Annotated in this window: 51 protein-coding genes, 2 tRNA genes and 1 CRISPR repeat array (2 of these 54 running past the window's edge); of the genes, 32 read left to right on the top strand and 21 right to left on the bottom strand. The window is 64.0% G+C overall.

Going from position 1 to position 55,359, the window contains the following annotated elements; all coding sequences use genetic code 11:
* From ACT6Q8_RS02155 to ACT6Q8_RS02140, 4 genes are all read left to right on the top strand, one after another.
* Nucleotides 1-2,678, top strand: the 3' portion of a protein-coding gene (locus tag ACT6Q8_RS02155) for a tetratricopeptide repeat protein (RefSeq protein ID WP_444732487.1). The gene continues 418 nt to the left of window position 1, outside the view; 2,678 of the gene's 3,096 nt are visible here — the last part of the coding sequence; its start codon lies beyond the left edge, outside the window; the stop codon is at nucleotides 2,676-2,678.
* Nucleotides 2,679-3,217: 539 nt separating this feature from the next.
* On the top strand, nucleotides 3,218-5,059 hold the full coding sequence (locus ACT6Q8_RS02150) for an ABC transporter ATP-binding protein (protein ID WP_444739333.1): 1,842 nt from the start codon (nucleotides 3,218-3,220) through the stop codon (nucleotides 5,057-5,059).
* 121 nt (nucleotides 5,060-5,180) lie between these two features.
* Complete coding sequence (locus ACT6Q8_RS02145; RefSeq protein WP_444732485.1) at nucleotides 5,181-5,696, top strand: MarR family winged helix-turn-helix transcriptional regulator; 516 nt, start codon at nucleotides 5,181-5,183, stop codon at nucleotides 5,694-5,696.
* A 12-nt stretch (nucleotides 5,697-5,708) separates the two neighbouring features.
* Nucleotides 5,709-7,049, top strand: coding sequence for a S41 family peptidase (locus ACT6Q8_RS02140; RefSeq protein ID WP_444732484.1), 1,341 nt, complete (start codon nucleotides 5,709-5,711; stop codon nucleotides 7,047-7,049).
* 59 nt (nucleotides 7,050-7,108) lie between these two features.
* Here ACT6Q8_RS02140 and ACT6Q8_RS02135 read toward each other — a convergent pair.
* A tRNA-Gln gene (locus ACT6Q8_RS02135) sits at nucleotides 7,109-7,182 on the bottom strand.
* 306 nt (nucleotides 7,183-7,488) lie between these two features.
* On the opposite strand from ACT6Q8_RS02135, the gene ACT6Q8_RS02130 reads away from it, so the two are divergent.
* Nucleotides 7,489-8,517: a Ppx/GppA phosphatase family protein gene (locus ACT6Q8_RS02130; protein WP_444732483.1), complete on the top strand. Its 1,029-nt coding sequence runs from the start codon at nucleotides 7,489-7,491 to the stop codon at nucleotides 8,515-8,517.
* 90 nt (nucleotides 8,518-8,607) lie between these two features.
* Nucleotides 8,608-9,330, top strand: coding sequence for an RlmE family RNA methyltransferase (locus tag ACT6Q8_RS02125; protein ID WP_444732482.1), 723 nt, complete (start codon nucleotides 8,608-8,610; stop codon nucleotides 9,328-9,330).
* 3 nt (nucleotides 9,331-9,333) lie between these two features.
* Here ACT6Q8_RS02125 and ACT6Q8_RS02120 read toward each other — a convergent pair whose 3' ends face one another.
* Nucleotides 9,334-10,104, bottom strand: a complete 771-nt coding sequence (locus tag ACT6Q8_RS02120; protein WP_444739332.1) for a DeoR/GlpR family DNA-binding transcription regulator — start codon at nucleotides 10,102-10,104, stop codon at nucleotides 9,334-9,336.
* A 65-nt stretch (nucleotides 10,105-10,169) separates the two neighbouring features.
* Here ACT6Q8_RS02120 and ACT6Q8_RS02115 point away from each other — a divergent pair, with 65 nt between their 5' ends.
* Both ACT6Q8_RS02115 and ACT6Q8_RS02110 read left to right on the top strand, forming a co-directional pair.
* Nucleotides 10,170-10,766, top strand: a complete 597-nt coding sequence (locus ACT6Q8_RS02115) for an NUDIX domain-containing protein (protein ID WP_054166997.1) — start codon at nucleotides 10,170-10,172, stop codon at nucleotides 10,764-10,766.
* Nucleotides 10,767-10,925: 159 nt separating this feature from the next.
* Nucleotides 10,926-12,032 carry an HD domain-containing phosphohydrolase gene (locus ACT6Q8_RS02110; protein WP_082372116.1) on the top strand — a complete coding sequence of 369 codons (1,107 nt, stop codon included), beginning with the start codon at nucleotides 10,926-10,928 and terminating at the stop codon, nucleotides 12,030-12,032.
* A gap of 13 nt (nucleotides 12,033-12,045) precedes the next feature.
* On the opposite strand, the gene ACT6Q8_RS02105 is transcribed toward ACT6Q8_RS02110, so the two are convergent.
* A complete protein-coding gene (locus ACT6Q8_RS02105) occupies nucleotides 12,046-13,557 on the bottom strand; it encodes a UbiD family decarboxylase (RefSeq protein ID WP_054166995.1) in 1,512 nt (503 codons plus the stop codon).
* Nucleotides 13,558-13,737: 180 nt separating this feature from the next.
* On the opposite strand from ACT6Q8_RS02105, the gene ACT6Q8_RS02100 reads away from it, so the two are divergent.
* Nucleotides 13,738-14,607 carry a LysR substrate-binding domain-containing protein gene (locus ACT6Q8_RS02100; protein ID WP_444732480.1) on the top strand — a complete coding sequence of 290 codons (870 nt, stop codon included), beginning with the start codon at nucleotides 13,738-13,740 and terminating at the stop codon, nucleotides 14,605-14,607.
* A gap of 55 nt (nucleotides 14,608-14,662) precedes the next feature.
* On the opposite strand, the gene ACT6Q8_RS02095 is transcribed toward ACT6Q8_RS02100, so the two are convergent.
* The 6 genes from ACT6Q8_RS02095 to ACT6Q8_RS02070 all read right to left on the bottom strand — a co-directional run bounded on the left by ACT6Q8_RS02095 (nucleotide 14,663) and on the right by ACT6Q8_RS02070 (nucleotide 21,046).
* Nucleotides 14,663-15,331, bottom strand: coding sequence for a class I SAM-dependent methyltransferase (locus ACT6Q8_RS02095; protein WP_082372115.1), 669 nt, complete (start codon nucleotides 15,329-15,331; stop codon nucleotides 14,663-14,665).
* Complete coding sequence (gene ubiA, locus ACT6Q8_RS02090; RefSeq protein ID WP_054166993.1) at nucleotides 15,306-16,358, bottom strand: 4-hydroxybenzoate octaprenyltransferase; 1,053 nt, start codon at nucleotides 16,356-16,358, stop codon at nucleotides 15,306-15,308. Before ubiA ends, ACT6Q8_RS02095 begins: the two co-directional genes overlap by 26 nt.
* 240 nt (nucleotides 16,359-16,598) lie before the next feature.
* Nucleotides 16,599-17,636 (bottom strand): hypothetical protein, encoded by a 1,038-nt coding sequence (locus tag ACT6Q8_RS02085; protein ID WP_444732479.1) that lies wholly within the window; start codon nucleotides 17,634-17,636, stop codon nucleotides 16,599-16,601.
* A 303-nt stretch (nucleotides 17,637-17,939) separates the two neighbouring features.
* Nucleotides 17,940-18,947: a TIGR00266 family protein gene (locus ACT6Q8_RS02080; protein ID WP_054165987.1), complete on the bottom strand. Its 1,008-nt coding sequence runs from the start codon at nucleotides 18,945-18,947 to the stop codon at nucleotides 17,940-17,942.
* Between the two features lie 324 nt (nucleotides 18,948-19,271).
* A complete protein-coding gene (locus ACT6Q8_RS02075; RefSeq protein WP_054165986.1) occupies nucleotides 19,272-19,862 on the bottom strand; it encodes a DUF1013 domain-containing protein in 591 nt (196 codons plus the stop codon).
* 188 nt (nucleotides 19,863-20,050) lie between these two features.
* The gene (locus ACT6Q8_RS02070; RefSeq protein ID WP_444732478.1) at nucleotides 20,051-21,046 is read right to left on the bottom strand and encodes an NAD(P)H-quinone oxidoreductase; all 996 of its coding nucleotides are present in this window, start codon (nucleotides 21,044-21,046) and stop codon (nucleotides 20,051-20,053) included.
* A gap of 233 nt (nucleotides 21,047-21,279) precedes the next feature.
* Here ACT6Q8_RS02070 and ACT6Q8_RS02065 point away from each other — a divergent pair, with 233 nt between their 5' ends.
* Entirely contained in the window at nucleotides 21,280-21,468 is a 189-nt protein-coding gene (locus tag ACT6Q8_RS02065; protein ID WP_156344390.1) for a DUF1192 domain-containing protein, read from the top strand.
* Here the strand turns inward: ACT6Q8_RS02065 and ACT6Q8_RS02060 are convergent.
* A complete protein-coding gene (locus ACT6Q8_RS02060; protein ID WP_054165983.1) occupies nucleotides 21,458-21,676 on the bottom strand; it encodes a ribbon-helix-helix domain-containing protein in 219 nt (72 codons plus the stop codon). The two genes, ACT6Q8_RS02065 and ACT6Q8_RS02060, sit on opposite strands and share 11 nt — an antisense overlap.
* A gap of 98 nt (nucleotides 21,677-21,774) precedes the next feature.
* Entirely contained in the window at nucleotides 21,775-22,890 is a 1,116-nt protein-coding gene (gene zapE / locus ACT6Q8_RS02055; protein ID WP_444732477.1) for a cell division protein ZapE, read from the bottom strand.
* 160 nt (nucleotides 22,891-23,050) lie between these two features.
* Between zapE and ACT6Q8_RS02050 the strand changes: the two genes are divergently transcribed.
* The gene (locus ACT6Q8_RS02050) at nucleotides 23,051-23,839 is read left to right on the top strand and encodes a transporter substrate-binding domain-containing protein (RefSeq protein WP_054165981.1); all 789 of its coding nucleotides are present in this window, start codon (nucleotides 23,051-23,053) and stop codon (nucleotides 23,837-23,839) included.
* A 66-nt stretch (nucleotides 23,840-23,905) separates the two neighbouring features.
* A complete protein-coding gene (locus ACT6Q8_RS02045; protein ID WP_054165980.1) occupies nucleotides 23,906-25,135 on the top strand; it encodes a DUF2336 domain-containing protein in 1,230 nt (409 codons plus the stop codon).
* A gap of 36 nt (nucleotides 25,136-25,171) precedes the next feature.
* Here ACT6Q8_RS02045 and ACT6Q8_RS02040 read toward each other — a convergent pair whose 3' ends face one another.
* A complete protein-coding gene (locus tag ACT6Q8_RS02040) occupies nucleotides 25,172-25,699 on the bottom strand; it encodes a hypothetical protein (protein ID WP_054165979.1) in 528 nt (175 codons plus the stop codon).
* A 176-nt stretch (nucleotides 25,700-25,875) separates the two neighbouring features.
* Here ACT6Q8_RS02040 and ACT6Q8_RS02035 point away from each other — a divergent pair, with 176 nt between their 5' ends.
* The 3 genes from ACT6Q8_RS02035 to ACT6Q8_RS02025 all read left to right on the top strand — a co-directional run bounded on the left by ACT6Q8_RS02035 (nucleotide 25,876) and on the right by ACT6Q8_RS02025 (nucleotide 27,564).
* Nucleotides 25,876-26,271, top strand: a complete 396-nt coding sequence (locus ACT6Q8_RS02035; RefSeq protein WP_054165978.1) for a dihydroneopterin aldolase — start codon at nucleotides 25,876-25,878, stop codon at nucleotides 26,269-26,271.
* A 270-nt stretch (nucleotides 26,272-26,541) separates the two neighbouring features.
* On the top strand, nucleotides 26,542-26,997 hold the full coding sequence (locus ACT6Q8_RS02030; protein ID WP_054165977.1) for a hypothetical protein: 456 nt from the start codon (nucleotides 26,542-26,544) through the stop codon (nucleotides 26,995-26,997).
* A gap of 9 nt (nucleotides 26,998-27,006) precedes the next feature.
* The gene (locus tag ACT6Q8_RS02025) at nucleotides 27,007-27,564 is read left to right on the top strand and encodes a hypothetical protein (RefSeq protein WP_444732476.1); all 558 of its coding nucleotides are present in this window, start codon (nucleotides 27,007-27,009) and stop codon (nucleotides 27,562-27,564) included.
* A gap of 84 nt (nucleotides 27,565-27,648) precedes the next feature.
* On the opposite strand, the gene ACT6Q8_RS02020 is transcribed toward ACT6Q8_RS02025, so the two are convergent.
* The 3 genes from ACT6Q8_RS02020 to ACT6Q8_RS02010 form a co-directional block, all read right to left on the bottom strand.
* Complete coding sequence (locus ACT6Q8_RS02020) at nucleotides 27,649-28,893, bottom strand: threonine ammonia-lyase (protein WP_444732475.1); 1,245 nt, start codon at nucleotides 28,891-28,893, stop codon at nucleotides 27,649-27,651.
* A 279-nt stretch (nucleotides 28,894-29,172) separates the two neighbouring features.
* The gene (locus ACT6Q8_RS02015) at nucleotides 29,173-29,421 is read right to left on the bottom strand and encodes a hypothetical protein (protein ID WP_444739331.1); all 249 of its coding nucleotides are present in this window, start codon (nucleotides 29,419-29,421) and stop codon (nucleotides 29,173-29,175) included.
* Nucleotides 29,422-29,471: 50 nt separating this feature from the next.
* Nucleotides 29,472-30,293 carry a S49 family peptidase gene (locus ACT6Q8_RS02010; RefSeq protein WP_444732474.1) on the bottom strand — a complete coding sequence of 274 codons (822 nt, stop codon included), beginning with the start codon at nucleotides 30,291-30,293 and terminating at the stop codon, nucleotides 29,472-29,474.
* A gap of 253 nt (nucleotides 30,294-30,546) precedes the next feature.
* Here ACT6Q8_RS02010 and ACT6Q8_RS02005 point away from each other — a divergent pair, with 253 nt between their 5' ends.
* Nucleotides 30,547-31,197 (top strand): substrate-binding periplasmic protein, encoded by a 651-nt coding sequence (locus tag ACT6Q8_RS02005; protein ID WP_444732473.1) that lies wholly within the window; start codon nucleotides 30,547-30,549, stop codon nucleotides 31,195-31,197.
* Here ACT6Q8_RS02005 and ACT6Q8_RS02000 read toward each other — a convergent pair.
* Together ACT6Q8_RS02000 and ACT6Q8_RS01995 are read right to left on the bottom strand one after the other, a co-directional pair.
* A complete protein-coding gene (locus ACT6Q8_RS02000) occupies nucleotides 31,191-31,940 on the bottom strand; it encodes a tRNA1(Val) (adenine(37)-N6)-methyltransferase (RefSeq protein ID WP_444732472.1) in 750 nt (249 codons plus the stop codon). The two genes, ACT6Q8_RS02005 and ACT6Q8_RS02000, sit on opposite strands and share 7 nt — an antisense overlap.
* Complete coding sequence (locus ACT6Q8_RS01995) at nucleotides 31,937-32,164, bottom strand: putative signal transducing protein (RefSeq protein WP_444732471.1); 228 nt, start codon at nucleotides 32,162-32,164, stop codon at nucleotides 31,937-31,939. The genes ACT6Q8_RS02000 and ACT6Q8_RS01995 overlap by 4 nt, the downstream gene beginning before the upstream one ends.
* A 157-nt stretch (nucleotides 32,165-32,321) precedes the next feature.
* Between ACT6Q8_RS01995 and ACT6Q8_RS01990 the strand changes: the two genes are divergently transcribed.
* Nucleotides 32,322-33,344, top strand: a complete 1,023-nt coding sequence (locus ACT6Q8_RS01990) for a polyprenyl synthetase family protein (protein WP_054165969.1) — start codon at nucleotides 32,322-32,324, stop codon at nucleotides 33,342-33,344.
* A 208-nt stretch (nucleotides 33,345-33,552) separates the two neighbouring features.
* Nucleotides 33,553-33,629 (top strand) — tRNA-Pro (locus ACT6Q8_RS01985).
* Between the two features lie 509 nt (nucleotides 33,630-34,138).
* On the opposite strand, the gene ACT6Q8_RS01980 is transcribed toward ACT6Q8_RS01985, so the two are convergent.
* Nucleotides 34,139-34,558, bottom strand: a complete 420-nt coding sequence (locus tag ACT6Q8_RS01980; protein WP_054165968.1) for a hypothetical protein — start codon at nucleotides 34,556-34,558, stop codon at nucleotides 34,139-34,141.
* A 78-nt stretch (nucleotides 34,559-34,636) separates the two neighbouring features.
* Nucleotides 34,637-35,845, bottom strand: a complete 1,209-nt coding sequence (locus ACT6Q8_RS01975; protein WP_444732470.1) for a hypothetical protein — start codon at nucleotides 35,843-35,845, stop codon at nucleotides 34,637-34,639.
* Between the two features lie 993 nt (nucleotides 35,846-36,838).
* On the opposite strand from ACT6Q8_RS01975, the gene cas9 reads away from it, so the two are divergent.
* The 8 genes from cas9 (at nucleotide 36,839) to ACT6Q8_RS01935 (ending at nucleotide 46,204) form a co-directional block, all read left to right on the top strand.
* Complete coding sequence (gene cas9 / locus ACT6Q8_RS01970; RefSeq protein WP_444732469.1) at nucleotides 36,839-40,117, top strand: type II CRISPR RNA-guided endonuclease Cas9; 3,279 nt, start codon at nucleotides 36,839-36,841, stop codon at nucleotides 40,115-40,117.
* 15 nt (nucleotides 40,118-40,132) lie between these two features.
* Nucleotides 40,133-40,552 carry a CRISPR-associated endonuclease Cas1 gene (locus ACT6Q8_RS01965; RefSeq protein WP_444732468.1) on the top strand — a complete coding sequence of 140 codons (420 nt, stop codon included), beginning with the start codon at nucleotides 40,133-40,135 and terminating at the stop codon, nucleotides 40,550-40,552.
* A complete protein-coding gene (cas1, locus tag ACT6Q8_RS01960; protein ID WP_444732467.1) occupies nucleotides 40,465-41,061 on the top strand; it encodes a type II CRISPR-associated endonuclease Cas1 in 597 nt (198 codons plus the stop codon). Before ACT6Q8_RS01965 ends, cas1 begins: the two co-directional genes overlap by 88 nt.
* Entirely contained in the window at nucleotides 41,058-41,396 is a 339-nt protein-coding gene (gene cas2 / locus ACT6Q8_RS01955; protein WP_054165965.1) for a CRISPR-associated endonuclease Cas2, read from the top strand. Before cas1 ends, cas2 begins: the two co-directional genes overlap by 4 nt.
* Nucleotides 41,397-41,468: 72 nt before the next feature.
* A CRISPR array of direct repeats spans nucleotides 41,469-42,494; the repeat unit is 36 nt; unit sequence ATAATAGCCGCTCAGAGATCGCGGTCCAGCGGCAAC.
* A 120-nt stretch (nucleotides 42,495-42,614) separates the two neighbouring features.
* Nucleotides 42,615-43,070, top strand: coding sequence for a DUF3429 domain-containing protein (locus tag ACT6Q8_RS01950; RefSeq protein WP_444732466.1), 456 nt, complete (start codon nucleotides 42,615-42,617; stop codon nucleotides 43,068-43,070).
* Nucleotides 43,071-43,078: 8 nt separating this feature from the next.
* Entirely contained in the window at nucleotides 43,079-43,435 is a 357-nt protein-coding gene (locus ACT6Q8_RS01945; protein WP_444732465.1) for a DCC1-like thiol-disulfide oxidoreductase family protein, read from the top strand.
* Nucleotides 43,432-44,748, top strand: coding sequence for an ABC1 kinase family protein (locus tag ACT6Q8_RS01940; RefSeq protein WP_444732464.1), 1,317 nt, complete (start codon nucleotides 43,432-43,434; stop codon nucleotides 44,746-44,748). The genes ACT6Q8_RS01945 and ACT6Q8_RS01940 overlap by 4 nt, the downstream gene beginning before the upstream one ends.
* Nucleotides 44,749-44,854: 106 nt before the next feature.
* Nucleotides 44,855-46,204, top strand: a complete 1,350-nt coding sequence (locus ACT6Q8_RS01935) for an APC family permease (protein ID WP_444732463.1) — start codon at nucleotides 44,855-44,857, stop codon at nucleotides 46,202-46,204.
* Here ACT6Q8_RS01935 and ACT6Q8_RS01930 read toward each other — a convergent pair.
* A complete protein-coding gene (locus ACT6Q8_RS01930; protein ID WP_444732462.1) occupies nucleotides 46,201-47,271 on the bottom strand; it encodes a LacI family DNA-binding transcriptional regulator in 1,071 nt (356 codons plus the stop codon). The two genes, ACT6Q8_RS01935 and ACT6Q8_RS01930, sit on opposite strands and share 4 nt — an antisense overlap.
* Before the next feature lie 42 nt (nucleotides 47,272-47,313).
* Complete coding sequence (locus tag ACT6Q8_RS01925) at nucleotides 47,314-48,651, bottom strand: GH1 family beta-glucosidase (RefSeq protein WP_444732461.1); 1,338 nt, start codon at nucleotides 48,649-48,651, stop codon at nucleotides 47,314-47,316.
* Nucleotides 48,652-48,918: 267 nt separating this feature from the next.
* On the opposite strand from ACT6Q8_RS01925, the gene ACT6Q8_RS01920 reads away from it, so the two are divergent.
* The 6 genes from ACT6Q8_RS01920 to ACT6Q8_RS01895 form a co-directional block, all read left to right on the top strand.
* Nucleotides 48,919-50,064 (top strand): ABC transporter substrate-binding protein, encoded by a 1,146-nt coding sequence (locus ACT6Q8_RS01920; protein WP_444732460.1) that lies wholly within the window; start codon nucleotides 48,919-48,921, stop codon nucleotides 50,062-50,064.
* Nucleotides 50,065-50,104: 40 nt separating this feature from the next.
* Nucleotides 50,105-50,974, top strand: a complete 870-nt coding sequence (locus ACT6Q8_RS01915; protein WP_444732459.1) for a carbohydrate ABC transporter permease — start codon at nucleotides 50,105-50,107, stop codon at nucleotides 50,972-50,974.
* 3 nt (nucleotides 50,975-50,977) lie between these two features.
* Nucleotides 50,978-51,817: a carbohydrate ABC transporter permease gene (locus tag ACT6Q8_RS01910; RefSeq protein ID WP_444732458.1), complete on the top strand. Its 840-nt coding sequence runs from the start codon at nucleotides 50,978-50,980 to the stop codon at nucleotides 51,815-51,817.
* 4 nt (nucleotides 51,818-51,821) lie between these two features.
* A complete protein-coding gene (locus tag ACT6Q8_RS01905; RefSeq protein ID WP_444732457.1) occupies nucleotides 51,822-52,907 on the top strand; it encodes an ABC transporter ATP-binding protein in 1,086 nt (361 codons plus the stop codon).
* Between the two features lie 160 nt (nucleotides 52,908-53,067).
* The gene (locus ACT6Q8_RS01900; RefSeq protein ID WP_444732456.1) at nucleotides 53,068-53,724 is read left to right on the top strand and encodes a hypothetical protein; all 657 of its coding nucleotides are present in this window, start codon (nucleotides 53,068-53,070) and stop codon (nucleotides 53,722-53,724) included.
* A 73-nt stretch (nucleotides 53,725-53,797) separates the two neighbouring features.
* Nucleotides 53,798-55,359 carry the 5' portion of a T3SS effector HopA1 family protein gene (locus ACT6Q8_RS01895; RefSeq protein WP_444732455.1) on the top strand. The gene runs 589 nt beyond the window's last position, so the window shows 1,562 of its 2,151 coding nt (coding positions 1-1,562); the start codon lies at nucleotides 53,798-53,800; its stop codon lies beyond the right edge, outside the window.

The following is a 55,359-nucleotide window of genomic DNA, read 5'->3' as shown; positions in this document are numbered from 1 at the left end:
TGCTGCGCCACGTCCTGTCCCAGACCGATAACCTGAAAGCCACCGAAGCGCTGTGGCGCGAACTGATCCAGAAGCGTCAGGAAGACATCCTGGCCGCCCTGCGCAGCCTGCCTGACGACCTGTTCCTGCGCTCCCTCGCCGGCCTCACCCTGTTGCGCCGCAACGCCCCCGTCCCCTTCCGCAAGGACATACTGTCGGCCAGCGAGCTGCTGACCGCCCGCCACACCAACCTGTCGCTGCGGGGCCGCGACGGAGAAATGGAAACCCTGCTCTCTTGGGCGACAGCGCCGACGCCCGTCCGCGTGCGGCTGCTGACCGGCCCCGGCGGCCACGGCAAGACCCGCCTTGCGCTGGAACTCTGCCGCCGGTTGGAACAGCAGGGCTGGCGTACCGGTTTTCTTGTGGACCGGTTGCCGGACCTGTCCAACATCCGGCTGGCCGACCTGTTCGACGAAACCGTCCCGACCCTGATCACCATTGATTATGCCGCCGGGCGCATGGGCGACTTACAACGCTTCGCCGATCTGGCGGCTGACTGGGCCGCATCCGGTCGCTTCCGCCTGTTGCTGGTGGAGCGGGAGGCGGGCGATTGGTGGACCAACCGCAAGAGCCTGCCTGACCCCGCCGGTACCCTGCTGCGCGGCCCCTCCTGCCTCGCAGAACCGTTGGAGGTGCCGGCCCTGCCCACCGGCATCCCGGTGGACGTATTTACCGAGGCGGCAAGCCACTTCGCCCCCCTGCTGGGGGTGCCCGTGGATCAGGTACAGACCCCCGGCATCTGGCCCGACGATCTGGGCCTGCCCCTGTTCGCCCGCGCCCGCGCCCTGCTGGCGGTGGAGGCCGCACGCGACGGCACCGCGCTGCTGACGACCACACAGAACGGTATCCTTGATCATCTGCTATCCCGCGAACGGCGGGTGTGGCGCGCTGCTGCCCGCCTGACCGCTGATGATAACGCCAAGCTGGACGACATCTGCACCATCGTCACCCTGCTGACCCTGTCCGACCCCACCCACCGCAACGATGCCCCCGCCCTGGTCCGCCGCCTGCCTGCCTTGGCGAACCATAGCGGCGAAACCCTGAAACAGTGGCTCACCGCCCTGCACCCGCTTTACGGCGATGGCGACCTGTTGCGTGGGTTGGAACCGGACCTGCTGGGCGAACATCTGGTCTGGCGCACCATCACATCCGCCGCCGATCCCCTGCTGACCACCGCCACAGGACATGAGGCCAGCGAGGCGCAGGCCCAAACCGCCCTGACCATCCTGAGCCGCCTCGCCGCGCGCAAGCCGGAAGTGGTCGAATGGCTGCGCGCCATCCTGGACCGAACCTTCGACCGTCTGGCCGTCCCGGCCTTCCGCGTGGCACTGGAACAGCCCCTGCCGATGGCGGCTTTGTTCAGGGAGGTGATGGGCCGGCTGAGTGCTGAACACGCCCTGAAACTAGCACGCCTGTTGCCTGAGTACACGACCGAGCTTCGCGAAATCGCGGCACTGGTGGAACAACGATTGGTCGAAGTGCCCCTGCCGGCAGATGCCCCACTGGAAGCACTGCTGTTCAAGGCAGGACATCTGAACAACCTGTCGATCCGCTTGTCCAACCTGGGACAACTGGAGCTAGCTCTGGCGGCGGTCGAGGAGGCGGTCGCCATTCAACGCGCCATTGCCCAAAAACAGCCTGATAGCTTCATGCCTGATTTAGCGATGGGCTTGAACACCCTTTCAAACTGCTTGTCCGAGTTGGGACAACGAGAGCGGGCTTTGGCAGCAGTGGAGGAGGCAGTCGTTATTCGCCGTGCACTCGTCAAAAAAAGGCCGGACGCTGTCATGCACGATCTGGCAACGTCCCTGAACAGCCTATCAAACCGACTGTTTGACCTGGGTGAAACCGGCCAGGCTTCGGCTGCGGTTACGGAGGCAGTTACGATCCGCCGCGTTCTCGCTAAAAGGCAGCCCGACACCTTTATGCCGTTGCTAGCTTCGGCTCTGAATAACATGGCCATCCATCTCACAAGCCTTCGACAACCGGAGGAAGCTTTGGCAGCGTCAGAGGAGGCTGTTACCATTTACCGCCCACTCGCAGATAAACAGCCTGATGCCTTCTTGCCCAGTCTCGCCACCAGCCTGAATACACTAGCAATCCGCTTGGCCGAACTGGGACAATTCGATAAGGCCTTGGCGAAAGCTGAGGAAGCAGTCGTCATTTATCGTGCCCTCGCCGAAGAACGCCCCAGCGCATTCATGCACGAACTGGCGATGTCCCTGAGCAACTTGTCAATCCATCGGTCCAACCTGGGGCAAGGAAGGCAGGCTTTGACAGCGATTGAGGAGGCCGTTGCCATCTACCGCGCGCTTTTTAAAATGCGACCCGACGCCTTCGCCCATAATTTGGCAGCTTCAATTGCTGTTCGGCGGAATAGCCTTCACAAGTCAGAACGATACGACGATGCACTCGCCGCTGCACGAGAGGCCTTGGCCTTGCAGTTCCCTATGTTTGTTCGCCTACCCGCTCCCTTCGGCCAATATACGGCTCTGTTCTATCGGGACTACATTGACAGTGCCCAAAGTGCCGGGCAGGAACCCGATCCCGCGTTGGTGGACCCCATCGTCGCCGCCCTCATCGAACACGGCTTTCTTCCGCCCCCCGAAGCCGAACCCGACGCCCACTCCCCCACCTGACGCGCCAACCGTTCCCAGCACGCACCCTCTCCCAACTGCTGACTTCTCACCCCCATCCCTGCTATCCTCTCCCCGTCAACGCCACCCCTGCGTCTACCCCGATCCGGCCTCCCCAAAAGGCCGGAAACGCCCGCTTTCTGCCGCCTTTGTTGGAGCCGTCCCGAATGAAACACGCACCCTTTCCATGTTCCACAGGGTTGCACAGACGCCGCCGCTACCCCCCACCACCGCCTCTGAAACCAACCCGCAAACCATGTTTCACAAGGGTGCACATCCCCCCATCGCACCGTCGCCCCCATCGCCCCACGGCAAGCGAAACATCACCGCTCCCCGTGTCTCATAATGTTTCACATCGCCCGCAACCGTCGCCGACGCCCAAGCCCATTTGATGCGTCGGGAAAGTTTTTTCCCCGTTGACAGAATCCTAACCATACCGCATCACTTCCGATATCGGATGTATTGTGCGGTGCGGGGATGGCCCTGGGCCGGAGATGGGGTGGAAGATGTTTGCCGGCATGTTGCGCGCTGGGATGCGCGCGGTGCGTATTGATAGTCTGGAGCGTCAGGACCAGGATTTCGCCTGGGAGGATCAGGAGCAGCCAAAGCCCCTGTCGCCGAAGCCGTTCGCCTTCATGTGGGGCCTGATCCGGGAGAAATTCGCGGGCCGGCTGACCCTGATGGTGCTGGCCGTCTCCATCGGTCAGGGGATTGAGGCGTTTGAGCCCTATGCCCTGAAGGCCGTGGTCGATGCCCTGACGCAGGCCACGGGCGGCGCGCCCGCCAATGATGTGCTGGGTCTGGGTGTGATGGGCTGGTTTATCATGCTGCTGGCCATCTGGCTGGGCAGCATGGGCATGTACCGCGTCTATCAGATCGTGGATATCTATACCTCGCCCTCCATCCGGGCGCTGGCGCAGAAGCGGATGTTCGCCTGGCTGCTGGGGCACAGCCCCCGCTATTTCCAGGACAATTTCGCCGGAAAGCTGGGGCAGAAGATCAAGCAGGGGGCCAATGCCGTCCTGGGCGTGATCGAAATCCTGATGTGGGATGTGATCCGGGTCGTGGTGCTGCTGGCGGTGGCCCTGGCCCTGCTCTGGACGGCGTCGCCGGTCTTCTCCGCCGTGCTAGCGGTCTGGATGGTGGTCTATGTGGCCGTGTCCGGCTGGCTGGCCCGCCATTGCTTCTCGCTATCGGAGAAGATGAGCGAGGCTGTGTCCAACTCGTCCGGCCGGATCATCGACGCCATCACCAATGCGGACCTGATCCGCGGTTTTGCCCGCACCTTCTTCGAACGGTCCTTCCTGGGCCATTACGTGAATGAGGAGCGGTTCCGGTCGCGCCGGCTGCGCTGGTTCCTGGTGGCCATGCGGCTGTTCCAGATGCTGTCCATCGTGGCGCTGCTGGGCGCGCTGGTCTGGGTCGCCATCCACCGCACCCTGTCGGGCGGCATGACGGTTGGCGAATTCACGCTGGTCTTCACGCTGGCCTTCCAGATTTCCAACACCGTCTGGCACCTGTCCGATCGCATGCTGACCTTCTTTGAGGAGCTGGGCACGCTGTCAGAGGCGCTGGATCTGGTCTCCGCCCCGCATGAGATCACCGATACGGTCGGCGCGCCGCCGCTGCGGGTGCGGGCCGGCGGGATTGAGCTGCGGGAGGTGCATTTCAGCTTCGCCGACGGCACCAAGGTCTTCAACGGCCTGAACCTGACGATCAAGCCCGGCGAAAAGGTCGGGCTGGTGGGCCGGTCGGGTGCCGGGAAAAGCACGCTGGTGCGCCTGATCCGCCGTCAGTATGACCCGCAATATGGCCGCGTGCTGATCGATGGTCAGGACATCGCCCATGTCACGCTGCAAAGCTTGAACGAAGCGGTGGCCGAGGTGCCGCAGCAGCCGGGCGTGTTCCACCGGACGGTGGGGGAGAACATCGCCTATGGCAAGCCGGGCGCCAGCCTGGAGGAAATCCGTGCCGCCGCCATGAAGGCCCATGCGGATGAGTTCATCATGAAGCGTCCGACAGGGTATGACACGATTGTCGGCGAACAGGGGGTGAAGCTGTCAGGTGGGGAACGTCAACGGGTGGCCATCGCCCGCGCCCTGTTGAAAGACAGCCCCATTCTGGTTCTGGACGAGGCGACGAGTGCGTTGGACAGCGAGTCGGAGCATCTGATCCAGGGCGCGCTCTGGACCCTGATGGAAGGCCGCACCGTCATCGCCATCGCCCACCGCCTGTCCACCATCACCGAGATGGACCGCATCCTCTATCTAGAGGGCGGCACGGTGGTGGAGGAGGGCAGCCATCACGAACTGCTGGCCATGGGCGGGCGCTACGCCCAGCTCTGGCACCGGCAGTCGGGCGGCTTCCTGGCGGCGGCGGAGTAAAGACACCCAATACCCCGATGCTGAGGCGGGGTCACTCGGGAGGGGGCGGATCGACAGGGTCCGCCCCCTATTTTTATGCATCTTGACATTCCGCAATAGTTTGCGCAATTATTTGCGCATCATGAAATCAGCCGCCGATACCCCCGCTTTCTCACTCTCCTTTCTGGACCCGGAAACCCGTCCGGCTTTCCTGGCGCTGCTGGCCGACCGGTTGGCTCAGCAGATCACGGATGACAGCGCTCGGCACTTGGCCCGGCTGGGCTTCCGCACGCCCGCCATCTGCGTCTCGGCATTGATGTACCTGCATCGCCACGGCCCCTCTTCTCTGACCGATCTGGCCCAGGCCTATGGGCAGCAGCACCAGTTGGTCACCCTGCGCATCGCGACCCTGGAGGAACAGGGGCTGGCCATCCGTCAGCCCGACCCGAAGGACAGCCGCCGCCGCCTGATCCTGTTGACCGCTGATGGTCAGGACGAGGCAGCGCGGCTGTCCCTCCATCTGGCCCGCATGACCCGTGCCCTGGACGGGCTGGCGGCGCAGTTGGGGGCCGACCTGCCCGCCCTGCTGCAATCCGCCATCGACCATCTCAACCGCGACCCGCTGTCCCGCCGCATCGACGCGATGGCCACCGAATAAGGAAACCAACCCATGCGACGCACAGCGCTTGCCTTGTTGGCCGGTGCCACCCTTTGGGCTGCCTCGGCCCTGGCCTCAACCGCTGACCCGTTGATCGGCGCCGATGCCGTGCGCGCCGACCTGAAGCGTGTGCTGGCGTCCATTGAGGAACTGCACCCGGACCCCGGCTTCACCATGGACCATCAGGCCGTTACCGCCATGGCCGTCCGGATATCGGCCGACCTTTCCGGCCCCATGACCCAGCGCGAGGCCTGGCGTGCGCTGTCCCGGCTGAACCCCCTGCTGGGCGATGGCCATACGCTGGTCGCCTTTCCCGACCGCATGGCCAGGCTGCGCGAACATATCCAGGCCGGTGGACGCCTGCTGCCCATCGATGTCCGCATTGATGATGCCGGTCGCCTGCTCCTGGCCAAGCAAGCTGCGGGCCGCCCGGCGGGCACCATCGTGAGTGCCATTGATGGCCGTCCTTCCAGTGCCCTGGTTGGTGCCATCCTGGCCCGTACCCATGGCGACGGCCCCGCCCATGCCCGTGCGCTGGCCGCTGACCGTTTCGCCCTGTACTACTGGCTGATCTTCGATGGTGGCCCAGATTACCGCGTCACCTTCACCTCCGGCGACAGTATCACCCTGCCGGGTCGTGACCTTATTCCGGCCGCCATCGACCCGGAACCCGCCTTCGCCGACACCGTCTCCAACGCCGTCCTGCCCGGTGATATTGGCTATCTGCGGATCGACAGTTTTGACGGGGCCCGGCTGGCTGCCTTCCGCACCTATACGGCCGACCTCTTCGCCCGATTCCGCAATGCCGGCGTCCGCGACCTGATCATCGACCTGCGTTTCAATCCGGGGGGTGATGACAAGCTGTGGATTGAGGGGCTGGCCCCCTATTTCGCCACCAAACCCTACCGCCTCTATTCCCAGGCCGCCGTCAAACTGCATCAAGGTGTCGCCAGCCCCGGCGAGGTGGTCGGATCGGTGAAGATGATTGAGGGCAAACGCTATTTCCAACCCACGCCCGATAATCCGTCCCATATTCCCGGCCGTACCTGGATCCTGGCCGGTACGCGAAGCTACTCCTCCTCCATCCTGATGCTGACCGCCATGCAGGACCAGGGCCTCGCTATCGTGGCTGGACAGCCGACGGGCGGACGCTCGTGCACTACGGGCCGTGTAAGACGTGTGGCGCTGGACGGCACAGGTCTGACCGCCTTCGTCCCGGATGTACTGTTCACGCGGCCCAGCGGTCATCACTGTGCCCAGCCGGTCACGCCCGACCTGATTGTAGCGGAGAGCGAGGAAGACCCGATGACCGCAATTACGGCGTTAGCAGCGATGATCCGGCAGAACCGTTAATGGGGAGAAGCCCAGAAATGACAAAAGCGCCTCGACCAAGTCGGGCGCCTTTCAAAGGTTGGCTGGGGGACTAGGATTCGAACCTAGACTGGCGGAGTCAGAGTCCGCTGTCCTACCGTTAGACGATCCCCCATCCGATTAGGCGTTTCGCGGTGTTGTGCGCGTCTCGCCGTCGGGGTGGGCGGGCTTATAGCATCGGGTTTTGGGGTTGTGAACCCCTTTCTTCACATAAAAATGCATAATGGGTAAACGCTGGGTGCCGACCCGCCTGTTCATCACCGGTCAAGGAAGGGCTGCTTGAACGGCGCTTGCGGGCGGGCAGGCATCGGTTACGATAGGGTGACAGAGTTTTGAACATCACCCATATCCGTTGCAGGACGGAACGCGGCAAGCAAAGGGATCAGGCAAAGTGGATAATGGTGCGGCAGGCAGAACCGGGATGGACCCGGTGCCAGGTGGGGCGGAAATCCCCACGGCCGACACTGCCTGCGCGAACCGTGCGCCGGTTCTGGCCGCGCTCGACCTGGGCACCAATAATTGCCGCCTGCTGATCGCCCGGCCCTGCCGCGAGGGGTTCCGCGTCATCGACGCCTTTTCCCGCATCGTCCGCCTTGGTGAGGGGCTGACCCGCAGCGACCGGCTGTGCGATGACGCCATGTCCCGCACGGTGCAGGCGCTGAAGGTCTGCCGGTCGAAGATGGAGCGGCGTGGCGTCAGCCATCTGCGTGCCGTGGGGACCGAGGCCTGCCGCCGCGCCGACAATTGCGATGAGTTCCTGACCCGCGTGCAGGACGAGACGGGGCTGGATATTGAGATCATCAGCCCCAAGGAGGAGGCGCGGCTGGCCCTGGCCGGTGTCGCCCCCCTGCTGGATGCCACCATCCAATATGCCATGGTCTTCGATATTGGCGGCGGATCGACGGAGATGATCTGGACCGAACTGGTTCGGGGTCGCCCGCGCGTGATCGACCAGATTTCCGTGCCCCTAGGAGTCGTCAATCTGACAGAGACCTATGGCGGCGACCGGGTCTGCCCGCATGATTACCGCCGCATGATGGACCGGGTGGCCGAGGGGCTGGGCGATTTCGATGCCCGCAATGGCATCTCCAAGGCCGTGGCCGAGGGGCGGGTACAAATGCTGGGTGCGTCGGGCACCGTCACCACCCTGGCCGGCATCCAGATGGGGCTGGCCCGGTACGACCGTTCCCGCGTCGATGGTGCCTTTCTGGACCGGGACAAGGCGCGGTCGATTTCGGAGACGCTGCTGGGCCTGGATTATATGGGCCGGGCGGGACAGCCCTGTGTGGGCCGTGATCGCGCCGATCTGGTGGTGGCCGGCTGCGCCATCCTGGACGCGATCTGGCGGCAATGGCCTGTGCCGCAGCTTCGCATCGCCGACCGGGGCGTGCGCGAAGGCATCCTGTGCGAACTGGCCGCCGCCGCCCGTCACCGGCGTCGGCGCGGCTAGGCTGGGTTGCCGAGCCGCCGCTTGTCAGGGCGGACGGTTCCGGCGATGGTGCCCGCTAGATCTCCCTTATCGTTTGATGGCGCTTTTCCCATGACCAAGTCCTCCGGCAACGTCCCAACCGGCCGCAATCAGGCCGTGCGCGTGAAAACCGCCAAGCGGCGGTCGGTGTCGTCGGCACGCTGGCTGGAACGGCAGCTGAACGACCCCTATGTGGCCGAGGCCAAGAAGCGCGGCTTCCGCAGCCGGGCCGCCTTCAAGCTGTTGCAGCTGGATGAGAAGTTCAGCTTCCTGAAGCGTGGGCAGCGCATCGTCGATCTGGGTGCGGCCCCCGGCGGCTGGACCCAGATCGCGGTTGAAAAGTCGAAGTCGGACAAGGGCGGCACCGGTCAGGTGATCGGCATCGACCTGTTGGACATGGAGCCTGTGCCCGGCGCCACAACCTTCCAGATGGATTTCACCATCCAGGAGGCGCCGGCCCGCCTGAAGGCACTGCTGCAAGGCCCCGCCGATATCGTGATGTCGGACATGGCAGCCAATACGACCGGCCATACCCAGACTGACCATCTGCGCATCGCCGGCCTTGCGGAGATGGCCTATCAGTTCGCGGTCGAGGTGCTGGCCCCCGGCGGCACCTTCATCTGCAAGCTGTTCCAGGGTGGGGCGGAGCGGGAGCTTCTGGCCCAGATGAAGAAGGATTTCGCCACGGTCCGCCACGCCAAGCCCGCCGCCAGCCGTCAGGACAGCAGCGAAACCTATCTGGTGGCCATGGGCTTCCGCAACGTCGCGGCCCCAGCTGCGCCGGACGAAGAATAACGCCTAAGCGCGCAGAATCGATACGCCTGCTGTCTGGAAGGGGGCCAAGCCCCCCTCCCCCACTTCACCTGCCACCAGCAGCGTCTGCATCAGGCTGGCGGGACCAATAATGTGCGGGGATGCGGCGCCGATCTTTTCGAACGTGACCGGGACCAGCGTTTCGGCGGCGGCATTGGCAAAGGCGCGTTTCACATCCGCTTCCTCCATATCGCCCGTGGTCAGGCCGACGCCGGCATGCACGCCGGTGACGCCCATGACATAGAGATCGGCCTGGAAACGGCGAATGCCGTCCAGCACCTGCGCCCCGACGCAGACACCGGAATGTTTGAACAGCCGCCCACCGATCAGCGCCACCTCCACCGCCGGATGGTCGATCAAGGCGGCGGCAATCACGGGGCTGTGCGTGACCACCATAGCCCGCAGGTCACGCGGCAGCGCCTGGACCATGGCCAGGCAGGTCGTGCCGCCATCGACGAAGATCAGTTGACCGGGTCGGATCATCCGCGCCGCCGCCAGACCCAGCGCCCGCTTGGCATCGGGTGACTGCGCCGCCTTGACCGCCAGGTCGGCGACTGCGGGAGAGGCCGGCAATGCCCCGCCATGCACCCGCTGCAACAGGCGGTCGGCCGCCATCTCCCGCAGGTCGCGGCGGATCGTATCCTCCGACAGGCCCAGGCTGGTGGCAAAATCCTTGGCCACAACCTGCCCGTCCCGCTTCAAGGCCGACAGGATCATCGCCTTGCGCTGCTGTGTCAGCATCTCACGCCCCATCATGATTTATCGTGACTCTGCATGATTTTACACGATAATGCACGAAATTAGTTAGGGGAGCCTGCCCCATGTCCATTGCCGACCGTATCCGCATCCAGGAAGTAACCCTGTTATCCGACGACTGGTACGTGCTGAAGAAAACCCGCTTTGACTACCGCCGCGCCGACGGCACTTGGCAGAGTTTGAGCCGGGAGACCTATGACCGGGGGAACGGGGCCACCATCCTGCTGTACGATCCCGAGCGCCGCACCGTGGTGCTGACCCGGCAGTTCCGATTTCCGGCCTTCGTCAATGGTCATGACGATTTGCTGACGGAGGCACCAGCCGGGCTGCTAGACGGCGCCGATCCCGCCGACCGTATCCGCCAGGAACTGATGGAGGAAACGGGTTATGTCATCGGCCAGCCGCAGAAACTGTTCGAAGCCTTCATGAGCCCCGGATCAGTGACGGAAAAGTTGCATTTCTTTGCTGCCCCCTACCATCCGGCGGACAGGGTGGGGGCCGGTGGCGGCAATGTCGAGGAAGGCGAGGATATCAGCGTGCTGGAGATCGGCATCGACGATGCACTAGCCCGGATTCGCGATGGCCGCATTCAGGATGGGAAGACCATCTGCCTTCTGCTGTATGCAACCATTTACCTTTTGAGGACTTCAGACCAAGGGTAGTATGAACTTTTGGTCATGACAACCTGTTTGAATCGACAATCGAAGCAAGATAAAGTCGTTAATGAATGACGCGATGCCTGCCCGGGTCGACAGAAAGTCTCCTTAAGTTGACTGGTATTATCAAATACCAGCAATAGGGCGTACGGACATTGACGCTCCATGTCTTTCTTCGAAGGCGGAGTCGGCAGGATGGGACATTATGGGGCTTTAACAGGAGAAAATATCCTGCAGTCGGCACGAATTATTGTGATCGACGATATGCAAGTTAGCGTTGACTATCTCGTTTGCACCCTGCGTCGCGCGGGCCTTGCCCATATATCAGCGACAACTGATCCACGAAAGGGGTTGGAACTTTGCCGCGTCGCACCACCCGACCTGATCCTGCTGGATTACTGCATGCCCGGCCTGGACGGGCCGGGCTTCATGGCGGAGCTTGTTGCCCTGCTGGGGGATGAGGTTCCGCCGATCCTGATCATCACTGCTCATGACATTGCCGCCAATCGCCGGCGTGCACTGGAACTGGGTGCCATCGACTATGTGCTGAAACCATTCACCGACTGGGAGTTGCTGATCCGGGCCCGCAACCTGTTGCGCCTGCATATGATGCACCGGGGCCAACGGGCCTTGGCTCGTCGCCTGGAGCAACTGGTCAGTGAGCGGACGGCGGAACTGGAACGGACGCGGGCGGAGATTATTCACCGTCTCTGCAATGCCGGGGAGTTCAGGGACGAGGATACGGGCAGGCATGTCGCGCGCATCGGTCGGCTGTCGTCACGGCTGGCGGAACTGGCGGGTGCTGATCGGGATTTTGTCAGCCAGTTGGCCGCCGCCGCCCCCCTGCATGATATCGGCAAGATCGGCATTCCCGACCGTGTTCTGTTGAAGCCCGGGAAGCTGGATGCCGATGAATGGGCCGTCATGAAGACCCATTGCACCCTCGGCGCGCAGATCCTGGCGGATAGCGGTCTGCCCATGTTGAACCTGGCCTCAGAGATCGCCCTATCCCACCATGAAAAATGGGACGGCAGCGGCTATCCCAACGGATTGGCGGGGGATAAAATCCCGCTGTCGGGGCGGCTGGTGGCCGTTTGCGACGTGTTCGACGCCCTGCTCTCGCACCGGCCCTACAAGGAGCCATGGCCGATGGACAAGGCGCTGGACTACATCGCCGACATCAAGGGCAACCACCTTGACCCCGCCCTCGCCGCCCTGTTCCTGGATAACAAGGCGGAAATGGTGGCGATCAGGGTAGAGATGGCGGACTGACCGCAAGGCGGCATTACCGCCAGATCGGCTTGCCAGAACCGGGCAGGCCTAGGCGGTCCCACATGTCCGTGACCTTGTCCACCACGCCTTTTTCCATGAACAGCTTTTCCCCCCATTCACGGTGGGTTTCCGGCGGAAGCTTGTTGGTGGCGTCCATCCCGACCTTGCCGCCCAGGCCCGATTCCGGGCTGGCGAAATCCAGATAGTCGATGGGCGTGCCCTCGATCATCGTGATATCGCGGACGGGGTCCATGCGGGTGCTGACGGCCCACATCACATCCTTCCAGTCACGCGCATTGATGTCATCATCCACAACGATGACCCATTTGGTGTACATGAACTGACGCAGGAAGGACCAGACGCCCATCATCACGCGCTTGGCGTGCCCGGGATAGGCCTTCTTCATGGAGACGACCGCGATCCGGTAGGAACAGCCCTCCGGCGGCAGCCAGAAATCCACGATCTCGGGGAATTGCTGCTGCAACAGAGGGATGAACACCTCGTTCAAGCCTTCGCCCAGCACGCTGGGCTCATCCGGCGGGCGACCCGTGAAGGTGGAGAGATAGATCGGGTCGCGGCGCATGGTCATGGCCGTGACCGTGAAGACGGGGAAAGGCTCGACCGAGTTGTAATAGCCGGTATGGTCGCCATACGGCCCCTCATCGGCATATTCATCCAGGCTGACATAGCCCTCCAGGACGATCTCCGCCGTGGCCGGCACCTTCAACGGCACCGTCTTGCAATCAACCAGATCGACCTTCTTGCCGCGCAGCAGGCCCGCGAACTGATACTCCGACAGCGTCTCCGGCACGGGCGTGACGGCAGCCAGGATGGTGCCGGGATCGGCGCCCAGCACGGCAGCGGCGGGCAGCGGCTCCCGCTTGCCGGATTGCTTCCAGCGCTGATGATGCTGCGCGCCGCCGCGATGCTTCAACCAGCGCATGATGGTCTTGTTCCGACCCAGTCGCTGCATGCGGTAAATGCCGAGATTGAAATTATCTTCACGGGCTTCCGACGGGCCCTTGGTGACGATCAGGGGCCAGGTGATCAGCGGGGCCGGCTCCCCCGGCCAGCAGGATTGAATGGGCAGCAGCGACAGGTCCACCTCGTCCCCTGTCAGCACCACCTCCTGACAGGGCGCTTTGGAAACGGTGCCGGGCCGCATGGCCATGACCTGCTTGGCCAGCGGCAAGAGCTGGAACGCCTCTTTCAGGCCGCGCGGCGGTTCGGGCTGCTTCAGGAAGGCCAGCGTCTCCCCCACTTGGCGCAGTTCATGCGGCTCGCGGTCCATGCCCCAGGCCACCCGCTCCACCGTGCCGAACAGGTTGATCAGGACGGGCATGGGGCTGCGCGTCCCATCCTCCCGGATCACATTCTCGAACAGGACAGCCGGCCCCTTCTCCGCCAGAAGGCGGGTGTGGATCTCCGTCATTTCCAGAACGGTGGAGACGGGCTCCGTCACGCGCACCAGGCGGCCTTCCTTTTCCAGGCGGGCCATGAAGTCGCGCAGTGAGGCATAGGGCATGATGGGCCTTCGGGGGTTCCGGGTAACGGGTCGCGGCGTAAGATCGGTGGCAGGAGCGGTCTGGTCAAGCGGGCAGCCCGTCGCGGGCCGAAAAGTACGTCGTCATCGTCCTGCCCTTTACCATTCGGGTCGGCGGTCCAGTTTATTTCATCATTTGCAGTCTTCTGACTGGATAGGCCTATGCCCCCGCCCTTGCCCCCGTTCGACCTGGACCTGCTGCGCAGCTTTATCACCATTGTGGAATCGGGCGGCTTTACCCGCGCTGCCGAACGGCTGGGCCGCACACAATCCACCATCAGCCTGCAGATCAAGCGGCTGGAGGAAGGTCTGGGTCGGCGCCTTTTCCAGCGGGAGGGAAGGTCGTTCGAGGTGACGCCGGAGGGCGAGCAGCTTTTGATCTATGCGCGGCGGCTTCTGAACCTGGCGGGGGAGGCCTGCGCGGCTCTGATGGAGCCAGCGGTGGAGGGCTCCGTACGCCTGGGCACACCGGAAGATTTCGCCACGGCCCACCTGTCCGACATTCTTTTCCGCTTTGCACGCGCCCATCCGCAGGTGGCGTTGGAGGTGCGGTGCGACTTCACGGCCAACCTGCTGGACAGCTTTGCCCGTGGGGATCTGGATCTGGTCCTGTGCAAGCGGGACGCACAGGGGGGCGGTGACGGGCTGCGGGTCTGGCGGGAACCGCTGGTCTGGGCGGCATCGCCCCGGCTGCTGCATCTGGCGGGGCAACCGCTGCCCCTGGTGCTGGCACCCACCCCTGACTTTTACCGCCATCGGGCGCTGGAGATGCTGGAGAAAGCCGGCCTGCCCTGGCGCATCGTCTATACCAGCCCCAGCCTGGCCAGCCTTCAGGCCGCCGTGAATGCCGGATTGGGGATCACCATCCTGTCCCGTGACATGCTGGGTCCGGGCCTGCAGGTGGTGGATGCCGACCTGGGTCTCCCCCCGCCCGGCGATGTCGAGATCGCGCTTCACCGGCCAACCGGAACCGTACCAAAGGCGGCAGAACTTCTGGCGGACCATATCGCGCGATCCTTGGAACAGCGTTAACAGGTGTTCGTATTCCTCAAGCGCCGGAGCGGTTTCCGGTCAACCGAAAACCGCGCTACCCCGCCGGCACACGCCAGACGTCGGTGACCCGCACCGCCCGATCCTCCAATTCCAGAGTTGTTGGCACATTGTAGGTGGCGACCTTATCCAGCCCCTGCGATGGCAGATAGGCGCGGCCAGGGTCGCCGACCAGGACGGTGATGCCGGAGCGGGCCAGGACGCGGAACCAGGCCAGCGCCGCCTCTGCGAATGACCGCTCATAACAGACATCGCCGGCCAGCAGGATATCGATGCCGGACAGAGGCTGGCCGATAATGTCCTGGGTCAGGCCGGTGATGGCGACACCGTTCAGGTCGGCATTCAGGCCGGTGGCGGTGATGGCGAAGGGGTCAATCTCCACCGCCGTGACCGATGCTGCACCCGCCTTCATGGCGGCAATCGCGATCAGGCCCGATCCGGCAGCGAAATCCATCACCCGTTTTCCGGCCACCAGCGCCGGATCATCGGTGATCAGCCGCGCCACCGCCTGTCCACCCGCCCAGGGAAAGGCCCAGAAGGGCGGCGGCACGCCATTTTTCTGCAACCAATCCTCGGTCGCATGCCAGATGGGCGTGATTTCCGTCGCCTGCCAGAGACGGATGTCGGGGCAGAGCGGCACCGGGGCCGGGGCGGTATGCAGGCGGATGAAGGCGGCGGGATCAGCGGAGGCTGGGGACAGTGACAAGATCAGCCATCTGCAGCATCGGCTGCTGCATGTAGGGTTTGGGCAGGCCACGATTGCCGCCCGGCGCGAAGCCACCGCCACCCTGCACGGCGGGCGGCAGGCTGGCGATGCCGACAATGATGGCCACCAGCAAAGCCATGCCGATGAAGCGCGCCGCCTTGAAGGTGGCCAGACTGTCGGCGGGGTCATTCATGTCCCAGCCCCGCACCTGCATGACCATCAGGGCACCGGTGGCGGCCAGAGGCACAAAGATGCCCCAGAACATGCCCATCGGTTCCAGCGCCAGCAGCCAGAAGATGAAGGCGCCGGTATAGAAACCGCCCACCCAACGGCGCGAATCATTGCCGAACAGCAGGGCCGTGGATTTGATCCCGACATGGGCATCATCTTCCCGGTCCTGATGGGCGTAGACCGTGTCATAGCCGAGCGTCCAGAGGATACCACCGGCATAGAGCAGCACAGCCGGCCAGCCGATATCACCGCGCACCGCCGCCCAGCCCATCAGGGCGCCCCAGTTGAAGGTCAGGCCCAGAAAGGCCTGCGGCCACCAGGTGATCCGCTTCATCAAGGGATAAGTGCCGACCAGCAGCAGCGAGGCAACGCCCATGGCGATGGCGAACAGGTTCAACTGCACCAGAATCAGCAGACCCACCAGCAGTTGCGCCACCAGGAAGGCGATGGCCTGACGCACCGTGACCTGTCCGCTGGGGATTGGGCGGACCTTGGTCCGTTCAACCTTGGCATCGAGATGCCGGTCCAGAATGTCATTGATGGTGCAGCCGGCCCCGCGCATGACCACGGCACCGACGCCGAACAGGAACATCAGCCAGAGATTGGGCCAGCCCCCCGCCGGGGCCGCCAGCGCAATGGACCACCAGCAGGGCAGCAGCAGCAGCCAGGTGCCGATGGGCCGGTCCAGCCGGGCCAGACGCGCATAGGGGCGCCACGCCACCGGCAGGTAGCGGTCGATCCAATCGCCGGGCCGTATGTCGGTATGCCCGGCGGTCGTGTCGGTGGCGTGCGTCATGATGCGCGCATCTTATCTTTTCCCCCGCCGGACGCAAAGAGACGGTTTGTCACCATCACAGCTTCCAGCTCCCGCGTGGCAGGATGGCACCGGTCGGCAGCCGTTTCCGTGACGGCGCGCACAGGAGCGTCTTTGAGTGAAACATCACGCACCCTTGTCTGGTCCCGCGTTTCGCAGGCGTTGGGGGACGGGTCGCTTCGCCCCTGTGAAACATGGCGCAACCTCCCCTGCGTCCCGGTTTCACAGGATGCCGGGCTTGGGTGCCCAGGACAGCCAGCGGGGACGTTCGGCCCAGACCGTGTTGGTCAGGCCGGGTGCGGTGGGCAGGTTGTCCAGTACGGTTTGGGTCTCGAAGAGAATCCGGACCAACAGGCGTGGGGCCGACCGGCGGCAGCGCGCAGCGGGGCGGAAGGGCGGCGCCGGATTGCGGGGCATGGGCGGGCATGCGGCCTTCACGCGGGCCGGGGGCCTGGGCGGGGCGAAGCGCAGTTCGGGGGGATAATCGGGCGGGTAGTCGCCCGACTGGCCCATGGCGTCGGTGGTGGGCAGGGGCAGGTCTTCGGGGGCGTCCTGGGCGGGAGCCGGCGTGGCGGAGAGGTCGGGCGTGTGGCCCCTGGGTCCCGGCGTTCGCCGGGATGACGAGGGGAGCGGATCGGTTTGGGCGGACAGATCAGGCAGGTCGGCGGCGAGGTCGGGGTCTTCGGCGGTGGGGGCGGTCAGGGGGTCCAGGCGGATGGCGTCGGCACCATCCGGCGAAAACCAGTCCTGCGGGACGCGGGCGTGGCCGGGCTTGGGCTTTTTTTCCCGTGGTTGCAGCAGGTCCCCGCCCAGGCCCAGACGGTCGGCGGCCCACAGGGTGGCACGCATATCGCCGCTGGCCACGGCGTGATAGATGCTGTCGACCACCAGGGTGCGCAAGGAGACGAAGCGGCTTTCCGCCTCCCGCCGCAGCAGGGCGCGTTCTTCGGCGATGCGGCGGCGCAGATTGTGGGAGCGTTGCAGGGCGCGCCAGATGGTGGTGCGCGACACGCCATATTCCGCCGTGATCTCCTTGATCTTGCGGCCCGCCGCGATGTGGAAGGCGATCTTGGCCCAGGCGACGTCCGTCACCTTGCGGGAGACGTAACCCTCCGTCAGATGCTCATCAGGAGCGAAGCCGACATCCTCGGTAAAGGGCTTGGTATGAAGGTCGGAGGAACCGCGCCACCAGGCCTCCGACTGTTCCTGCGGCGTCAGAGTGGGGTGGTCGGTGTCGTAGGGATTATGGGACAAGGACATGGGCCGGCGCTCCCGAAGGCAAGGGATGGGTCCATGATCCTAGCAATTTTTGGGAATATATTCCACAAGCGCGGATGGGGTGCGCATTGCTTCAATCGCCCTCCCCCTCGTGATCCCGGCGAAAGCCGGGACCCAGGGCCAAGCGCCCAACCATTGCGCTGCTTTTCCAGCGGCGGTGGAAAGGTTCGATCCTGTGGCCCCTGGGTCCCGGCTTTCGCCGGGATGACGAGGGAGAAACGGGATGACGAGGGGGGGGGGAGCGGGATGACGAAGAATGGGGTGGGGTAAGGGAGGACGCCCCCCTTACCGCTTGCCACCCATGACGATGTCGCCCAGGGGTCCCAGGACGCTGCCTTCGCCCTTGCCGGCACCCGGCATGGCGGCGGACAGCATGCGACCGGCCAGACGGGAGAAGGGCAAGGATTGTATCCAGACGCGGCCAGGGCCGCGCAGGGTGGCGAAGAACAGACCCTCACCGCCGAACAGCACGGATTTCACGCCCCCGACCTGCACCAGATCGAAATCGATATCGGGGGTGAAGGCGGCCACACAGCCGGTATCGACATGCAGCACCTCCCCCGGTGCCAGTTGCCGTTCCATGACGGTGCCGCCGACATGGGCGAAGACCCAGCCATCGCCCGTCAGGCGCTGCATGATGAAGCCTTCACCACCGAACAGGCCCGTCAGGATGCGGCGCTGAAAATGAATGCCGATGGACACGCCCTTGGCCGCCGCCAGGAAACTATCCTTCTGACAGATCAGGCCACCGCCCAGATCGGCGAGGTTGAGCGGCAGGATGGTGCCGGGGAACGGGGCTGCGAAGGCGACACGGGCCTTGCCGCGCCCGGTTTGCGTGAAGACGGTGGTGAACAGGCTTTCACCGGTCAGCACCCGCTTGCCGGCCCCGATCAGCTTGTCCAGGAAACCAGCCGATTCGTTGCCGTCACCAAAGATGGTGTTCATCTCCACCGACGGGTCCTTGTAGACCATGGCCCCAGCCTCGGCGATCGCGCTTTCGCCGGGGTCCAGTTCGACCTCGACGAACTGCATCTCCTGCCCGTGGATCTTGAAATCGATCTGGTCGGCACGCGAATAGCGGCCCCCGCCACGCGGCGGGGGTGGGGGAGCACCGGCGCTGCCCCAGGGGCTGTCCTGCGGCGTCAGTTCGGCCACGGCGCGCACGGGCAGCCATTCGGCCATGCCATTGCGCCAGCAGAAGGCATCGGGGTGGTCGCGCACGTAATCCAGCGCGGCCTGCCCGTCCAGCGGGCCGACACGGTCGTCATCATCGTGGAAGAACCATTGCGTCATGATGTGTCATCCCCCCGTTTGCCACGCCGCCGGTGCGGCGCGTCATCATGCATATCGGGGTGAAGGCGGACAAGAAAAAGGCCGGCTGCGCGTGGCGAGCCGGCCAATTTCGAATATGCCAAAGGTGCCGATTGAAGCCGATCAGGTTTCTGTGGCTTTACCCCATCTCGTCATCCCGGTGACAAGCCGGGACCCAGGAGCCAAGCGCCAGACCTATCGCCTGCTTCTATCAAGGCAGCGTCAAGCTTTGCTCCTGTGACCCCTGGGTCCCGGCTTTCGCCGGGATGACGGGGGAGAGAGATTTGAAGTTGACGCTGAGAAACCTTAATCCTCGGCGTCAGCCGGGTCCATATCCTCGTCCATGGCGTCCATGTCGGGGGTTTCCGGTTCCGGGCGGCCACGGCGGGCGCGTTCCAGGGAAGCGTCCAGTTCACGCTGGCTGCACAGGCCCAGCAGGACCGGGTTGCGCGCCTTGATGTTGGCGGCGTTCCAGTGGGTCTTGTCGCGCACAGCGGCGATGGTCGGCTTGGTGGTGCCGATCAGCTTGCAGATCTGCGCATCCGACAGTTCCGGATGGGCCTTCAGCAGGTGGGCGATGGCGTCGGGCTTGTCGCCGCGCTTGGTCACCGGGGTGTAGCGCGGGCCCTTGGACCGGGCCACCGGCTGCGGCAGGTCCTGCACGCGCATGCGCAGCTTCAGGTTGGGGTTGGCTTCGACGCGGGCAATCTCTTCCGCCGTCAGTTCGCCGCCGGCCACCGGGTCGCGGCCAACCATGCCCACCGCCACTTCGCCATCGGCGATGGCCTGCACTTCAAGCTCATGCATGCCGCAGAATTCCGCAACCTGCTCGAAGGTGAGACTGGTGTTCTCGACCAGCCAAACGGCGGTGGCCTTCGGCATCAGGGGCTGTGCCATGCTTCCTCCTCAAACGCTTCGCCGGCACCCAGCCAGCAGAAAATCAATCCGTTAACGCAAAAGCCGCCCGTCGCGCGCGGGAGGGGCCCCGCGCAGCCAACCGGACGGACAAGTCAACGACCCGTTCACCTATAGCGTTCCGAGACGGGACAAGCCACGGGATTTTTTAGGGGAATGAGGTAGCGCGATTACAAGACCAGCATGATCTTGCCGATATGGGTGGAGCTTTCCATGAGGCGGTGGGCGCCCGCCGCACCGTCCAGCGGAAAGGTCTTGGCAATCACGGGCCGCACCTGACCACCCGTGACCAGGGGCCAGACCTTTTCCCGGACGGTCGCCGCCAGCGCCGCCTTCTGCGCCGCTGTGCGGGCGCGCAGGGTGGAACCGGTCAGGGTCAGGCGCTTCATCATGATCGGCGCCAGGTTCACCTCCGCCTTCGGACCACGCAGGAAGGCGATGGAGACATGGCGACCTTCCAGCGCCAGACAGTCGATATTGCGGGGCAGATAGTCGCCGCCCACCATGTCCAGCACGACATTGACACCCTTGCCGCCTGTGGCTTCTTTCACCACCGAAACGAAATCCTGGGTCTTATAGTCGATGGCGTGATCGGCCCCCAGGGCCCGGCAGGCCTCCACCTTGTCGGCCCCGCCAGCGGTGGCGAAGACGGTGGCGCCCAGGGCCTTGGCCAGCTGGATGGCGATGGTGCCGATCCCCGATGTGCCGCCATGCACCAGGAAGCTCTCGCCCGCGATCAGGCCGGCGCGTTCGACCACATTGGTCCAGACGGTGAAGACCGTCTCCGGCAAGGCGGCGGCCTGCACCATGTCCAGCCCTTCGGGCACGGGGAGCACCTGTCCCGCCGGGGCCGTGGCATATTCGGCATAGCCACCACCGCCCAGCAGCGCGCAGACCTTGTCACCCACCTGCCAACCCGTGACGCCATCGCCCAGGGCCGCGATGGTGCCGGACACTTCCAGGCCCGGCAGGTCCGACGCACCGGGCGGCGGCGGGTACAGGCCCTGACGCTGCACCACATCGGGCCGGTTGACGCCGGCGACCGCCACCTTGATCAACACCTCGCCCACCGCCGGGACTGGGACAGGACGCGTGGTGGGCACCAGAACCTCCGGCCCACCGGGCTGCGAGATCTCTATGGCGCGCATGCTTGTGGGCAGGGTCATCGGGCGGTTCCTTCGTGCTTCGGGGTGGCGGCCAATCGCGTGATACCGCAGAATGGGGCCAAGACTAGAGCGTATTTCCGTTGACCGGAAACACGCTCTAGCAGTTCGTAGTCCTCAGTCGCCGGCGCTGCATCCGCAGCTTGGCTTTCGCCGCACGAGCTTTGCTGCGGCAGACACCGCCGGAGCGGTTTTCCAGTCAAAGGAAAACCGCCCTGAAGATAGGGATGGAACCGATGGCTTTCGACCTGGATGAGTTGCTGCCCACCAAGAAAGTGTCCAAGCCCCTGGAACTGGCCGGCCTGTCGGTCGGCGACCTGCAGGACTATATCCTGGCGCTGGAGGCGGAGATTGTGCGGGTGAAAGCCGCCATCAAGGATAAGCAGGAGGTCGCGGCGGCGGCCGCGGCGTTTTTCAAGAAGTAGGACGGTGGCGAAACGCCGACAGCACATGGACCCGCAACGCGCTGGACAGGTTACCGGTGCGGGTGGCGTCGATGCGTTCGATCAGGGCGTTGACGGAGATACCTTCCGCCGCCGCCAACTCCTTCAACGCGTCCCAGAAGGGTTCTTCCAGCGTGACGCTGGTCGGATGGCCGGCGACCATGACGGAGCGTTTGCGAATGGTGGTCATATTTCACGCTCCCTCAGGCGCCGGGCGGGCGCATCCGCGCCCTTGGCTTTCGCCGCACGAGCGGCGGGCCGGCGGTCGCCGGCCTGGGCTGTGCCCCGTCACGTCAGATGCTCGCGCGCCAAGTATTCCTGGCTCTGCATTTCCATCAGGCGGCTGATCGTGCGCTGGAATTCGAACGCGTGGGTGCCTTCGGCGTAGATACGCTCGGGTGCCACCTCGGCGGCGATGATGGTGTTCACCTTGTGCTCATACAGCGCGTCGATCAGGGTCATGAAGCGCTTAGCCTCATTGCGCAGCGCCTCTGGCAGACGGGGCACCATGTCAATCAGGACAGTGTGGTAATGGGTGGCGATGGCAAGGTAGTCGCCGGCCCCCAGCGGCCGTGCACAGAGTTCGTCGAAGGTGAACCAGGCCACGCCCTTGGCACAGCGCGGGACGTCCACGCGGCGGCCCTGCACCGTCAGGTGGGTGGCGATGGGGGGGGCGCCATCGGTCAGGTCGGCGAAAGTCTGGGCCATCGCCGCTGCCGTGCCGGCGGTCAACGGATAGTGATAGACCTTGGCCCCCATCAGCCGGGCCAGACGATAATCCCGCGCCGATGCCAGATGCAGCACGTCCAGACGATCCTTCAGCAGGGCGATGAAGGGCAGGAACAGCTGCCGGTTCAGCCCATCCTTGTACAGGTCGTCGGGCGGCCAGTTGCTGGTCGCCACCACCACGACGCCCAGATCGAACAGGGAAGTGAACAGCCGGCCCAGGATCATAGCGTTGGTGATGTCGGTGACGTGGAATTCGTCGAAGCAGAGCAGCCAGCCTTCGGCGGCGATCTCCTTGGCGACCTCCACCACCTCGTCACCCTTGGCGCGGCCTTCGCCCCGGATGGCATGCAGCCGTTCATGGACGCGCAGCATGAAGGCGTGGAAATGCACCCGCACCTTCTCCTCAACCGGGGCGGTTTCGAAGAACAGGTCCATCAGCATGGATTTGCCGCGCCCGACATCGCCATAGATGTAAAGGCCCTGCGGGGCGGGATCGGGACGGCGCGTCAGGCCCAGGCGGGCGCGCCAGCCGGTCTGTCCGGTCGCGGGCCGATAGCCCTTCAGGGCGCGCCACAGGCTTTCCAGCTTCTCCGCCGCCAGTTCCTGGGCCGGATCGGCCTTCAGCGTGCCGGTGCCGCGACGGGCGCGATAGACGGAAAGGGGGCCGTCGGTCATGGCGTGTTCATGAGCAAGGTCAAGGATTTGCACGCCAACTGGTAAAGCCCGCCCGGCCCCTTCGCAAGCGCGGCATGGGCGACCCTGCCCTGTGGCATCATCGGGTATGCTGAAATTGGTCGTTACATTTTAAACAAATTCGTGTGAAATCCTTGCAGCCATGAATATGTCCATCCGCCCCACGCTGGCCGCCATCGCGGCCCTTTTCGTGTTTCTGGTCGCCCTGCCGGCTGCCAGCGCAGACACGGCGTGCCATCTGCGCATCGTGTGGACGGAGCTGCCGCCCTATCAGACGGTGGGTGCGGATGGGAAGCCATCGGGCATCGATATCGAACTGGTGACCGAGGCCAGCCGGCGCATGCCGTGCGCCATCGACTGGGAGTTCGCACCGCGCCCGCGCGCCCTGCTGCTGGTGCAGGAGGGCAAGGCCGATGCCGTCGTTGGCGTGGGCCGCACCGTGGAGCGGGAGGCGTTCGGCATCTTCTCCCAACCCATCCGCGAGGGACGCAATGTCCTGATCGTGCGCAAGGGCTATGCCGCCAAGTTCCCCTATCAGAACCTGACGGCCCTGGCGGCCAGCCCGTTCCGGCTGGGTGTCGTCTCGGGGTCCCGGTACAGCCAGGAATTCGAAGATCTGACGCGCAGCGGCGCGCTGGCCGACAATATCATCCCTGTCCAGAACGGGGAGAGCGCCATGGCCATGCTGATGCGCGACCGGATCGACGGGTTCATCGACGGTTACCGCATCGCGCTGAACCGGGCGGCGCAGTTGGGTCTGGCCGACGATATCGATGTACATCCGATGTTCGTCAATGAACACAAGGCCTTCGCCCTGTTCAGCCAGGCCGCCAATATCGATCCCGCCATCATCACCCGCTTCAATGCCGTGATCATGGGGATGGAAGCCGATGGCACCATTACCCGCATCATCAGCAATTACGGCAGTTGAAACCAGCGCGCGGATAGGGGATCGTGGCGGCATGCCGCCCGCCGCCCTGCCCCGCCCCCATCCCTGATGACCGACCGGCCCGACAACGCGCTGCCGGTTGAGGCCTATGAGCGGGCCAAGGAACTGGCCCGCAGCGGCGCCCCGGCCCAGCGCGCCGAACTGGCGCTGCAACCGGAAACGCCGCCGGAACTGCTGTACTATCTGGCCGATGATGATGACCCGCTGGTCCGCCGCGCCGTCGCCTTTCGCACCGAAACGCCGGTGCAGGCGGCACCCAGGCTGGCCCGTGATCTGGACACCGAAGTGCGCGTGCTGCTGTCGCGCAAGCTGGCGCGGGCCTTGCCGCACCTGACGGGGGCGGAACATGCCGCCATCCGCGACCTGGCCCACCATGCCCTGACCATGCTGGCCGCCGATCAGGTGGTGCGGGTGCGCGCCGCCCTGGCCGGTGCGCTGCGCGATGTCGCGTCCGCCCCGCCGGGCCTGATCGCCGGTCTGGCGCGCGACGTGGCGCGGGAGGTGGCGGAACCCATTCTGCGCGGCTGCGTCAATCTGGCGGATGAGGAACTGGTGTCCATCATCGCGGCCCAGCCCGTGCCCTGGGTTCTGGAAGCCATCGCCCGGCGCGACCATGTCTCCGCCCCGGTGGCAGAGGCGGTGGCGGCCACGGGTGATCCGGTGGCCACCGCAAGCCTTCTGGCCAATCCCGGTGCCGCCCTGTCCGACCGGGCCATGTCGCGGCTGGTGGAAAAGCCCCTGTCCGCCATGGACATGACCAAGAGTACGGCCAAGCCGCTGCTGCCGCCATCGCTGCTGGGCAAGCTGGCCCGGATTGTCGAGGACAGTATCAAGGGCGAACTGGCGGGCCAGGGGTTCGACCGGCAGGAACGGCAGGAGGTGGTGGAGGTTACCCAGCGCCGCCTGGACTGGGCCCGCGATTATGTGAAGCGGGAGCCGCCCGACGCCAAGGCCGCCCGCCTGAAGGCCGAGGGCAAGCTGGACGAGGCCTCCATCTGGGATGCCCTGTCCTGGGGCGACAAGCCGTTCGTGCGCGAGGCGCTGGCCCTGCGCGCCGATCTGCCGGCGGAGCTGGTGCAGCGGATCATTGATACACAGAGCGCCAGGGCCATCACTGCCCTGGCCTGGCGCGCGGGGCTGTCCATGCGCTGCGCCCGGCTGTTACAGCTGAAGTCCGGCCTGCCGCCGCCCAAGCTGCTGAATGCCCGGCATGGGGTGGATTACCCGATGAATGAGGCGGAGATGCGCTGGCAGCTGGGACTGTTCGGGGTGGAGTGAGATGTAGTGCGGATTTGCGAAGCGTAATTCGCGCCATTATTCAAACGTGCGCAAGGCTGCCGGGGCGCCTTTCAGGTGCTTGACCAGCAGGCTGACGATTTCCTCCATCTGGGTGCGGACCTTGTCCAGTTCCATGGAGGTCTTGTCGTCAAGTGCCGCTTCCATCAGCATCATGTCGAAATCATTCAGCAGGCTTTTCAGGCTTTCATGCTCCGCCTCCAGAATGTCATAAGCGCCGAGCGCATGGATCAGCAGTTCGGGCGGATCGCGGAAGAAAGCCAGGCTCATGCGCGTAAAGCTGGTGATGGAGCGCAGACGCATGCGGATCAGCCAGCCGCGCAGATCGGCGGGCACGCCCCGGTTGGGGGCTTCCTCGGCCTTGTCGGTGATGGTGAAGATCAGGGCCTGGATTTCAAGATAGCGGGCGCGCGCCTTCTTGAAATCGGGGAAGGTGGCCAGCTTCACGCTTTCCTGCTTTTCAAACAGGCTGACGGCACCGGCCAGCGACTGCGACAGATGCCGCAATACCGTCGCCCGCTGTGCGGCATCCTGTTCGTAACGCATGAATATCCCCGTGTGCCTCAATCTTTATAATGTCGCGCACTCTATCGGTGGATGGCAAGCAGCACCACCATACCTTAAGGATGGCACCGAAAGGCCGGCCCCTGCCGAAAGCAGGGGGGCTGCCCCCGCATCCCCGTCGCTTGTCCCCGCCCCGGCCCGATGGTAGAGCAGCAGGCATGATGCAGCCCCTGGCCCGCCCCCTTCCCCACCCCCTGCCCGACGCGCAGCCGCGTGATGCGGGACAGGTGGTGCTGGTCGTGCGCGATCTGGTGGTGACGACGCTGATTGGCATCTATGACTATGAATATGTAAAGCCGCAGCGCCTGCGCCTGAACCTGGAACTGGCACTGACGGCGGACACGGATCGGCCCTGGACCCATGCCGATCTGGTCGCCACGGCCAGCCAGATTGTCACCGAGGGCCATACCAACCTGCTGGAATGCCTGGCCGAACGGCTGGCCACTGCCCTGCTGTCCGACGGACGCGCCGCCATGGCCCTGATCCGTCTGGAAAAGCTGGACGCGTTTGCGGAATGCGAAGCGGTGGGTGTGGAGATCGTGCGGGCGGCATGATGTGACGGCGGTCACAGCACTGTCGGCGATCCGTTTGGAAACAAGCCATCCCTGTCAGGTAATACAACCCTCGTCCGAAGGGGCTAAGCCTTTCGCGATTCGGACACGGGCTATTGCATTACACACATATGCAAACAACCCATATGGATGCAGTTTTTGATTGAAAGCAATATTTATTCTGCAATTTCCTAAAATTTGACACAATACTAAAAACCATGAAAGAATTTTGATCTTACGGATTCTTAATCATCCAAATAAAAAGGGACCATCTTGAAGAAGATCATGCTTTCGTTGGCAGCGATGGCTCTGCTTTCGGCCTGCTCCACCATTTCCGACGGCACGACCCAGGAAATCGTCGTCAACACCAATCCGGATGGCGCCAACTGCGCCCTTATGCGCGAAGGCGTTGCGGTTGCACGCGTCAACCCGACACCGGGTGCCGCCACCATCCAGAAGACCAAGCATGACATCACTATTGTCTGTACGAAGCCCGGCTTCCAGCAGGCAACCTTCATGAACAAGTCGGGTGTGGCCGCCAATACCTTCGGCAACATCATCCTGGGCGGCGGCATCGGCTGGGCCATCGACAGCGCGACGGGCGCCGACAACAAATATGAGTCCCCCGTCAATGTCACCATGATCCCGGAAGGTGCGGCACCCGCCCCCGTGGCCGGTGAAGCCTCCGGCAATGCTGCCGGTGCCGCCACCCCCGCAGCTCCGAAGTAAGAGACCGCCATGAGACTGCTGCACCTTCTCACCATCACCGCCCTGCTGCTGCCGCTTGCCGCCTGTTCATCGCGGCCAGAGGCAATGGTTGCCAGCGCCCCCGCCGACGCAAGAGGTCTGGTCCATTCATCGCCGCTGTTCCTGTCGACCAGCGTCGGCACGGTGACGACGGCGACGGAGAAGGGAAAGTCCTGGGAGTTTGTCTCCGAAGGGCTGTTCCGTGAAGGATTGCAGCAGTCGCTGGGCGCCACGGGCCTTCTGGCGACCGACCGTGCGCCGACCTATATCGTGGATGTCGTCTTGATCGATACCGATCAGCCGATTTTCGGTACCGATTTCACGGTGACCTCAACGATAGATTACACGATCCGTGACAAACGGACGGACAGCCCGATTTTCAAGGAACGGGTCGTCGCCCCCTTCACTGCCAAATTCTCCGAAGCCTTCCTGGGGGCGGAGCGGGCACGGGTGGCGAATGAAGGTTCCATGCGGGCCAATATTGAGAAGTTCCTGGGCGCTGCCCTGAAAGCCCTGAAGGATGTGAAGGCAGCAACGCCGACATCATAATCGGCGCTGGGGTCCGCTGGGCACAGCAGCAGGTCAGGTCGAAGGGCGGCACACCCTCGACCTGACCTACGGGGATGATTGACTTTACTCCACCCCACCCGCCAGCACCTGTACCGTCAGGCCGCCCGTGGTGCGCAGGGTTTCGACCACGCGTTGGGCGTGGCGTTTGGACCGGCATTCGATGGTCAGGTCGATGTCGGTGGCCTTGACCGTCGTGGTGGTGAACAGGCGCTGGTGCGAGGCCTCGATGATGTTGCCGCCGGCTTCGCCCACCAGACCGGTGATGCGGGACAGGGCGCCCGGACGGTCGGGGATGGCGATGCGGACCGCGATCAGGCGGCTTTCACGCACCAGTTGACGCATGATCACCTGGGCCAGCAGGCGGCTGTCGATATTGCCGCCGCACAGGACCAGCCCGACCTTCGATCCCTGGAACAGCTGCGGATGGGTCAGCAGCGCCGCCAGCCCCGCCGCCCCCGCCCCTTCGGCCACGGTCTTTTCGATGTTGAGGAACAGGGCCACCGCCTCCTCCACCGCGACATCGGGGACCAGGACCACCTGATCCACCAGGGCGCGGCAGATTTCCAGGGTCAGGGCGCCGACATTCTTCACCGCGATGCCTTCGGCGATGGTGTCGCCGCCCACCTGGATCGGCTCGCCCTTCAGGGCCTGGGCCATGGCGGGATAGGCCTCCACCTCCACCCCGATGATGCGGATGGCGGGGTTCAGGGCTTTGGCCGCGACCGCGATGCCGCTGATCAGGCCGCCGCCGCCGACGGGCACCACCAGCGTGTCCAGATGCGGCACGGCGTCCAGCATTTCCAGACCGATGGTGCCCTGGCCCGCGATCACGTCGGGATCGTCATAGGGATGGACGAAGACCAGCCCCTCGTCGCGCGACAGACGCTCCGCCTCCGCCGCCGCTTCGGCCAGGACGGTGCCTTTCAGGACGACACGGGCGCCATGTTCCTCCGTCCGCTCCACCTTGGTGAAGGGCGTGCCTTCGGGCATGACGATGGTGGCGGGAATGCCCAGACGACCGGCGTGATAGGCCACACCCTGGGCGTGATTGCCGGCCGACATGGCGACGACGCCACGGCGGCGCTCCTCCTCCGTCAGCTTGCGCAGCTTGTTCAGGGCGCCGCGTTCCTTGAAGGCGGCGGTGAACTGCAAATTCTCGAACTTTACCCAAACCTCGGCCCCGGTCAGTTGCGACAGGGTGCGCGACGGGACGCAGGGCGTGTCCATGATGTGGCCGGAGAGCGCCTTCGCGGCCTCCTTCACATCGGCCAGGGTCACGGAAAGGGGGGCGGTGGATAGGGCGGTCATGGATTGCGGTCTCCTTGGACGCAAGGATACGGCATCCCACCCACCGCGACGGGGCGGGCGGGGCCGGTGGGTGCGCGTTCAGGTCCACGCACTTCTCACGCATTCTTGAGTCTCACGCTCCATTGTTGCTGACGAGACGATTTTTCACAGCGCTGGTAGACCGGGTTTCGTTTTCCTCAAGCGCCGGCGCGGCATCCGCCGCTTGGCTTCATGCCGCACGTGCGGCGCGTCGGCAGTCGCCGCCGGACCTGTTTCTGGCCAACCGTAAACAGCTCTACGTCAGCGCGGGCAGCCCGGCGTGCCGCAACGGGCAGCACCCGCCGCGACATAGACGCCGCAGACGGTGCATTTGGCCATTTCCTGCGTATCGGTCGATGGCGTCTTGCGGTCATTGCCGCGTGGCGTCTTTGCCCGGTCACCGCCATTGCGGCGCAGGGCCGCCTGCCGTTCCCGCTGGACCTTGCCCAGCAGGCGGAATGCGAACCAGACGATGGCCAGAAGGCCCACCAGGGTGATGATCTTGGTCAAGGACAGCATGGCTGCAAAGTGTGGGAAGCCGGAAACGGGAGCAAGTAAATTCAGAGACCAAAGCGCGCGAAAGCGGCGCGTTCGGATGCCGCATCCGCCACCCCATCGGCCAGCGACCGCGCGTCCAGCCCGATAAAGCGCCCCAGGCCGGGACCGCGCGGGGGATTGATCAGGCGGATATCCACCTTCTCCCCGAACCGTTCGCGCAAGGTGGCGCGCATGTCGCCGGTGCGATCGATCAGGCCAAGCTCCAGCGCCCTAGCCCCGGTCCAGAAGGCGCCCGTGAACAGATCATCCTCCGCCGCCTTCAACCGGGAAGCGCGGCGGTCGCGCACCCAGGCCTTGAACGCCTCATGCATTTCCGCCTGGATGGATTTCAGATGGGCGACATCCTCTTCCCGCTCGGGGCGGAACGGGTCCAGCATGGCCTTGGCCGCCCCGGACGTATGGACGCGCCGATCAACGCCCAACCGCTCAATCAGGCCGGTAAAGCCGAAGCCGGCAGAGACAACGCCGATCGAGCCGACAATAGAACAGGCATCCGCCGTGATCTCATCCGCCGCACAGGCCAGCCAATAGCCACCGGACGCGGCCACATCCTCCACAAAAGCCAGGACGGGCACATTCTTTTCCGCCGCCAGCGCCCGGATTCGCCGCCCGATCAGGGCCGATTGCACCGGGGAGCCACCGGGAGAGTTGATGGCAAGCGCCACCGCCGCCAGCCCGTTCGGGGCGAAGGCCCGGTCGATATCATCGGCCAGCCCCTCCAGCGACAGGCCCCGCCGCCCCATGCCAATGGCCCCCGACAGGCGCAGCACCGATACCAGCGGCGACAATGAGAGGCCGGCAAGCTTTCTGAGGCGGCGGATCATGGGCAATGGCTTTCCAAAGCGAAGGCGATGGTGAAGAGATGGGGGTGGCATGCGCGCAACGGTAGCCCCGTTCCATACGAAAGAGCGCGGAGAAGGTTTGACCGCGCCCCGGCAGCGGCGCACCCTGTCACTTATGACGAAGGTTCGAGCCAACACCACCTCTTTTGTATATATCACGCTGGCATTCTGCATCCTTTCATTGGTGCAGCTGGCCGTACCACTCGCCTATGCGGAGCAAACGGTCGTAGAATTGATGGCCGTCCAGAGCCCGCCCATGGCGATGGCGGACGGGGAAGAGCCAGGTGCCGTTCTGGAACTGGCCACCGCGGCGGTGGAACGGGCGGGGCTGAAGCCCAAGGTCACCTTCATCCCCTGGCGCCGGGCGCAGGAAATGGTGTCGGGGGGCAAGGATGTCCTGATCACCCCGCTGACCTGGCTGCCGTCGCGCGCGGATAAATTCACCTGGATCGGGCCGATCTGCCGCATGGAACGATCCATCGCCAGCATCAAGGACCGTATCGACAGCCTGGATCAGGCCAAGCGGGAACGGCGTATCCTGGTGGTGGGGGCCGGCAGTGCCCAGGAGATCCAGCTGCGCGACTGGGGCTATCCGTCCGACCTTATCGTCGCCACGCCGCTGGGCACGCGGGAGGCAGAGATGCTGGCCAGCGGGCGGGTCGATGGCTGGTACAGCGGGACCGCACAGATTCGCTGGCGCTGGAACCGGGAGGGGCGGAAGGAGCGGCTGATCATCGGCAACGCGATTGTCGTGGATCAGATCCATCTGGCCTGTTCACGCGATTGCGACCCGACGCTGGCCGCCACCCTGCGCGGCGCGCTGCAAAGCCTGCGTGATGATGGAACGACGGATCGCATCCTGGCGCGCTACGACCTCTATTATTGAAGGGGCAGCGGGGCCGCATGGCGCAGCATAGCCTCCACCGGGGCGGTGTAGCCCTGGCCCTCCCCATGCAGAACCAGACCGGGCAGCAGGGACAAAGGCCCGCGCGCGTCGCGCCGGGCGCTGACAATCACACGCTTGGCGGGCACGCCGGCGCGGGGCCAGAGCGGCAGGACGCGGATATCCCCGAACCGGCCCGCCAGCAGCGACAGCAGATGGTCCAGCCGTTCCGCCGGATAGATCAGGGTCAGCGTGCCGCGGCTTTTGCCCAGGCGCAGGGCGGCCTGTACGAATCCCGCCAGATCGCCCACCCCTTCCCCATGGCTGTTGGCCTTGTGCCCGCTGGCTGAGGGCGTGTGGCGGCCCGTGGGCCAGAAGGGCGGGTTGGCCAGAATATGGTCGAAACTGTTGGGGCGCAGGCCTTCCGGCGGGGCGGACACATCGCCATCCAGGACGGTGACACGGTCGGCAAGACCGCTTTCGGCGGCCCCGCGCCGGGCTAAACCGGCGGCAAGGTCCTGTATCTCCAGCCCCGTCACCGCCAGACCCGGCACACGGGCGGCCAGACACAGCAGGGCCGCCCCCGTGCCGCACCCCAGTTCCAGCACGGCCTGTCCCGCCACCGCCGGCACGGCGGCGGCCAGCAGGACCGGATCGATCGCAGCGCGGTAGCCGTCCGCCGGCTGGAACAAAGTGACGCGGCCACCCAGCAATTTGGTGGCATCGATATCGCCGCAACCGGTCACGCCGATGCCCCCAGCGCAACGGCCAAGCCTGCCTCCACCAGCAGGGCGCGGGCCTTATCCAGATCATCATCGGCCACGCAGAGACGGCGGGGAATGGCCCCGATGCTGCCTTCCAGCACAGAGGTATGCTGGTCCAGCAGCACGCAAGGGATGCCGGCATCGGACAGGAGCGATTGTGCGAAACTCAGCTCCACCGGGTCGTTGCTGCGGATCAGCGGCTGCATGCGGGTCCATCCCCTTCGGAGTTTCAAGGCGGACATGCCGCGTATAAACGCCGGCAGGTCTTGACCCGCCGGGCTTCCCCGCTATGCTCCCCCGCAATCCCTCGGCCCGTCAACCGGGCTTGTTGTCTGCTGCCTTCTCGCGATGGAGCCTTGACCCGTGGCCACCGTGACCACCCTTGATCCCAAGCGCCGGAAGCCGGACACCAACGCGCTCGACAATCTGGTCGCCCTCGTGGCCCAGGATCTGGCCGATGTGAACGAGATCATCGTCAACCGCATGCAGTCGCCGGTAGCGCTTATCCCGCAGCTGGCAGGCTACCTGATCGCCAGCGGCGGCAAGCGTTTGCGCCCGGTCCTGACGCTGGCCGCCGCCAAACTGTGCGGGTACCACGGCGAGACTCACAAGCCGCTGGCGGCGTGTGTGGAGTTCATCCATACGGCCACCCTGCTGCATGATGACGTGGTCGATGAAAGCGACCTGCGGCGCGGGCAGGCCAGTGCCAATGCCGTCTATGGCAACAAATCCTCCGTCCTGGTCGGTGATTTTCTGTTCTCCCGCGCCTTTCAGGTGATGGTGGAGGCAGGATCGCTGGACGTGCTGCGCATCCTGTCGAACGCGTCCGCCGTCATCTCCGAGGGCGAGGTTCTGCAGCTGATCACGCAGAACGATACCGAGACCAGCGAGGAAGCCTATCTGGAGGTCATCAAGGCCAAGACGGCGGAACTGTTCGCCGCCGCCTGCCGCATCGGCGCGGTCGTCGCCGGTCGCCCCACGGCGGAAGAGGACGCCCTGCGCTCCTACGGCATGAATCTGGGCATTGCCTTCCAGCTGGTCGATGACGTGCTGGATTATTCGGCGGCGCAGGCCAAGCTGGGCAAGAATATCGGCGACGATTTCCGCGAGGGCAAGATCACCCTGCCCATCGTTCTGGCCTTCCGCCGGGGCGATGACGAGGAACGGACCTTCTGGCGCCGGACCATGGAAGATCTGGACCAGGGCGAAGGCGATCTGGACCGTGCCATCGCCCTGATGGCCAAGCATAATGCCCTGCATGACAGCGTAGAGCGCGCCCGCCATTACGTGTCGGTGGCCCGCGACGCGCTGGGCCTGTTCCCGGCCAGCCCCGTGAAGCGGGCGCTGCTGGACGTGCTGGAATTCGTGGTCGACCGCGACTACTGATTTTCGGGGTACCGTGCAGAAAATCAGGCCGGGAGGGTTCGCCCCCCGGCCTTTTTTGTATCGGGCGGAGCGGTCGGCGGGCGCGAGGCTGCCATGCGGACCGGCATGGGTGGGAAAACGTCATCTAGGGCTTGCATGGGCCGTTCGATGACGCTATACAGCCGCCCACGCAAACGACGGCTTCGGCCACCGGGTGCGGAACATGTGACGGAGTATAGCTCAGCCTGGTAGAGCGCTGCTTTCGGGAGGCAGAGGCCGGAGGTTCGAATCCTCTTACTCCGACCAGTAAAAACCCCGGTTCGACACTGTCGGACCGGGGTTTTTTGCATATGGGCCGGGGTCGGGAGAGGGCGGCGGCGTATTTCCTGATCAGCCACTGACCATCCTCGCCCATGATTGACCACGCGGCGCGGGCACGATAGTCGTGGCGGTGGGTGCCCGTATCGGCGACGTCGGCGAGGCGTAGATATGCGAGGCCGATGTTTTCAGGGTGGCCGATCCGTTGATAATGTGCAAACGCCTGCCGACAGAGGGAGCAGGCATCCGCGCGGCCCACGAAATGATCGGACGCCCCGTCCGCCATTGGGGCTGGCCGGGGGACGAGGTCACCCTCACGGCCTGCGTCCGGCAGGTGCTGGAAACACATCTGTACAGAGATGAACCTCAGCCCCCCTCACAGGCGCGGGGCTGAGCAGTCGGCGGCCACTGACACTCCGTACTGAGGTCCAGCAGCCATCGCCGCCCGACCGGGCACTTCGGTGGTGCCGGCGGGGGACAGGCGGAAAAGTTTCAAGTCAGGCATGATCCGGGTCGATCTCTGCCTCGGGTTCGATTTCCGGCTCTGGCAGAATGAAGCCAAGGCGCTTCAGCCGGGAACGGATACCACCCTCGGTTCGTTCAAATCGGCGGGCCAGAGCAGCGATGTCCATACCGTCCTGCCAAAGGCCGGACAGTTCCGCGTCCAATACCTTGTTCCAGGAGGCGCCCGCATTGGCAGGCAAATCGACACGGCGCTGTTTCGCCTGCGGCTTACCCGCCCCATCCAGCGTCTGGATAATTTCCGCCAGGGCCGTCCATTCATTGCGCGTCAAGGTGATGGCAGGGCCACCCGGCGCCCGTAATTCCGCCACCGCGCCATCGTCCGGTATCAACAGGGCAAAGGCCTTACCCTTCACGTCCCATTCAACAATCTGGCGACGAACCACAGCCACCATGCTCATGCTACCTTTTGTGTACGACCGCGTCTTGGCGTCCCGCCCCGCGCCACCCGGATACAGTCCAGTTGCGTTCTTTTAGAAGAAAATTTGAGACGAGTGAAAATATCCTGGAACATCTACTACTGATTCCACCTTGTCAGAATTCGACTTTATCAATCTCTCCCTCTTTGAGTATGGCAAAGATTTTTCCATATTGGAATTATCAATATTATTAGCGTCAATGCTATCTATTAGATCTTTGCTGACTCCGTTTCTGATAATAACGCCGCTGGAAATATTTCCATCTAAATTTAATGGGACCGGGAACTGCAATCTACGCTCGCTTCCAATATACTTTTCCCCGCTGACTTCGAATATATTATCATCTCCTTTACGTACATCTGCAATTTCCTGAATCGCCATCTTTTTCTGAATGACTGCATTTTCCATTGCTTTCTGCATCCCTTTCTCATCCCTCACGGAACGAGCGCGACTGTAGCCGGCATCAGGGTCTAAAATAGCGCCCGCAGCGTATGGAAGTCCGGATGCTGCAAAGAATCTTGACAAGCTACTTCTTGCAATCGCCTCTTTCGCCCTTAATTTAAGGGAGTCTGTTATATGAATTTTCTGCCCTGATCCGGGCGGGTCCGTGATGACCAAAACAGATTCGTGCCTAGGCGGGTCTTCATTTTCGGTCTTAGCAATGAATAGACCAGAAACAATCGTTTCTCCACCACCAATATCAAATATAAGATTTCTTATTTGCTCCTTTCCAGCCTCGATCTGTCTGTTTAATGGACCTCTTCCGCTTTGCGTACCTTTGCATTCGATCTGATGATAAACTCCGTTTGAGATACCAATAAAATCAGGGGTTTTTTGAGCCCCATTCACTGCTATCTCTCCAATGTATTCAGCCCCAGCATCATACGCCAACTCTTTAACGAAGTGCAGCCCATCACATACTTCGTCTATACCCAACATCTTGATCATTGCGTACATAGAGAACGCGACGCCAAAATCATCGCTGAGTATCGTTTTCTGATGTGGATCAATTGAATTATATTCTGGCTTCAGGCGGAGGTAGCGACCATCTATTACTGTGAAATAGTATCTAATCCACGCGTAATACTCAGCCAAGGAAACGCCAAAAGAAGATACTGGGGTCGTCAAAACCCCAAGCAAATGAAAAACTTCATTTAGTGGAAATTTATAATAATACTCACCCGCTGGAAAGCATGACGGAACGTCTTTACCCAGCTCCAGCCAGCTCCTAGTCTGAACCTCAATCTTTACCCATTTTTCCATTATCGTGACTCCTTATCAGTTAAATTCCAAGTTAATTCTATTAACTGGAGCATCAGGACAATCAACTCTCCTCAGAAAATCCTATGGAGCCGTTCAAACCCGCAATTGGTGGCTTTGAACGGCCCACTGTTCAGGCTTTCGCGGTTTACCACTACTCCCCGCTTAATTTGAAGCGAAATTAGGCCAGACCATTGCCGCTGCACGTGCGCCCAAAGGCGTTCTGACAGGATGGTTGCCAAGGCCCGGTCCAACTGCACCTTACAGGTGGCGGGCGGCGCGGGGGTTGGGCAATGATGGTCAGGGCGGGGATCGGTTTATCTGGGTTTTCAGGAAAGGCTCAAAGGCCAACAGGTAATCCTATGGCCTTGTGAAGCGGCGGCCATAGCCTGGACCGTACCCAGATAGGTGATAACCGTTCGCCGCGCCTGTCCTGCCGTCCGGTTCAGAGCTGGCTGACGGGGAGCGGCAGGCCCACGGTTTCGGTCAGTTCTTCCAACAACCGCCCAAATAGAGCTGGCCGGGTTGACCACGACAGGCCCGACCGCGCCGACCGCCTGCATCTGCGCATAGAGGCCAACGGCATAGAAGATGCAATATTCAACCCTGCCAATCTCCGTGCACAGCCGCGTGGCGCGCCCGATCATCTGTTCATAGAGGATGCGGCTGAACACCCGGCGTACAAAGACCGGGTTCACAATCTTCGGCACTTGGCCATAGCACCGGGCGCGGTGAGAAAGCAAAAAAGGCGGCGCCGGAGCGCCGCCCTTATCTGGTGCAGAAGACTGCTTGTTAACAGCCAGACCGCGATCTCTGATACACAAAATCTGCCATATGCGAGGAAAACGCGCAACCTTTATTTTTAGGAATGCTTACGCAGGCGACCCACGCATAATAGAGAATTCAAATAAAAATATCTAAAAACATCTCAAATGAGAAGAGCGCTCATCCCTAATGATGAATAAGATACGTATCCTTCAATCAATGGCATGAGGCATGAAGATGCGCTGGCGGTTGGGCCTGGATATGGGGGCGGGTTCGTTGGGGTGGTGCGCGGTACGGCTGGATGATCAGGGCTGCCCCGACGGCATCCTGGCCGCCGGCAGCCACATCTTCGGCGATGGAAGGGCACCGTCGCGGGGGGATCAGCAGGGAACCCCGCTGGGCGTTGAGCGGCGTGCGGCGAAGGCCATGCGGCGGCGGCGCGACCGGTTTCTGGGAAGACAGGCCAAGCTGCTGGCACGGCTGACGCTGGCCGGCCTGTTTCCCGCTGACCCTGTCCGGGCCAAGGCGCTGGAACTGCTGGACCCCTATGTCCTGCGCGCCCGCGCGCTGGACGAGGCGTTGCCGCCCCATCAGCTGGGTCGCGCCTTCTTCCACCTGAACCAGCGCCGCGGTTTCAAGTCCAACCGCAAGACAGACCGGGGCGTGGACGATGAGGCCGGCAAGATCGCCATCGGTATCGACCGACTACGTGCCGCCATCGCGGCGGCAGAGGCCCGGACCATGGGCGAGTTTCTGCATAAACGCCGGCAATCGGCACCGGATGTAAACCAGATCCCCAGCGTCCGTACGCGTCTGCGCCCCGAAACCGGAGAGGAGGCAAAGGGTGACGGCTATGATTTCTACCCTGGACGTGAGCTGGTGGAAGAGGAGTTCGATGCCATCTGGGACGCACAGGCCCCACATCACCCAAGCTTGCTGACCCCGGACAACAGAGCGCTGCTGCACGAGGCCATCTTCTACCAGCGCCCGTTAAAGGCGCCGAAGATCGGCAAATGCACCCTGCTGAACAACGAGCCACGCCTGCCCAAGGCGCACCCGCTGTTCCAGCGGCGGCGGCTTCTGGAAGAGGTCAACGCGCTGCGCATCGTGCGGCCAGGCGAGGTGGCAACCAAACTGACGTGTGAGCAGCGCGACCTTTTGATGCTGAAGCTGAAGGACAAGGCCAAGGTCAGCTTTGAAACCCTGCGCAGCAAGGTTTTGAAACTGGAGCCAGAGGCCCGTTTCAACAAGGAAGGGGAAAACCGAACAGAATTGGTGGGCGACGAGGTCTGCGCCCAGATGTCCGCCAAGACCCGGTTTGGCAAGGCCTGGGCACATTTCACCGATGAAAAGCGATGGGCGATCCTGTCCCGCCTGATCGAGGAGGAGGACGAAGAACGCCTGGACACCTGGCTGCGCACCGAGCATGGGCTGGACGCGGAGCAGGCAAGGGCGGTGGCTGGCGCGCGTCTGCCCGCAGGCTTTGGCCGGTTCGGGGAAACCGCAACGCGGCGGTTGATCGCGGCATTGCAGGCCGAGGTGATCGTTTATAGCGAGGCGGTTGTTGCCGCCGGCCTGGGCCATCACAGCGATATGCGGACGGGCGAAGTGCTGGCTGAACTGCCCTATTATGGCATGACGTTGGAACGCCACCTGCTGCCCGGAACCGGCGACAAGGCCGATCCGGAGGAATTGCGCATCGGCCGGTTAACCAACCCCACGGTCCATATCGCGCTGAACCGCCTGCGCCGCATCGTCAACCGGTTGATCAAGACCTATGGCAGGCCGGAGCAGATCGCCATCGAGTTGGGCCGTGAGCTGAAGCTGACCGACGAGGATAAGCAGCGACTGTCGCGGCAGAATAACCGCAATCGCGCCGATGCGGAGGCGCGATCCAAGAAGCTGGCCGAACTGGGACAGGCCGATAATGGCGCCAATCGCGCCCGCCTGAAACTCTGGGAGGAGTTGAACCGGGAAAACGCATTGGATCGTCGCTGCATCTATAGCGGCCAGCAAATCTCCATCGCCATGCTGTTCTCCGATGCGGTGGAGGTGGACCATATCCTGCCCTTTGATGCCACCCTGGATGACAGCAACAACAATCGCATCCTGTGCCTGCGCGAATGGAACCGCCGCAAGCGCAAGCAATCGCCCTATGAAGCATGGGGCCACACCGACTATTGGCCGGATATCGCCGCCCGTGCCGCCCGTCTGCCCAAGGAGAAGCGCTGGCGGTTCGAGCCCGACGCCATGCAGCGCTTCTCTGCCGAGGACAGGTTCATTGCCCGGCACCTGGTGGATACCCAATACATGTCGCGGCTGGCGCGGGAGTATCTGGAGGCGCTGTATCCGGAGAAAGGAGAAGGCAGCGGCCATGTCTGGGTGTCGCCCGGTCGGCTGACCGAACTGATCCGGCGCAAGCTGGGCCTGAATGAATTGCTGCCCGACCATAATTTTGCCGGCGTCAAGAACCGGCTGGACCATCGCCATCACACTATCGACGCCTTCGTCGTGGCCGTGACCGACCGCTCACTCCTGCAAGGCATATCCCGCGCCTCCGCTCTGGAAGGCGAAGAAGGACGGGAACGGGTGATCGTGCCGGAACCGTGGGACGGCTTTCGAGAGGCGTTGCGCACCACGCTGAACACCATCACCGTCTGGCACCGACAGGATCATGGCACCGCGTCCAAGGCCGGACTGGCCCAAGGGCGCGACCAAACAGCAGGAAAGCTGCACAATGACACCGCCTATGGCTTGACCGGTCGGCAGGATACCAAGGGCAACGATTTGGTGGTGAGCCGCAAGCCGCTGATGTCCCTGAAACCCGCCGATATCGAGCCGGTGCCCGACGATGCGCCCATCACCAAGGGCGTGCGGGACCGCGATCTGCGCAAGGCATTGGCGCATTTCACCCAGGCGACGGAGGGTAAGGGATTCCTTCAGGCGCTGGAGCGATTCACACGCCTGGGGCCGCTGCATTTTCGGGGTATTCGCCGCGTCCGACTTATCCAGCCACTGGCAGTTATCCCAATCAAGGGGCCGGACGGTGTGCCCTACAAGGGCTATCTGGGGGGAGAGAATTTCCGCTGCGATGTCTGGGAAATGCCTGACGGGGCCTGGAAACCGGAAGTGACATCCATGTTCCAGGCGCACCAACCGGGCTGGACCTCGGCTATCCGGGCCGCGTGCCCCACCGCGCGCAAGGTGCTGAGCCTGCACAAGCGGGACATGATCGCCATCGAACGGGAAGAAGGCGTACGCACCTTGATGGTGGTGGCACAGATCTGGTCCAACGGTCAGGTCACCCTGGTGGAGCCGCACGAGGCCGGTGACCTCAACAAGCGCAACAAGTCAGAGGATGATCCCTTCGGCTATTTCATGCCAACGGCAGGTGGGCTGAAACGGCTGAAGGCACGGCAGGTGCGCGTGGACGAGTTGGGCCGCGTTCAGGACCCCGGCTTCCCCGCCCGCAAGGCGCGCCGGCGGACGCGACCGAAACAGGTTGATTGACGGGACAGGTGGACCATGGGCCTGGAACGGATCGTTGATATCGCGACCGATGGACGGCACCTGTCGGCCCATCGGGGTTTCATGCTGGTCAGCGAGGACAGGCAGGAGGTAGGCCGTGTCCCGCTGGACGACATCGCGGCCGTCATCGTCCATGCCCATGGCGTCACCTGGACCACCAGTCTGCTGGTAGCCCTGGCGGAGAGGGGCGCCATCATGGTGTTGTGCGGGTCCAACCATGCGCCAGTGGCGCTCTGCCTGCCAATCGACGGGCATCATGCCCAGAATGCCCGCCTGCGCGCGAATGGGACGCAGGCCGCCCCCTGGTCAAGCAATTATGGCGGCGCACGGTGGTCGCCAAGATCGACTGGCAGCGCACCGTGCTGCTTGCCCATGGCAAACCTGCCGATGCCTTCGACCTTCTGGCACGTAAAGTGACATCGGGCGACACCGGTAACGTTGAGGCGCAGGCCGCACGCCGGTACTGGCCCCTGCTGATGGGGGACGATTTCCGGCGCGACCGCGACGCCGCCGATGCCAACGCCATGCTGAACTATGGCTATACGGTCATGCGTTCCCTCTGTGCCCGCGCGGTCGTTGCCGCCGGGCTGCATCCATCCATCGGTATTCACCATGCCAACCGCGGCAATGCCTTCGCCCTCGCGGATGATCTGGTGGAACCGTTTCGGCCCCTTGTGGATAGCCTGACAGTACGGCTTCTGGACAAGGGTGTCGTTTCGGTCGATCCGGCGGCCAAGCGTGCCTATGCAGGCCTTATCGCTTTCGATCTTCCGGGATCGGCCGGTACCACCACGGTGGCAGTCGCAGCCAACCGTGTGGCGCAAAGCCTAGCTCTCGCTTTCACGCTGGGCCGGTCGGATCTGCTGGAACTGCCCCCTCCCCCGCCAACGGCGGCGCTGGCCGATTTGGGCAGACTGGTGTCATGACGGCCACACAACTCAGCGGGTATCGGCTCATGTGGATCTTCGTGATGTTCGACCTGCCTGTAGCGTCGAAGGCGCAATCCCGTGCCGCCACCAAATTCCGTGAATTCCTCCTGGACGAAGGCTTCGAGAAGAGCCAATTCTCCGTCTATGCACGTTTTTGCAGCGGCAAGGAGCAATTCGAAACCTATATGCGGCGAATCGAAGGCAACCTTCCAGCCCAGGGAGAGGTGCATGTCCTCACTTTTACCGACCGGCAGTACGAAAATATCGTGCGTTTTTCCAGCCAACGCCGCCGGAAACCGAAGAAAAACCCCGACCAGCTGGCTCTGTTTTGACCGATCCGGCCCGATTTGCAGGCACAGAAAAGCCATCATACCCTTTAATATCAAGGGCATGATGGCTTATCTATAATAGCCGCTCAGAGATCGCGGTCCAGCGGCAACACGCCGTTCTTGCATTCGAAATCGCGGGGGATAATAGCCGCTCAGAGATCGCGGTCCAGCGGCAACGGCGCGGCGGTTCCAGGCGTCGGCGCGCTCATAATAGCCGCTCAGAGATCGCGGTCCAGCGGCAACGACACCTGGATATCAGCCGTGGGCGGCAATATAATAGCCGCTCAGAGATCGCGGTCCAGCGGCAACTGCAGGTAGTAGCGGGTTTCGTCCTTGCTGATAATAGCCGCTCAGAGATCGCGGTCCAGCGGCAACTGGGTTGGGGGCGGGTGTGCGCGGGGGGGTATAATAGCCGCTCAGAGATCGCGGTCCAGCGGCAACGTGGAACCGGCGGGCAGCTTCATGCCCTTGATAATAGCCGCTCAGAGATCGCGGTCCAGCGGCAACCGCTTGGCATCCTTCTCCAGTTCGGTCCACATAATAGCCGCTCAGAGATCGCGGTCCAGCGGCAACAAACAGCGTGAGCTGGAGGCGCTGCAAAAGATAATAGCCGCTCAGAGATCGCGGTCCAGCGGCAACATACCTCTCTATCTGGCATCAAGGATGAGAATAATAGCCGCTCAGAGATCGCGGTCCAGCGGCAACGTTCCACCGGGTTGAGGGGCCGCTGATCACATAATAGCCGCTCAGAGATCGCGGTCCAGCGGCAACTGCGGGGGCGGCGTGTCGTCTTTCACGGCGATAATAGCCGCTCAGAGATCGCGGTCCAGCGGCAACCGCCGCATCGGAGGCCAGGACATTTTGGCCATAATAGCCGCTCAGAGATCGCGGTCCAGCGGCAACACCTTGCCCGCGCTATGACCGACGCCGATCATAATAGCCGCTCAGAGATCGCGGTCCAGCGGCAACACCTGGCTAATCGTCAACCCGGTCCATAAAATAATAGCCGCTCAGAGATCGCGGTCCAGCGGCAACAACGAACGTCGCGCGGAAGAGAGTTCCGCCATAATAGCCGCTCAGAGATCGCGGTCTAGCGGCAACTGTCCTGGCATCGCCGTTATCCAGGCCGCCATATGAGATAGAACTCCGACCCATAGAAGTTCTGCCGACCGGTCAGGGGTGAGCCTTGCCGATAAGGCGACGCGTCCTAACTCTCTCGTCATGCAAGAGCTTCTCTCCCTTCCCACCCCCGTGCGCCTGCTGGGCCTGTCCGGGGTTCTGCCGCAGGTGCTTTGCCTGGGCGCTGCCATGCTTGTCCCTTCGGTCCCGGAAAACAACGCACCCGCAGCCATGGGCCTCGCCTATGCCGCACTGATCCTGTCCTTTCTGGGCGGGTTGTGGTGGATGGCGGCGTTGCAGCGGGGGGTGACGGCGTCGGCACCCTATATCCTAGCGGTGCTGCCCAGCCTTCTGGGGTGGGTCGCTTTGTTCCCGGTCGCTCTTGGCTTTGACAATGTGCATTCCGCCCTGGGGTTTGTGGGGGTTCTGCTGTTGTTGAGCCCGCTGGTGGACCGGTATCTGGGGCGCAGCATTCCCTTGCCACCCGGCTGGGTCCGGTTGCGGATGATGATGGCGGGCGGGTTGGGCCTGCTGACCATCGCCCTGGCCCTGGTGTGAGGTCCGCGATGGCGATGCGGCGCGCACCGGTCACTGTTTGGTATGACGGGGCCTGTCCGCTGTGCCGGCGGGAGATTGCGCTGATGCGGCGGCTGGACCGGCGGCGGGCCATCCGGTTTATTGATGCTGCTGATCCGGGTACGGCCTGCCCACTGGACCGCGCCGACATCCTGTCGCGGTTTCATGTGCGCGAGGGGGAGCGGATGCTGTCCGGTGCGGCAGCGTTTGCCGCCATGTGGCGGGCCATTCCGATGCTTCGGCCCCTGGGCATTTTGGCCGGATGGCGGCCCGTCACACCGTTGTTTGAGGCGGGGTACCGGATTTTCCTGCGGCTGCGGCCGCGACTGCAAAGGTTATTGCGATGAATGACCGTTCCCGCCCCGTGCCGCAGGCCCGGTTCGCCCGGTTGGCCGCCTTTGGACAGATGGCGGGCGGTGTGGCGACCGGCATGGTGGGCGAAGGCTTGCGCCGGCTGGCCCGCGGAGAGCGACCGCAGATGTCCGACCTGATCCTGACGCCCGGCAATGCGCGCAAGGTGACGGAGCAATTGTCCCGCCTGCGCGGGGCGGCCATGAAGCTGGGCCAGATGCTGTCCATGGATGCGGGCGATGTGCTGCCGCCGGAACTGACCAGCATCCTGGCGCAGCTGCGCGACAATGCCCATATCATGCCGCCGCCACAGCTGGACCGCGTGCTGATCGAGGCCTGGGGGCCGAACTGGCGCCGGCGGTTCGCGCGGTTCGACCCCACGCCCATCGCCGCCGCCTCCATCGGGCAGGTCCACCGCGCCACCCTGCCGGGGGGCCGCGAACTGGCCATCAAGGTGCAATATCCGGGTGTGGCGGCCAGCATCGATGCCGATATCGACAATGTCGCCACCCTGCTGCGCCTGTCGGGCCTGCTGCCGGCCAGTTTGAACATCACGCCCCTGCTGCTGGAGGCCAAGCGCCAGTTGCATGAGGAGGCGGATTACCAGCGCGAGGCCGCACAGATGCGGCATTTCAAGGACCTGCTGGCCCAGGACGACCGGTTCCTGGTGCCGGAGCCGGTCGAAGACCTGCTGCGGCCCACGGTTCTGCCCATGGATTTCCTGTCGGGTCGGTCCATCGACACCCTGGCCGACGCGCCGCAGGCCCAGCGCGACCGGGCCGTGGCGGCCCTGCTGGACCTGGTGTTGCGCGAGCTGTTTGTGTTCGGCCATATGCAGACCGACCCCAACTTTGCCAATTACCGCTGGCAACCGGAAACGGGCCGCATCCTGCTGCTGGATTTCGGGGCGGCACGTGCGGTGGAACCGGCCACGGTCGAGGGGTATCGCGGCCTGTTGCAGGCGGGGTTGGGCGGGAAGGTGGAGGCCATCCGCGATGCCCTGCTGCGCATCGGGTTCATCGCCCCGGCACAATTGCAGCGCCACGGGTTGGTGATTGAAGAGATGATCGGCATTCTGCTGCGCCATCTGGACCGCAGCCGGGGCGGCCTGTTCGATTTCGCCGACCGCAGTTTCGTGGGCAGCCTGCGCGAACGCGGCGCGCCCATCCTGGCCGACCGCGCCAGTTGGACCGTGCCGCCTGCCGACACGCTGTTCGTACAGCGCAAGATCAGCGGTACCGTCATGCTGGGCGTGAAAATGCGGGCCAGATTGCCGTTGATCGAGATGCTAACGCCGTTCGCGGGGTAACGCCGCGCACCATCCCCATCCTGTCAGGCCCCTTGCCAGGAACCGTCGAACAATGGTCCTGTGATTGTCTGTTCCCGCCCCGGCCACAGACCCAGGAGACAAAAGAGTGACGGATCAGTCCCAACGCGAGCCGACGCTGGCCCGCAATGTGAACCTGCCGCAGCTAGCGCTTTATGGTTTGGGCAGCATGCTGGGGGCCGGCATTTATGGGTTGATCGGCAAGGCGGCGGGGGAGATGGGCAATGCCGTGTGGCTGGCCTTTCTGGTCTCCATGGTCGCGGCCCTGCTGACGGGCCTGTCCTATGCATCACTGGGCTCACGCTATCCGCGGGCCGGTGGTGCCGCCTATGTCACTCAACGCGCCTATGGCTGGCCCTTGCTCACATATCTGGTCGGGCTGACAGTGATGGCATCGGGTTTGACGTCGGTCGCGACGCAAAGCCGGGTGGTGGCGGAGGCGCTGACGCGGCTGCCCATGCTGGAAGGGGTGCCGGTGATGGCCCTGGCGCTGGGGTTCCTGCTGCTGATCGCCGGGATTGTGTTCCGGGGCATCAAGGAAAGCATGTGGGTCAACATGGCCTGCACATTTATGGAGGCGGGTGGCCTGCTGGTGGTGATCGCCGTCGGCATTCCGTACTGGGGCGGGGTTGACCTGCTGGAGGTGCCGCCCACGACGGGCGGGATCGATGCGGCCATGATCCTGCAAGGGGCGGTGCTGACCTTCTTCAGCTTCATCGGGTTCGAGGATACGTTCAATGTAGCGGAGGAAGTGAAGGACCCGCAGCGTACCCTGCCCTGGGCCATCATCATCGCCATGGCGGCGGCCACGGTCATCTATCTGGCTGTCGCGATCACGGCGGTGTCGGTCGTGCCGTGGCAGGAGTTGGCCACAGCATCCGGCCCCCTGGTGGAGGTGGTGAACCGCGCCGCGCCCTGGATACCGCCCGTCGTGTTTGTGGTGATCACGGTGTTCGCGGTGTCGAATACGGCGCTGCTGAACTATATCATGGCGTCGCGCCTGGCCTATGGCATGGCGCGGCTGGAACTGCTGCCGCGTCCGCTGGGCCGGGTGCATGCGGGGCGGCGCACGCCGCATGTGGCCATCGCCACTTTGCTGCTCATCGTGACGGCCCTGATGCTGTCGGGCGATATCGCGCAACTGGCCTCGGCCACGGTGCTGCTGCTGCTGGCGGTGTTCACCATCATCAACATCGCCCTGCTGATCCTGCAGCGCCGCCCGACAGAGGCGAAGGGCGTGTTCGAGGTGCCGTCCTTCGTGCCCGTCGGCGGGGCGATGATCTGCGCCCTGCTGTTCGTCAACCGGCTGACAACGGGCGACTGGAAGGCCCCGGCGCTGGCCGTGGGCATGCTGGCGGGTATTGTCGTGCTGTACCTGATCATGCGGCCCAAATGCGTGGACAATCTGGACAATGCCGATGAGGTGGCGGTGGATTAGGGCCGCCTCGCCTCTGCCATCGCCTGGGTGCGCAGGTCGGTGCGGAAACGCTGCAAATCGTCGATGCGCTGATAGGGCAGGACGGTTTGCAGGTTTTCCGCCGCCTCCCCCCCCAGCAGGGCCAGCATGTGGCGGGCCAGTTCCTCACCATCGCGGCGCTGCGGCTGGTAGTAATAGGTGACGCCCTGTTCGAACGGCATGCGGAAGGGCATGCCGCCGAACCCGATGATGCGCAGATCGCCTTGGGCCGGGTCCCTGCCCTGCTCCTGGGCCGCGTCCATGGCGCCGAACATTGATAGCTGATTGGCGCAGACGATGGCCGTCACGCCGGTGTCGCGCGCCAGAAGGTCACCCATCGCCGCCTGACTGGCCCAGACGGACAGGGGAGAGGTGACCAGCAGCGACCTGTCCCAGGGCAGGCCGAGATCAGCCAAAGCCCGCTGATAGCCCCGCAGCCGGAAACCGGCATAGGTCATGCCGCCTGTGGGATTGAACAGCGCGATGCGTTTATGTCCCTCCGCCGCCAGACGGGTCACCGCGTCATAAACGCCGCCTTCATCATCATGATCGACAAAGGCGTGGGGGCTGTGGAGTTCGGTGCGCCCGAAACTGACGAAAGGGAACTTGAACTCCAGGCAGAAGCGCGCCCGTTCATCCATGGGGGTGGTGCGGGAAAAGATGATGCCGTCGGCCAGACGCTGCTGAAACACGCGCCGCACAGTTTCCAAGGGCGACTGGCTGGCCGTCTGTGCCAGGACGATGAGGTTGTAACTGTCGGTCTCCAATGTGCGCGACACGCCCTCCACCTGCGCCAGGAAGCCGGCATCGCCGTAATCAGCCACCTCGGGCGCAAAGAAGACCGAACAGATCTTCATGGTGCGCCCGGTCCGCAGATAAACACCGCCGGCATCGGGCAGGTAGCCCAGTTCCGCCGCCGCCTGCTTCACCCGCGCCACCGTGTCCGGCTTCACCTCCGGCCCGTCCTTCAGCGCTCGCGACACGGTCGTGATCGACAGGCCCAGATGTTCAGCCAGGGTTTTCAGATTGATGCGCGGAGGAGATGGCATGGCGGTCGGTCAGGTCACCTTTGAAAGCGGCAGAGAGTAAGATTATTCGCCCGTCATGGGCACTGTATTCTCATGCATCACGCGGCGCATGAAATCGAAGGACGCCTTGGGCGTGCGCTTGCACGTCTGATAGTCGACATGCACCAGCCCGAAGCGCTTGTTATAGCCATGCGCCCATTCGAAATTGTCGAGCAGCGACCAGGGCATATAGCCCCGGATATCCGCCCCTTCCGAAATCGCCCGGTGCATGCCGGCCAGATATTCCTGGTAATAGGCGATGCGGTCCTGGTCATCGATACGGCCATCGGGGCCGGGAATATCCAGGAAGGCAGCGCCATTCTCCGTCACGAAGACAGGCGGGTTGCCATAATCGCGGCGCAGGCCATCCAGCGCCTGATAGAAGGCGTGGCCGTCGATGCCCCAGTTCATCTCCGTTCGGCGCAGATATTTCGGCGGCTCGACAATCCGGAACGGCCAGGCCGCCCCCTCCACCGGCGACAAGTATGTCGGGAAATAATGGTTCACCCCCTGGTAATCCACGGGCCGGTGGATCTCCGCCATGTCGCCCGCCTGGATATGCGGGGCGAACCGGTCCAGCACACTGTCGGGATAGCGGCCCAGATGGACGGGGCCTAGGAAAACCCCGTTCCACTTATCCTCAAACAATTTCACCAGATGGGCGTCACGGTCCGCAAATTGCGGCAGGGGGCGGCCCGTATGGACAGGCAGGACGAAACCGACGGGAACGCCCGGTGCCAGATCACGCACCACCCCCACGGCCCGTCCATGGGCCAGGTTCAGGTGATGGGCCACGCGCACAGCGGCGCGCGGGTCGGTCAGGCCGGGGGCGTGCCGCCCCTCCTCATTCCCGACCCAGGCGCAGACCGATGGTTCGTTGAAGGTGACCCAGGTTTTCGCCCGGTCGCCCAGGCGGCGCACCATCAGGGCCGTGTAATCGGCAAACCATGACGCGCTGTCGCGATTGACCCAGCCGCCCCGGTCCTGCAACGCCTGCGGCAGGTCCCAATGGTACAGGCAGGGCCAAGGCTCCAGCCCGCGTTCCAGCATGCCATCGACCAGCCGGTCATAGAAATCCAGACCCTTCTGGTTGGTGGCCCCCGTCCCGTCCGGCTGCACCCGGCCCCACATGATGGAGAACCGGTATTGCTGCGCGCCCAGGTCCCGGATCAGGTCCAGGTCCTCGGCCCAGCGATGGTAGTGGTCGCAGGCGACGGTGCCGGTATCGCCATTGGTTACGCGGCCAGGGGTGGCGCAATAGGTGTCCCAGATACTGGGTCCACGCCCGTCATCGGGCGCCCCGCCTTCGATCTGATAGCTGGAGGTGGAGACACCCCACCTGAACCCATCCGGGAAACGCATGATTGGATTCTTTCGCCGCTGAAAGGGAGATGGTCAAAATCGTAACGTTTCGAAAAATGCAGGTCCAGTAGAAATCACGGCCTTACCCTAGTTATCCATATTTGACATTCGCGGTTCCGCGTCCATACTTCCAGGAAATCGAAACGTTTTGGATTGTGCGACGCGATGAAGGTCAGGGCCAAATCATGCTGCGTCGCCGCAAAAGTTGCGGTCATCGCCTGCATCGCCCTGGGAAGCGGTGCATCAGGGGCGCAGGAACTGGAGGTCATGCACTGGCTGACCTCGGGCGGGGAATCCGCGTCGCTGTCCGTTGTGCGTCAGGCGTTCCGGGACCAGGGCGGGGTGTGGCGTGACGCACCGGTGCCGGGCGGTTCGGCGGCAAGGGCCGCTGCCGTCAACCGTATCCTGGGTGGCAACCCGCCGCCGGTGTTTCTATTTTCGCTGGGTGCGCAGCTGCGGGAACTATCCAGCCACGGGCTGGTGGTTCCGGCACCGGGGGCGGGCGATGAATGGGACCGGGTCTTGCCGCCGCTGCTGGCCCGGTCGGCCCGGCATCAGGGCCGATACATGGCAGCCCCCCTGAACATCCATGGTGAGAACTGGATGTTCTACAATACCGCCCTGCTGCAACAGGCGGGGCTGGAGGTGCCGCGCACATGGGACGCCTTCATCGCGGTGGCGGCAAAACTGAAATCCATGGGCAAGACGCCTATCGCGCTGGGTGGGCAGCCTTGGCAAGAACGGCTGCTGTTCAACGCCGTCCTGCTGGGCGTCGGCGGGCGGGATTTCTACCGCCGGGTCTATGAGGCGCTGGAGCCCGACGCCCTCTCCTCCCCCACCATGCTGTCGGTGTTTCGCACCTTCGCCATGCTGCGCCCGTTTGTGGATGAGGGCAGCCCCGGACGCCGCTGGAACCAGGCCACTTCCATGCTGATGCGCGGCGATGCGGCGTTTCAGTTCATGGGCGATTGGGCCAAGGGCGATATCAAGGCAGGCGGATTGGAGCCGGGGGTGCAGATCGGCTGCGCCCTGGCCCCCGCCCCGGACCCTGCCTACATCATGGTGGTGGACGCCTTCGCCTTTACCCAACCGCGCGACGCAGGCACGGCAGAGGCACAGAAGCGTTTCGTGTCGGTGATGATGGACCCCGCGGTACAGGCCGGGTTGAACCAGGCCAAGGGATCGATCCCGGTGCGTACCGATGTGCCCGACGATGGTTTCGATACTTGCGCGAAGCAGGCCATGGCCCTGATCCGTAACCCGCAAACCAATCTCGCCTCCACCGGCATGGGCCTGTCGGGCGGCATGGCCGGGGCAGTTGACGATGCCATTTCACATTTCTGGAACGACCCGCGCCTGACACCCGAACAGGGTCAGGAATTGCTGCGCAAATCCATCCTGGCCTTCCGCTGACCCGGACCGCCAGCAACAATAATGACAAAGGGAGGACGGGATGAAGCCATCGCACCGGGCACCGGCCATCGCCCTGCTGCCGGCAGGGATGATCACCTTCGTCTGCTTTTATCTGTTCATCGCCTGGACCTTCGCCATCTCCCTGACCGGCTCGCAATTGCTGCCCAGCTGGGATTTCGTCGGCTTGCTTCAGTATGAACGGCTTTTCGCGTCGGCCCGCTGGTGGACGGCGATGGGCAACATGGCGCTCTATGGCGGGCTGTTCATCACGGGCTGCCTGACGGTGGGCTATCTGCTGGCCATCCTGATCGACCGGGGCGTGAGGGCGGAGGGGGTGTACCGCACCATCTTCATGCTGCCGCTTTCCATGTCCTTCGTGGTCACGGGCATCATCTGGCAATGGATGCTGAACCCCGGCCTGGGCATTCAGCAGGCGGTGCGCGGTCTGGGGTGGGAGGAGTTTGCCTTCAACTGGCTGGTGCGGGCCGATAGGTCCATCTACACGGTGGCGCTGGCCGGCATCTGGCAGCAATCGGGCCTGTGCATGGCCCTGTTCCTGGCGGGCCTGCGCGGGGTTGATCCGAACATCTGGAAGGCGGCGAAAGTGGATGGCATCCCGACATGGCGGGTCTATGCCGCCATCGTCACGCCTATGCTGCGGCCCGTCTTCTTCACGGCCGCCATCCTTCTCTTTTCCCTGGTCGTGAAATCCTTCGATCTGGTGGTGGCGCTGACAGGCGGCGGCCCGGGCTTTTCGTCCGACCTGCCGGCGCGGTTCGTGATGGAGCATATATTGAACCGGCAGGAACTGGGCCTGGGCGCGGCGGGTGCCTGCATGATGCTGGCCACCATCGCCGCCGTCGTCGGCCCCTATCTCTATGCCGAGGTTCGGCAGAAGAAGGGGGGCTGAGCCATGCGGCGTTTTCCGCTCTACCTGATGCTGACCATCGCGGCGCTGATGGTGCTGTTCCCGCTGTTGGTCATGCTGTCGACCTCGCTGAAACCCTTGGGCGAGATCAATAATGGCAGCCTGTTCGCGCTGCCCCAAGACCCGACCATTGGCGCCTGGGCAAAGGCCTGGGGCGGGGCTTGCATCTCCGGCACCTGCCGGGGCCTGTCGGTCTGGTTCGGCAATTCCTTTGCCATCGTGCTGCCGGCCTTGTTCTGCTCCCTCGCCCTGGGCGCGCTGACCGGTTACGCGCTCAGCCTGCGGACGGCCAAATGGGTGGACATGCTGTTCGCGGCCCTGCTGATCGGCCTGTTCATCCCGCCGCAGGTGACGCTTTATCCGATGATCGTGCTGGTGCGGGAGATGGGCCTGTTCGGGACGCTGGGCGGGCTGGTCTTCGCGCATACGGTCTGGGGGCTGGCCTTTGTCACGCTGCTGTTCCGCAATTTCTTCCTGTCGGTGCCGCGTGACCTTTTGAAGGCGGCGCGCATCGACGGAGCAGGCTTCCTGGCCAGTTTCTGGCATGTGATGCTGCCTTTGTCGCTGCCGGTCTGTGCCGTCGCCCTGGTGCTGCAATTCACCTATATCTGGAACGATTTCATCCTGGGCCTGACCTTTGCGGGTCCGGGGCAGCAGCCGGTGACGGTGGCGCTGAACGTGCTGGCCGGGTCGCAGTTCGGGCCGCAGGAATATAATGTCAACATGGCGGCGACCATGATCGCCGCCCTACCCACCATCCTGGTCTATCTCCTGTCCGGACGCCTGTTCGTGCGCGGGATCGCGGCCGGGGCCGTGAAGGGATGAGAAGATGCAACGCGTAAATCTGCAGGGCATCGCCAAAAGCTTCGGTGGCACCACTGTCCTGGAACAGATCGACCTGAATATCGAACCCGGCGAATTCCTGGTGCTGCTGGGCCCGTCGGGCTGTGGCAAATCCACGCTTCTGAACATTGTGGCAGGGCTGGAGGAACCGACGGGCGGGCGCATCCATTTCGGCGACCGCGACGTGACGGATCTGGAGCCCGATCAGCGCGACATCGCCATGGTGTTCCAATCCTATGCGCTGTACCCCACCATGTCCGTGCGCCGGAATATCGGCTTTGGCCTGACCATGCGCGGATTGGACCGGGCGGCGGTGGCGGACAAGGTGGCGGGTGTGGCCAAGCTGCTGCAGATCGAACATCTGCTGGACCGCAAGCCGTCGCAACTGTCGGGCGGGCAGCAGCAGCGGGTGGCCATTGGCCGCGCCCTGGTGCGCGAACCGCAGGTATTCCTGCTGGATGAACCCTTGTCCAACCTGGACGCCAAGCTGCGCGCCGACATGCGGGTGGAGTTGAAGCGCCTGCATGAACGCGGGCGCCGCACCACGCTGTATGTCACCCATGATCAGGTGGAGGCCATGACACTAGCCAGCCGCATCGTGGTGATGAACAAGGGCCGGGTGCAGCAATGCGACAGGCCGGAGATGGTATATGCCAAACCCGCCAACCGATTCGTGGCCGGTTTTGTCGGTGCGCCCACCATGAACTTCCTGGAAGGGGAATTGGCGCTGGTCGATGACGCGCCCGCGCTGCGCCTGGATCAGCAGATATTGCCGCTGCCGGGCCTGCGGGCCGGAACGGGGTTGCAGGTGGGGCAGAAGCTGGTGCTGGGCCTGCGGCCGGAACATCTGTCCCTGGCACCGGCGGGGGAGAGCAGGACCTGTCAGGCCCACGTGGTGATGACGGAGCCGACGGGGCCGGACACCTTTGTCCTGTTGCGGCTGGCCGGGCGGGAGGTGACGGCCCGCATGGCGCCGGGCGTGGCGCTGTCGGCGGGACAGATGGTCGGCCTACACCTGAACGGGGCCGCAGCCAGCCTTTTCGATACCGGTGAGGGGGTGCGGCTGAACTGAGGCACCCCCGCCCAATACGCGTAATAAGGGTAATTAACCAGAACCTGTTCTCGATATCGTCTTGAACAGCCTCCCCCAGGCGGGTTAATCAGGAGGGGGCTGCGCGCCTGCAGCCGGGAGAGGCCACACGCCCGGACACGGGTTATCGGAGAGGTGCTGCATGTACGGTTATCCCCAGACCATTTCCTTCCCGCAGACGATTTCCTTCCCGCAAACCATTTCGTATCCGCAGACGATCTCCTATCCCCAGACCATCTCCTGCGCCCCGGCCAACTGCGCCTATCCGCAGACGATCAGCTTCGCTCAGCCGCAGACGATTAGCTTCGCCCAGCCCCAGACCATCAGCTTTGCGCAGCCCCAGACGATCAGCTTCGCTCAGCCGCAGACGATCAGCTTCGCCCAGCCCCAGACCATCAGCTTCGCCCAGCCCCAGACGATCAGCTTCGCTCAGCCGCAGACCATCAGCTTTGCGCAGCCGCAGACGATTAGCTTCGCCCAACCGCAGACCATCAGCTTTGCGCAGCCCCAGACCATCAGCTTCGCCCAACCGCAGACGATCAGCTTCGCTCAGCCGCAGACCATCAGCTTCGCTCAGCCCCAGACCATCAGCTTCGCCCAGCCACAGACCATCAGCTTCGCTCAGCCCCAGACCATCAGCTTCGCCCAGCCACAGACGATCAGTTTCGCCCAGCCGGGCACCATCAGCTTCCCGCAACAGGCAGCGGGTGGGGCGCAGGCACCGGCGGCACCGCCGCAGACGGGTGTGGCTGGCAATCCCTGGGTGACGCAGACGACCTACTGCCCGCCGGCGGCCTGAGATCCGCGTGTAGGGGGCCGGTAGGGATGCTACCCTGCCGGCCCAGTTGCCCAGCCCTTGCGAAGGCGGCCCCATGTTTCTGCTGGCCAGTGATATTGCGCCCTTTCTGCTGTCACGCGATCTGCTGACACAGCGTGATGTCGCTGGTGATCAACTGCGGGTGCGGGAGGTGCGGCGGCGCAACCGCAGCTTCCGCGTGTCGGGCATTGACGGGCCGGGCCTGTTCATCAAGCAGGTGGCGGCATCGGCCCCCGATCTGGCCGGGTCGGTCGGGCGCGAGGCGGCCTTGCATCGGCTGGCGGAAACGGTGCCGGCGCTGGCCGCCCTGCGGGGCGCCACGGTGCGCCTGCGCCGGTTCGAGGAGGGGCGTCAGGCCCTGATCTTCGATCTGTTTGCCGACGCAGAGACGCTGGACGCCCACTACCGCCGCACAAGGCGGATGGATGTGGATATCCTGTCGCTGCTGGGTGCCGGTCTGGCCGGCATTCATGCGGAGGCGGCGCCGTCAGCGGAGATGATCGGCACGCAGATCGGGGCGCAGCGCGTGGCCCCCTGGATACTGACCATCGGGCGGCGGGATGTGCCCCTGTTCGGGGCGGGGGGGGCGCAACTGGTCGCCATGATCCGCGCCACGCCCAGCGTGGTTCAGGGTCTGGAGGGGGCGCTGTCGCGCTGGCAGCCGCGCACCCTGATTCAGGGTGACATGAAGTGGGACAATATCCTGGTGCGGGGCGGGCCGGCGGGGGCGCCAGAACTGCGCATCGTGGATTGGGAACTGGCCGATATCGGCGATCCGCTGTGGGATGTGGCGGGGGTGCTGTCCGGCTTTTACGCCTCCTGGCTGGTGGAAGATGGGCGCATGCCCTGGATGGCCGATCCCACGGCCCCGCCCCGCGCGCCGGAACCGGTGCCGATGGAACCGCTGACGGCCATGTTCCCCGCCATGGCCGGGTTCTGGCAGGCGGCGACGGGCGGACACTGGCAGGCCGATGATGCCAGCCTGCGCGCCGTGGTGCCCTATCTGGGCGCACGGCTGCTGCAAAGCGCCATGGAAAGCACCTTTACCTCCGCCACCGTGCCGCCGCTGGCCGCCGAATTGACCAATCTGGCCGGTCTGGCCTTCAGCGATGCCGACCGGTTCATGGCGGAGTTCATGGGGGTCGGCAGGGTGACGCCGGGCACGGCACCCGTGGCGGTGACGCGCGCGATGCAGGCACCAGCCGCCAGCGCCCCTGGCCTGTGGGCCGGGCCGACCCTGATCGCCATCGCGGAGGCGGTGCGGATCGTGCCGCCGCAATCGGTGCAGCTGCCGGGCCTGCCGCCCGTGCCGGTATCGGTGCAGCCGGGGCAGGATGTGCGGGTGGCGATGGTGGATGCCATTTGGCCCCTGCTGTATGAGCAGGCCTATACAAAGCCCTGGACCGGTGCCGCGACCGAAGCGACGGCCCGCAACCTGACGCCCGATCCCGCCCTGATCGCGGCGCTGTCGGCGGCCAATGCCGGACAGAATGTGCTGGACCGGGGCTGGCAGGTCTATCAGGTGACGCAAGACGGGCGGCTGCATGTGGAGAAGGGCGGCAGCTACCGCGTGGTGACGGCGGCCCAGGCGGGATTGCCGCCCGGATACACGCCGCC

Source organism: Niveispirillum sp., from assembly GCF_052437035.1.
In the GTDB taxonomy this organism is placed as follows: domain Bacteria; phylum Pseudomonadota; class Alphaproteobacteria; order Azospirillales; family Azospirillaceae; genus Niveispirillum.
The sequence above is the reverse complement of the archived record's forward strand: the minus strand, read 5'-3'. Positions and strand labels throughout refer to the sequence as shown.

What these genes read in the sequence shown, in the direction of transcription:
- ACT6Q8_RS02145 (WP_444732485.1), top strand. Translation starts at nt 5,181, where the DNA reads ATGAAATCAGCCGCCGATACCCCCGCTTTCTCACTCTCCTTTCTGGAC.
- ACT6Q8_RS02140 (WP_444732484.1), top strand. Translation starts at nt 5,709, where the DNA reads ATGCGACGCACAGCGCTTGCCTTGTTGGCCGGTGCCACCCTTTGGGCT.
- ACT6Q8_RS02130 (WP_444732483.1), top strand. Translation starts at nt 7,489, where the DNA reads ATGGACCCGGTGCCAGGTGGGGCGGAAATCCCCACGGCCGACACTGCC.
- ACT6Q8_RS02125 (WP_444732482.1), top strand. Translation starts at nt 8,608, where the DNA reads ATGACCAAGTCCTCCGGCAACGTCCCAACCGGCCGCAATCAGGCCGTG.
- ACT6Q8_RS02120 (WP_444739332.1), bottom strand. Translation starts at nt 10,104, where the DNA reads ATGATGGGGCGTGAGATGCTGACACAGCAGCGCAAGGCGATGATCCTG.
- ACT6Q8_RS02115 (WP_054166997.1), top strand. Translation starts at nt 10,170, where the DNA reads ATGTCCATTGCCGACCGTATCCGCATCCAGGAAGTAACCCTGTTATCC.
- ACT6Q8_RS02110 (WP_082372116.1), top strand. Translation starts at nt 10,926, where the DNA reads ATGTCTTTCTTCGAAGGCGGAGTCGGCAGGATGGGACATTATGGGGCT.
- ACT6Q8_RS02105 (WP_054166995.1), bottom strand. Translation starts at nt 13,557, where the DNA reads ATGCCCTATGCCTCACTGCGCGACTTCATGGCCCGCCTGGAAAAGGAA.
- ACT6Q8_RS02100 (WP_444732480.1), top strand. Translation starts at nt 13,738, where the DNA reads ATGCCCCCGCCCTTGCCCCCGTTCGACCTGGACCTGCTGCGCAGCTTT.
- ubiA (WP_054166993.1), bottom strand. Translation starts at nt 16,358, where the DNA reads ATGACGCACGCCACCGACACGACCGCCGGGCATACCGACATACGGCCC.
- ACT6Q8_RS02085 (WP_444732479.1), bottom strand. Translation starts at nt 17,636, where the DNA reads ATGTCCTTGTCCCATAATCCCTACGACACCGACCACCCCACTCTGACG.
- ACT6Q8_RS02080 (WP_054165987.1), bottom strand. Translation starts at nt 18,947, where the DNA reads ATGACGCAATGGTTCTTCCACGATGATGACGACCGTGTCGGCCCGCTG.
- ACT6Q8_RS02075 (WP_054165986.1), bottom strand. Translation starts at nt 19,862, where the DNA reads ATGGCACAGCCCCTGATGCCGAAGGCCACCGCCGTTTGGCTGGTCGAG.
- ACT6Q8_RS02070 (WP_444732478.1), bottom strand. Translation starts at nt 21,046, where the DNA reads ATGACCCTGCCCACAAGCATGCGCGCCATAGAGATCTCGCAGCCCGGT.
- ACT6Q8_RS02065 (WP_156344390.1), top strand. Translation starts at nt 21,280, where the DNA reads ATGGCTTTCGACCTGGATGAGTTGCTGCCCACCAAGAAAGTGTCCAAG.
- ACT6Q8_RS02060 (WP_054165983.1), bottom strand. Translation starts at nt 21,676, where the DNA reads ATGACCACCATTCGCAAACGCTCCGTCATGGTCGCCGGCCATCCGACC.
- zapE (WP_444732477.1), bottom strand. Translation starts at nt 22,890, where the DNA reads ATGACCGACGGCCCCCTTTCCGTCTATCGCGCCCGTCGCGGCACCGGC.
- ACT6Q8_RS02050 (WP_054165981.1), top strand. Translation starts at nt 23,051, where the DNA reads ATGAATATGTCCATCCGCCCCACGCTGGCCGCCATCGCGGCCCTTTTC.
- ACT6Q8_RS02045 (WP_054165980.1), top strand. Translation starts at nt 23,906, where the DNA reads ATGACCGACCGGCCCGACAACGCGCTGCCGGTTGAGGCCTATGAGCGG.
- ACT6Q8_RS02040 (WP_054165979.1), bottom strand. Translation starts at nt 25,699, where the DNA reads ATGCGTTACGAACAGGATGCCGCACAGCGGGCGACGGTATTGCGGCAT.
- ACT6Q8_RS02035 (WP_054165978.1), top strand. Translation starts at nt 25,876, where the DNA reads ATGATGCAGCCCCTGGCCCGCCCCCTTCCCCACCCCCTGCCCGACGCG.
- ACT6Q8_RS02025 (WP_444732476.1), top strand. Translation starts at nt 27,007, where the DNA reads ATGAGACTGCTGCACCTTCTCACCATCACCGCCCTGCTGCTGCCGCTT.
- ACT6Q8_RS02020 (WP_444732475.1), bottom strand. Translation starts at nt 28,893, where the DNA reads ATGACCGCCCTATCCACCGCCCCCCTTTCCGTGACCCTGGCCGATGTG.
- ACT6Q8_RS02010 (WP_444732474.1), bottom strand. Translation starts at nt 30,293, where the DNA reads ATGATCCGCCGCCTCAGAAAGCTTGCCGGCCTCTCATTGTCGCCGCTG.
- ACT6Q8_RS02005 (WP_444732473.1), top strand. Translation starts at nt 30,547, where the DNA reads ATGGCCGTCCAGAGCCCGCCCATGGCGATGGCGGACGGGGAAGAGCCA.
- ACT6Q8_RS01995 (WP_444732471.1), bottom strand. Translation starts at nt 32,164, where the DNA reads ATGCAGCCGCTGATCCGCAGCAACGACCCGGTGGAGCTGAGTTTCGCA.
- ACT6Q8_RS01980 (WP_054165968.1), bottom strand. Translation starts at nt 34,558, where the DNA reads ATGGTGGCTGTGGTTCGTCGCCAGATTGTTGAATGGGACGTGAAGGGT.
- ACT6Q8_RS01975 (WP_444732470.1), bottom strand. Translation starts at nt 35,845, where the DNA reads ATGGAAAAATGGGTAAAGATTGAGGTTCAGACTAGGAGCTGGCTGGAG.
- cas9 (WP_444732469.1), top strand. Translation starts at nt 36,839, where the DNA reads ATGAAGATGCGCTGGCGGTTGGGCCTGGATATGGGGGCGGGTTCGTTG.
- ACT6Q8_RS01965 (WP_444732468.1), top strand. Translation starts at nt 40,133, where the DNA reads ATGGGCCTGGAACGGATCGTTGATATCGCGACCGATGGACGGCACCTG.
- cas2 (WP_054165965.1), top strand. Translation starts at nt 41,058, where the DNA reads ATGACGGCCACACAACTCAGCGGGTATCGGCTCATGTGGATCTTCGTG.
- ACT6Q8_RS01950 (WP_444732466.1), top strand. Translation starts at nt 42,615, where the DNA reads ATGCAAGAGCTTCTCTCCCTTCCCACCCCCGTGCGCCTGCTGGGCCTG.
- ACT6Q8_RS01945 (WP_444732465.1), top strand. Translation starts at nt 43,079, where the DNA reads ATGGCGATGCGGCGCGCACCGGTCACTGTTTGGTATGACGGGGCCTGT.
- ACT6Q8_RS01940 (WP_444732464.1), top strand. Translation starts at nt 43,432, where the DNA reads ATGAATGACCGTTCCCGCCCCGTGCCGCAGGCCCGGTTCGCCCGGTTG.
- ACT6Q8_RS01930 (WP_444732462.1), bottom strand. Translation starts at nt 47,271, where the DNA reads ATGCCATCTCCTCCGCGCATCAATCTGAAAACCCTGGCTGAACATCTG.
- ACT6Q8_RS01925 (WP_444732461.1), bottom strand. Translation starts at nt 48,651, where the DNA reads ATGCGTTTCCCGGATGGGTTCAGGTGGGGTGTCTCCACCTCCAGCTAT.
- ACT6Q8_RS01920 (WP_444732460.1), top strand. Translation starts at nt 48,919, where the DNA reads ATGCACTGGCTGACCTCGGGCGGGGAATCCGCGTCGCTGTCCGTTGTG.
- ACT6Q8_RS01915 (WP_444732459.1), top strand. Translation starts at nt 50,105, where the DNA reads ATGAAGCCATCGCACCGGGCACCGGCCATCGCCCTGCTGCCGGCAGGG.
- ACT6Q8_RS01910 (WP_444732458.1), top strand. Translation starts at nt 50,978, where the DNA reads ATGCGGCGTTTTCCGCTCTACCTGATGCTGACCATCGCGGCGCTGATG.
- ACT6Q8_RS01905 (WP_444732457.1), top strand. Translation starts at nt 51,822, where the DNA reads ATGCAACGCGTAAATCTGCAGGGCATCGCCAAAAGCTTCGGTGGCACC.
- ACT6Q8_RS01900 (WP_444732456.1), top strand. Translation starts at nt 53,068, where the DNA reads ATGTACGGTTATCCCCAGACCATTTCCTTCCCGCAGACGATTTCCTTC.